The sequence below is a fragment of the Paenibacillus pabuli genome, from assembly GCF_039831995.1.
In the GTDB taxonomy this organism is placed as follows: domain Bacteria; phylum Bacillota; class Bacilli; order Paenibacillales; family Paenibacillaceae; genus Paenibacillus; species Paenibacillus pabuli_C.
The window spans coordinates 576,194-633,864 of the sequence record NZ_JBDOIO010000004.1 but is presented as its reverse complement, the minus strand read 5'-3'; the positions used below and the strand labels follow the sequence as shown (position 1 = coordinate 633,864).

The window sequence follows — 57,671 nt, the reverse complement described above, 5'->3', positions numbered from 1 at the left end:
AATACCTCACCTACATCCCGGTTGGTCGGCGTCAGCATGAGGAAGATCTGTTCAAATCCTGTATCCAGGAAGTTGCCCAGACGAAGAATGAGCAAAATAACGATCGTACTGCGGATGGCAGGCAGCGTAATATGCCATGTCTGGCGCCAGCGATTGGCTCCATCAATCCGTGCAGCTTCATAGAGCTGCGTGTCTACACCGGAAAGTGCCGCGAGGAAAATGATCGTGCCCCAGCCGACCTCTTTCCAGATGGATTGTCCTACAATCATGGAACGGAACCAGCCTGGCTCCAGCAAGAACGCAATCTTTTGCCCCGTCAGACTGTACAGCAATTCATTGATGGCGCCACCCTCGGTGGTAAACAGCATGTAGAACACCCCAACGACCACAACCCACGATACAAAGTGCGGAACATAGACCAGCGTCTGTACAAAACGCTTGAATCGCTCACGGCGCACTTCATTCAGCATCAATGCCAGCACGATGGGCAGCGGGAAGAAGAAGACCAGATTATAGATCGCCAGCAAAAACGTATTCCGGAACAAGGTCCAAAACTGCGGTTCCCCGAAAAAACGCTGAAAATGCTTGAGTCCTACCCAGTCACTTCCCAAAATGCCTTTGTACGGTGTGTAATCCTGAAAAGCCATCGTAATGCCATACATGGGTATATATTTGAAAATAACAAAGTAAAGCACTCCCGGTATCAACATGATATAGAGCCACCGGTTTTTGATAACGTCCCTCCACAGCAGGTTTTTGTCACTGCGGGTAGCGGGCCGTGTCCGAGCCGTCGTTTCGGCTTTCATAGTGTTTTCCTCCCCACATTGGAAACGATTACAAAAGTTCAATTTCTGAATTCATGCCTTCATTGTGGAGGATAAACGGATCACTGGCTATCGTCCGGTTTTAGCTTCTTGTATTTCCTTGCCCTGCAAGGGTTTGAGACAATTCTCCTGTTGGAATTTCAAGCGTGGATGCACTTGTTTTAACCTCAATACTCCTGTCTTAACCCAGGAGTAGGAAGCGTAACTGGCAGGGTGTACAAACATGAAAAAGCCTGCCCGCCATGGCAGGCAGAGCAGGCTTGTTTTACCGCTGCTGTTCCCGGTACTTGCCGGGAGTTGTTCCCGTAATTTTGCGAAACGTTCGGATAAACGCAGTGGGGTTGGTGTAATTTAGTTTCTCGGCAATTTCCGATATCTTGAGGTTGGTTGTCTGCAGCCAGGTCTTGGCTTTTTCCATTCGATATTCTGCTAGGTATTCGGTAAAATTCACTCCGGCTTCTTTCTTGAACACCCGGCTTAAATAGACAGGATGAAAATTCAGTTCTTCTGCACAAGCTTCCAAGGACAGTTCACGGTCATAGCGTTCCTCGATCAACCGGATCATTCGCCGGGCAATATTCATGTACTGGGACTCTTCCTGCTCCCGCCAGAAACGAATGACGGGCACAAATAACCGTTTACGGAACCAGTTTGTCATCTCATCAAGGGTGGACAGCTTCAGCAAATGAGCCATGGATGCCTTCTCACCAAGCACTTCGGCCACATCTCCTCCCTGTTCCTGCACGAGCTGGTACACACGGGACAGAAGCTGAACCATAATTACGGGATATTCACTAAAATGCAGTTTCTTATCGGCGAGCAGCCCCAGATACTGGGTAAAATACGCATCGGTTTTCTCCTCATCTCCTTGTTTCAAGGCCGAGGCAAGCTGATCCTCAATCATTCTGAGCTGTGTATATAAGGCTGCCTCTGTCTGACCGCGCGGCTGGATATCTTCATAATGCAAAATAATACGGCTTCCCAGACTTACCCTGCCCTGCAGCGCTTCCCGGCTCTCCTGGTACGCTCTTGGTGTGTCTCCGATGGCAAAATAGGAGCGGCTTATACCAATACTTACAGGCAGGTTGAGATAGGTGACTACGCGTTCCCTAATCCATTCCGCCTGGGTGTGCATCCACTCCTTGAGCTGCAATTCATCATTCAGTCCGGATGCCAGCACCGTCACTTGAGCATCATCGATCATAACCGGGGTGAAGCGCAGCTCCGCAGGCAGAAGCTCTCCAACCATATTGTTGACGGCAAACAGCAGCAGGTCCCTGTCCTGTTCTTCGTACCTTGTTCCTTCGAGCGTATCAATCTGAAGCGTAAGCACACCCAGGCTCGACCAGTCTGCCGGGAAATCATAACGTTCGCCCTGGTACCTGAAATCCTCTTCCGAGATTTTGCCGGTCAGCAGTTTGGTCATGAAAAATTCCTCCAGATGAACATGCTGTCCCTTCATCTGTTCCCGCAGCGTTTTTTCCGAGCTGAACAGCGTAGATAAACGCTCCTCAATATAAATAAATTCATCCTGACGGCGGCCCGTCTGCATGACAGGAGAATCCAGCCCCTTCGTGAACTGCAGCAGTCTCGAAATCGGAGAATACATCCGGCGGCTGCCATAGATCGCGAACAATCCGGTCACGCATAACATGACCAGTGTAGCCACTCCGGTAACAAGTGCAATTTTCTGCGACTGGGCGGTGATCTGTCCAACAGATACCACCGATACATACAGCCACCCGTTGAGTGATGATTTTCTGTAGCTGACAGCCACCTGGTTTCCTTCCACTTCAGCGTTAAAGAAGCCTTCTGTCTGATTGCTCGTTTCCACCTTCGCCTGAATCTCCTCATTCAGGGCAGCATATTTCTCTTCTTGTCCCGTATCGTTTAGAAAAAAATTCTGATCCCGGTCCAGTACATACATATCTCCAGTGTTTGGATTTTGGCTCAGAAAAGTGCTAATCTCGGCATCTGCAATATCAATCACGAGAAACCCCTTTGGACTAACATTCGTCGGCACCATTGGAATTTTGAATACCATACTGACGACGTCATCCGATGAAATGAGCGTGGGCATCTGTTCCTGTGAACCTTCGGATATCCCTGCTGAAGCCGGTACGCTTTCTGTGGATGAATTTTTATTCTGGGTCACCCAGAACAGACTGTTCGCATAGGTGAGATAGGAGCCAATACGGTCCCGGATACTGAAATCATCCAATTTTCCAAAAGACCTCATGGAGACTACCCAGTCCTGATCCAGATTAACCAGATAGGCCTGATCTATATTTGTAACCGCTTGCAGGTTGTTGAACCCGGACGTGAGATCACGTATTTCCTGAAACTCGGAGCTGTCCAGCGGCTTCTTCATCGCCTGCAGTACCAAGGGAGAATTTACATACTGGATGGATGACAGCTGCAGGCTGCGCAAAACTTGCTCTACCCGCATTTGGGTTTGATGCAGAATCTGCAGATTGCTCTCACGTACTTTTTGTTCAATGTCACGCGAGGCGATCGAATAGGAGACTGAACCAATAACGATAACCGGAAGGGCCCCAAGAATCATGGTAAAGCAAAGCAAGCGCAGCAAATATTTAGGCAACGAGAGCATCCTCCTTTGTATAGAATCTGCATATTGGAATGCCTGATGGAATGCAAAGCCATCTGTATAATATCGCTTTCATTGGATTAATTTACTAATGATATTTTAAAACCCAATCTTATTCAAGTCCACTATTTTATTCTAAGATTGACTTTCGGGGTATTTCCAGTTTATAGTGGAGGCATATTCCTCAATCAAAGGAGAGATTTTGATGTCGGTGAGCGTTCTTAACTAACCAAGTTTCATATTCAGGAGTTGGCCTTTCATGTGCGCTTGTGCCTTATGGCATACGTGTATTTCTTGATGCGCCATAACCCTGTACTTAGTTAAGAACAGCGGATATCATAAATCGCCTCCGGGATTGTACTTGTCCGGGTCTATTTCCGCGCTTTGTTCAGCGTGGATTTTTTTGTATAGACCTATTTTGGACTCTGCTTTCCCCTACACGCAGGGCGGAGAATGACGTTTGTTCATTCTCCGCCCTTTTTGCGTTTTCAGGAATAGATTGTGGGCTACAGCCGAAGTTACATTTAACATTTAAGGAGAGATCAAGCATGAATGAAAACACAATGAATACACTGGGCTATCCTCAAATTCAAAACAATGTCGCCGCCTGCGCCCTTTCCTATCTGGGCAAACGGTACGCGAAAGAAATGAAACCCATGGTGGACCCGGGGCTAATCCAAATGCGCCTCGAAGAAACAGAAGAGGCCTCTGCACTGATTCGTTTTGGCGCCAGTGTTCCCATCCCTTCGCTAGATGGTATGGAGACCATTATGGATCTGCTCGGTACCGGTTATCTGTTTAGTGAACGGGACTTCACTCAACTTGCACAGTTTCTGCGAAGCTGTGCACAATTAATGAAATACATGGAGGGCAAATCCGAAGCAGCTCCGACAGTGAGTCGTTATGCTTCATCCATGATGCGGATGGAATCCCTGTTAAGCGAGATCGAACGCTGCATTCACAGCGGTCGTCTTCAGGATCAAGCGAGCAAGGAACTGACACGTATCCGAAAAAAAATGACTGTGAACGAGGAACGAATGAAGCGCAAGCTGGACTCTATCGTGAGCAAGCACCGGTCCATTATGCAGGAAAACGTAATCAGCCAGCGCGGTGGGAGAACGGTATTACCCATCAAGAAAGAATTCCGCAAACTGGTGAAAGGCAGTGTACTGGATGAATCAGGGAGTGGGCAAACCGTATATATTGAACCAGCGGAACTGGTAGGTCTGCAGATGGAACTCGCTTTACTGCAAGCCGAGGAGTCCAGAGAAGAAATGAAAATCCTGGGTGATTTAACGTCTCTGGCAGAATCCTATAACCGCGAGATTGCACTGAATACCGAAACGGTAGGTGTACTGGATTTCCTGTTTGCCAAAGCGAAATATGCGGCAACCATGGACGGACGTACAGTTAAAGTAAACACCTCGGGCCGAATTACGCTTCAGCAGGCGCGTCATCCTCTGATGGGCTCCTCCATGGTTCCACTTGATTTTGCCATAGGAAGGGATTACTCCTCGCTCATTATTACAGGGCCGAATACGGGCGGCAAAACGGTGGCGCTCAAAACAATGGGTTTACTCACCCTGATGATGCAGTCCGGTTTGCTTGTTCCTGTGGGTGAAGGCGGCGAGATGGCCGTTTATCACGAAGTGGCAGTCGATATTGGGGACGGACAGAGTTTGGAGCAGGCACTCAGCACCTTTTCGGCACATATCCGCAACATGATCGGCATCCTGGAACAGGCTGATTCATCCACGCTTGTGCTCATTGATGAGATGGCCTCCGGGACGGACCCGGGAGAGGGGGTGGGTCTTTCCATCGCCATGCTGGAGGAACTGCACAGCCGCGGAGCTACCGTGGTGGCTACCACTCATTTTGGGGAAATCAAGCATTTTGCTGCTGCCGCACAAGGATTTGAAAATGCACGGATGGAATTCGATACAGTTACACTGCAGCCTCTGTATCGTTTGCGTATCGGTGAAGCGGGTGAGAGTTACGCCTATTCCATCGCATTAAAGCTGGGTATGCCACAGCGCATTATTGATCGTTCTAAATCCATATCGGATCAGGGCATATCGAAAAGTCCTACCGGCAGCACAAGCTCCTTCGTGCCTGTAGTGAAATCAATACCTACAGAGAACTCTGTCCTTGAGCTACCTCAGAACCCCGCAGCTGCACAGAAAACCGGGAAGAAGGCAGATTCCCCGGTAAACATTGAAGCAAGAATTCCATCCCTGCCAGCAGAAGGTACGAAGTCTGTTCCCCCGGCGAAAAACTTCCGAAAAGGGGATCGTGTATACGCAGCCTATCTGAACCAATCAGGAATTGTCTGCGACGTGGAAGACAGTCGTGGAAACATCGGTGTAATGCTGCGCGGGCGAAAAGTCAAAATTCATAAGAAACGCCTAACGCTTCATATATCCGCAGATGAGCTGTATCCAGGCGATGACTATGACCTGGATATTGTGCTGGAGACGAAGGAGAATCGGAAGAAGCGCAAATTAATGGGACGCAAACATGTTGAAGGGCTGACCATTGAATTGCCACCTGAAGAATAGGGCCAGCCCTGTTATACTATGAGGTATGACGATATAGAGAAAGTAGGCATACCATGGGCGGAAATTTCAATTCCAATTCACAGGCCAAGACGACGAACACAAGTGCCTCCCCGGTCAATGTGCTTGTATGTCCATTGTGCGGGGAGGACAATGGCTGCTCCTATGCGGTTGGCCGTCCCCACTCCGAATGCTGGTGCAATCATGCCGAGTTTCCCAAAGGTGTGTTTGATCGCATTCCGGCAGAGCAGCGGCGTAAATCGTGCATCTGTCAGCGATGTCTGGAGACGTACAAAAATCAGACAGAACACAAACAAGAGCCTCACAGTTAACCCCTGTGAGGCTCTTGTTTTGCGATTGGTTGCATAAAACGGCGGAATCGCAATGAGTAAGTTTTTTTACATTTGTTGATAATGTTCTACAGCCTGCTTGAGCACAGGATGCTGTTCATCCATGGCTGTGTAATGGCTAAGTGCTGCAGCGATGCCCTTTTGTTTGATCAAATCCTGAAGCTCTGCTGCCTCCGGATCGTCGGGTACATCAAATTTGCAGGCTGCCGCCATGCCTCTTGCCAGGTTCGTCGTTCCCATTCCATACTCATGTGCCTGAAGCGCCGGGCGGACCAGACGGTCGTTGGGCGACAGCTTCCGCAGCGGTGAGCGCCCTACCCGGGTGACCTCATCGGTGAGATGTGGATTCACAAACCGCTCTAGGATTTTCTTAATATACTGCTGGTGATCTTCCGGGTTGAAACCAAACCGTTTCACAAGAACATCACCCGTTTCCTGCAAAGCACCATAGACGAGGGATTTCACCTTGTCGTCAGCAATCGCCTTTTGAATTGTATCGTACCCGTTCACGTAACCGATATATGCAGCGCAGCAGTGTCCCGTATTCACGGTAAACAGTTTGCGCTCGATATAAGGCTCGAGATCATCAACATAAAGTACACCTTCAATCGGAAGGAATGCAGGTGCCATCTGTGATCGATCCACGACCCACTCATAAAAAGGTTCAACCTGAACATGCAGCTTGTCTTCGTGATGCTGGATTGGCACAATCCGGTCTACTGCGGAGTCAGGAAAATACACATACTGATCAGCAAGAGCCTTAATCGGTTCTTCCAGAAGAGCGTATACATGTTCTTTCAGCTGTGTGCTGGCTCCAATGGCATTCTCACATGCAATAATGTGAAGAGGTTTCTGCACCGAACCTGAATTCAATCTTGCCTCAAGACCCTTGGCAATGCCTGGCGCAATATGTTTCAGGATTCCCACGCCGACTGCGGTTGTAACGAGGTCTGCCTCTGCAACGTTTTGGGCAACTGTCTCCAGCTGCGTTCCATCAATGGCATTTACCCCTTGTACCGTCTCCGTATCCTTCGTTTCGTTCGCCAGTTCGACCGTGTACTGTCCACGCTCCTGCAATGCTTGAACCAGCTCCTGGTTCACATCCGAGAAGATGACATTATATCCTGCCCGTGACAGGATCAATCCGATGAACCCCCGTCCGATATTGCCTGCTCCGAAATGAAGGGCCCTCATAGTTCCATTTCACTTTCGAGAATGGTAATGATTTCTTCCGCCGTTTTCGCATAACGAAGTGCTTCCATGTTCTCATCTTCGGCACAAATGACCGCAATGCTGGTCAGAATCTCCATGTGCTCACCGCCCTGAGCAGCGATGCCGATCACCATGTAGGCTTTTTCCTCCCCAAAATCCACCCCTTGCGGGAACTGGATCACGGAAATGCCTGTGGACAAAATGAACGATTTGGATTCTTTGGTTCCGTGTGGAATGGCAAGTCCATTGCCCACATAAGTGGAAACGATCTCCTCGCGCTCAAGCATCTTGTCGATATAGTCTGCAGTAATATGTCCTGCGTCCTTCAGAATCTGTCCTGCCATGCGAATAGCCTCATATTTGTCCTGTGCTGTTGCGTTCATAACCACTTTGTCTGTTGTAAGTATACTCATGTTTGTTAACCTCCAATTTCGGTTTTACTTCGATAAAATCCAACCAATTCCCTGGACAGGTAATGAATAAGATCATCCCGGATTCCCTTTTCCAGGAGTGTAATCATCTCATCCTGCAGTAATAATGCGCTGATCTCGCTCAGAACCTCCAGGCTCTCGCGGGATAACTCCCGCGGCCCAACCATCAGAAGAATATGGCTGACACCCACCGGGTCTTCCTCCGTCACGAGCAGCGGCTCTGATAATTGAAACAGGCTAATGGACGGCCTATAAATGCCATCACTGCGAGTGTGAAACAGCGCCAGTGATGTATCCGGGATTTTCTGGCTGCCCACCCTCTCCCGCGCTTCTAGCAGCCTGGCAATCTCTTCAGGGTCCTTCAGCACGCCGGATTCCTGCAGTACCTTGCACATGGCAAAGGCCGTTTCGTAAAATCCCATCTTACAGTTATCCAGCGGAAACACCTGAAACTTGCCTGTGATTCTTACAATCTCAATAAGTGTGGCATCAAGCCCCGCGGGATCAGCATGGCGATCAGGAGTCTTTCCGCTTCCTTTACTCTCTCCATACTTGACTTGTACCCGCTGCAGCGTCGTATTTTGAATGTAGAGACGCAGACGTTCACTTTCTTCCGCTGTTAACAAGGGACTCACCTTGTAATATTGATGCGGTTCCATCGGCAGATCGACTGTCGATAAAATGAGGTCATAGTCCTCTTCCGGAATCCGAGCGGCCTCATACCATGATGCACTGTCCACAATTCGGATCTCCGGAATCTCCTTGGACAACCGGCTGGACAGCATACGCGAGGAACCAATTCCACTTGTGCATACAATAATGGCCCGAATTTCGCGCTTCAGCACACGCAGTCGTTCGATGGAAGCTCCAAAATGCATGACCAGGAATCCAATTTCCTCATCCGGCACGTCCGTATCCGGCCATGCGTCATGCACCGCGTCTTTTACATCTCCGAACAGCGAATCGTAATCCTTGCGAATCTGTTGAAGCAGCGGGTTTCGTATGCTTTGTCTGCCTCCGATCCGCTCCATCACCGGCTGCATATGGGCGATCAGTCCTTCTCGCAGAAGGCGATCCTCCTGAAATGCATAACCTGTTCTCCCCTGCATCTGATCCATCAGGGAACGAACCATGTCCAGCAACACCAGATCGTCAACAGGCAGTAAGCGTGTGGAGTGAATAAGCTGCTCTGTTTCAATTAATAATTTGTGCAAATAGCTCTGTTCTTCTTTGGCAAAAGAGATACCCAGCTGCTCGGACAGCACGGTGCATAGCCGTGCAGCCATGTATTCAGGCACGCTTTTATCTCCAGTAGAAAGGTACATTGCTTTTTTGTCCGGAGAAGGAGCACGCCCCACGGTAAACCCTTTGCGAATGCGCACCAGCGCAACGGACAACTGGATAAGCAATTTGGTATACTGTCGCTCCGGAATATTTTCGAGCCAGTCAATATCCGGCTGCCACAACGCATTCTCAACCGTCAGTACGTCCCGATGGCCAATCATGCTTAGCAGCTTCTGATTCACCTTGGAAATCCCCTGCTCGGGTTGTCTTCCGAACAGATCCGATTCATCCAGATATTCGAGTGCAATTCCTGCGATGGCTGCACGATAAGCCGTCTCACTGCCATTGATCTTCACTCCGTACCCTCGCCTGCGAACCAGCTTCAGGCCGGCCTGACGAATACGGGGCTCAAGTTCATCCAGATCATTGCTCACTGTCGAGACCGTTACTTTCATGTCTGATGCGAGCGCAAGCAGTTTTACAGGCTCCGCCTCATCCAGCAAAATGCAAAGCATGAAGAGTTTACGCTCTTCGGGCGTAAACTCCACATATTCGTTCAGCTCCAGCTGCTGACGCAGTGAAGCCAAATCATCGGAACCAGGGTCAATTCGGACCCCGGTTCCTGATTTTTTTTCTAATTTCATACCAAAGGGTTCAAGCCACTTCTCAATCATCTGCAGTTCCCGATGGACGGTTCGTGTACTGACTTTGACCGCAATTGCAATTTCGCCGGCGGTTACTTCCTGCGGATGTTCTAACAGGAACTCCACAATTTCACGCTGTCTTTTCGTAATACTCATATCTCAAGCCTCCGGCTCAGGGAAAACGATCGCAACCTGTTATTTCAGGCGTTCAACGAGCGTATCGTATTCCGGGCTTTTTAGGAAGTTGTCGATGGATATATGTTCTGCGTTCGGTGCCACGCTGCGGGCACGGTCTGTCAATGTCTTCTGAGTAATAACAACGTCTGCATCCTGCGGGATATCACTGATTGCCGTGTTGGTTACCGCAACGTCAATCCCTTCAGCTTTCATCTTCTTGCGAAGAATGGAAGCACCCATGGCACTTGAACCCATACCGGCGTCACAGGAGAAGACGATTTTCTTCACATCGGTTTTCGCTTTCACAGCTGAAGAAGCAATATCCTCGGCTCTGTCCACTTCACGATTATCTGCCGCAACAGCAGCATTCGCCGTATTTCCTTGGCTCTTCATGTCTTTCATCCGATTCGATGCAGACTCCAGATCTTCTTCTTTTTGCTTGCCTGTTTTCAGCAGCAGCGCTGCAACCAGGAAGGACACGATAGCAGCTACAGCCACCCCTGCCAGCATTGCCAGATATCCACCTTTTGGTGTTAACAGGGAATATGCAATGATACTACCCGGTGAGGGCGCTGAAACCAGTCCGGCTCCGGTAAGCATAAAGGTTGCTGTACCTGCCACGCCACCTGCAATTGCCGCAAGAATCAGAATCGGTCTCATCAGAATGTAAGGGAAATAAATTTCGTGAATTCCCCCGAAGAAGTGGATGATAACCGCACCAGGTGCAGAGGATCTTGCTGTTCCGCGTCCGAAGAAGCAGTAGGCCAGCAGGATACCAAGTCCGGGACCCGGGTTGGATTCAAGCATGTATAATACGGATTGACCTAATTCTCTCGCTTGATCTGTTGCAATCGGTGTTAGAATTCCGTGGTTGATTGCATTGTTCAGGAACAATACCTTACCTGGTTCAATAATCAGGTTGACGAGTGGAAGCAATCCCAGATTCATCAGTCCCTGTACACCAGCAGACAATACAGTGCTGATCCCTTCTACTGCAGGTCCGATACCGAGCAGTGCAATAATCGCCAGGATTCCACCAATAATACCGGCTGAGAAGTTGTTAACCAGCATTTCGAATCCTGCTTTGATCTTGCCCTCAACGGCTTTATCGAACTTTTTGATGATCCATGCGGCCAGAGGTCCGGCAATCATGGCACCTAAGAACATCGGAATGTCACTGCCGACGATGACCCCTATAGTCATGATGGCACCAACGACACCACCACGCTGGCCATGCACCATAGTACCTCCGGTGTAACCAATAAGCAGTGGCAGCAAATATTTGATCATCGGATCTACTAACAGCGCCAGATCCGCGTTAGGGAACCAGCCCTTTTCAATAAATAGCGCCGTAATTAACCCCCATGCAATAAACGCACCCATGTTCGGCATAACCATACCGCTTAGGAAGCGGCCAAAACGCTGAACGCCTACCCGGAGACCGCCTTTGGAATTGGACGTTTGGTCCAAGTTACTCATTGTATTATCCTCCTCGGATCAAGTAGTAATCATTTATGAAAGGGGTATCATTTCTCCCCTGCTGTTATCCTAAGCCAGATTGGTCTCCGGTTCAACGAAATGAAAGCGTACTTTCGTCATGATCATTGATGACAACATTGTGTTTATGTAATCGTTTTAATGGTGATGAGAGGGTTCTAACCCTTGATATAATTGGTTTTTTTCATGTGTGACTTATGTCATTTACGGTGTTGATTTCAATAATATAGCATGTGCGATTCAGGCTTATTCCATCCAGTTTTGGCACCCCCAACGTCAACAAAGCCGTGTCCTGGAAAGCACGAAAAAGCCTGAATGAGCTCCAAGGCTCACACAGGCTCTGAAGACGTGCGAGGACGTCCAGTTTATGAAGAAATCATAGGTTATTATAGGTTATTTAGTGCAAACACATTCTACTCTTCGGTATGCTTGCGATAGGCATCAGCATTCATCAGTTTCGACAAAGCTGCTGTCAGATCACCTTCAACACGAATCTCGATCATCCAGCCTTCTTCGTAAGGCGAACTGTTAACCAATTCAGGTGCATCCTGCAGTGCTTCATTCACGGCAATAATGGAACCACTTACCGGAGAAAACAAATCTGAAACCGTCTTAACGGATTCAATCGTACCAATACTTTCTTCCGCTTTTACATCCGATTCAAGGTCAGGCAATTCCACAAACACAATGTCACCCAGCTGATGCTGCGCGAACTCGGTAATGCCGATCCGTACAGTATCCTCCCCTACGGTTTGCACCCACTCGTGCTCTTCACTGTACAGGAAATCACTTTTCAATTCGCTCATCGATATCCGCCTCGCTTTTCATTAATGAGTGCATGCGTCCTTCGGCCAACCCTTTTTCCCAGAACATAGCGTAAGATATTTTTGAATGAAATGTCAAGATACCTCACAAATTATTTGATTTTTGATGATTACAGCCTGTAACGCAAACACCCTCACTCTACATATAATGGGTAATATTAGAATAGTAAGCGCACTCTTTTTATATACACGAACAATAATTATAAACTAATAAATATTATTCGGTTTTTTATTAATTTTCGTGATATCGTTCTTGACATCGATAGTGGATTCACGTTTTAATGAGAGAGTAAATGTTAATTGTTGTGTGCATCACCCGCGGATGAATGTAAAGGGAGAGATTACCCGTGACGCCCAACTCTTGGATGCATGCGGTAACGCCGAAGGAGTAAACCACCCGACAAGCGGGAGGTGAATCTCTCAGGCAAAAGGACTTTTACGGGACGCAACTCTGGAGAGCATCTATTCGCCCTGTATGGGGCGTTTTGATCACCCAAGGGGAAACCTGCTGCAACTTATTGGCGGGGTAACTCTCAGGTACCAAGGACAGAGCCTAAGAATACAGCGTGCTTCTGGCATGCCGGTTCTTTGGCCTGTCCTTTTCCTTTTTCCCAAAAAAACGAAAGTCAGGATCGAGCCGGCGCTGTCATCAGCGCAGCCTTAATCATACTTATCCAAGAAAAGAATGCATCATTCATGTTATACACTCGGCCCGGTAGCGGCCATAACGAGGTGATTTGATGTCCGATTTGCTTAGAACTCCACTCTATCCACTTTATCAGCAATATGAAGGTGTACGGTGCATCGATTTTGGAGGCTGGGAGCTTCCGGTGCAATTCAGCGGGATTCAGAAGGAACATGAAGCGGTGCGCGAACGGGCTGGACTGTTCGATGTATCCCACATGGGTGAATTCACGGTGCAGGGTGAACAGGCCGAAGCATTTTTGCAGAAACTGACGACCAACGACGTGACCACACTAGTTCCCGGCCAGGCACAATACACGTTAATGTGTTACCCGGACGGTGGCGTAGTGGACGATCTGCTCGTATACAAGCTAAAAGATCAGCATTATATGCTCGTCGTGAATGCCTCCAATATTGACAAGGACTGGGCCTGGTTGCAAGAGCACATGGTTCCTGGGGTAAGCATGACGAATGACTCCGCGGAAACAGCTCTCCTGGCTCTACAGGGCCCGCTTGCTGCAGACATCATCGGAAAAGTTACAGATACCGCCGTATCCATAATCGAGCCTTTTCGTTTTGTACAGAATGCTGAGGTTTGTGGTGTAAAATTGCTGCTATCCCGCACCGGTTATACCGGTGAAGACGGCTTTGAACTCTACGTACAGGCAGATCAGGCCGCTGCGGTCTGGAACGGATTAATGGAGGCTGGTGCAGATCAAGGACTGGTTCCGGCTGGGCTTGGTGCACGGGATACACTCCGATTCGAAGCGAAGCTGCCGCTGTACGGACAGGAACTGTCACCGACCATTTCCCCGCTGGAAGCTGGCGTAGGCATGTTCGTGAAGCTGGATGCCGGACCTTTTATCGGACACGAAGCCCTATTGCAGCAAAAGAATGATGGGCCAGCCCGCAAATTGGTCGGCATTGAAGTGCTGGAGCGAGGTATTCCGCGTCCCCACTATCCCATCTACGCCGAAGGCGTGCAGATCGGAGAAGTAACGACAGGTACACAGTCACCTACGTTGAAGCGTAATTTGGGACTCGCACTTATCGACAGTCAATATGCTGCGCTGGGTACCCCGCTCGAGATTGAGATTCGCGGCAAGAAACTGAAAGCCGAGGTCGTGAAGACCCCTTTTCATAAACGGACGCGTACGTCAAAGACACCTACCCAAGGAGCTGATTAGCATGAGCAAGCACCGCTATATTCCCATGACTGAACAGGATCAGAGCGCCATGCTCGCAACCATCGGTGTGGACACGATTGAAGATCTGTTCCAGGACATTCCACAGGAGATTCGTTATCAGGGCGAGCTGCCTGTCTCCTCCAAACTGGATGAATACGCACTGACGCGCCATATGTCCAAGCAAGCGGGTACGAATGCCAATTTTGAGACACACGCCAGTTTCCTGGGTGCAGGCATTTACGATCATCACATCCCTTCCGTTATTAATCACGTCATTTCCCGTTCCGAGTTCTATACTGCCTATACGCCATATCAGCCCGAAATCAGTCAGGGCGAGCTCCAGGCGATCTTCGAATTTCAATCGTATATCTGTGAACTGACTGGCATGGCTGTAGCCAATGCGAGCATGTATGATGGCGCAACCGCATTTGCGGAAGCAGGGAACCTGGCCGCTGCGGCAACCCGCCGCAAACAGCTGATCGTATCCCGTACCGTTCATCCAGAAGCCCGTCAAGTATTGAAGGCTTATGCACACGGTCTGAATTTGGAGATAGTCGAGATTGGTTATCAGAATGGGGTGACCGACTGGGAGGCCCTTCAAGCGGCCGTATCGGATGATACCGCAGCCGTCATGATTCAGAGCCCTAACTTCTTCGGTGCCGTGGAAAATGTAAAACAGGCGGCAGACCTCGCGCATGCGCACAAGGGTCTGCTCGTGGTCAGCGCAAACCCGCTGGCGCTTGGCCTGCTCGAAGCTCCAGGCAAGCTGGGTGCCGACATCGTTGTCGGCGATGCACAGCCCCTTGGCATTTCCGCTTCGCTCGGTGGTCCTACATGTGGATATTTCGCTGTTTCCCAGGCTCATATGCGCCGGATTCCTGGCCGGATCGTTGGCCAGACAACCGATCGCAACGGTAAACGCGGTTTTGTACTGACGCTCCAAGCGCGGGAACAGCATATCCGCCGTGAAAAGGCGACATCCAACATCTGCTCCAATCAGGCTTTGCTAGCGTTAAGCGCTTCTGTATATATGTCTACCATGGGAAGACAGGGCATGATTGATGTAGCTGATCTGAATTTGCAAAAGAGCTATTATGCGCTTCAAGCACTGACTGCGATTCCTGGGGTCAGCCTGACCTTTAATGCACCTACATTCAATGAGTTTGTCATTCAACTGCCCGAAGGAACAGACGTCGATGCCCTTCAGTTGAAGCTGCTGGATGCCGGTTTCATCGGTGGATATGAACTTGGACGGGATTACCCGGAGCTTGCCGGACATATGCTGGTAGCCGTGACGGAACGGCGCAGCAAGGAAGAGATTGACGAATTCGCACGTGTATTGGAGGGATCGCTGTGACTCAGGAAATGACAACCATCCAAGGACAGCCGGAAACGGCAGCTCCTTCCCAAGCCGAAACCAGTATGAAACAAGTGGCACAGGCAGCATCGCCTGCTCCAGAGCAATCGCTGATCTTTGAACTGAGCAGCCCGGGTCGTGTCGCTTACTCCCTGCCTGAATGCGATGTTCCGCGTCAAGATCCAGAGAGCTTGATTCCCCGGGAAATGCTGCGTTCGGAAGCAGCTGCACTGCCTGAGGTATTTGAAGTGGATGTCATTCGTCACTATACTGCGCTTTCCCGCCGCAACTTCGGGGTAGATAACGGATTTTATCCACTTGGCTCTTGTACGATGAAGTATAATCCGAAAATTAACGAAGATGTGGCTCGCTATAGCGGATTTGCCAAGATCCATCCGTATCAGCCTGAATCCAGCATCCAAGGTGCACTTGAGCTGCTCTACACGTTGCAAAAAGACCTTGCAGGTCTGACTGGCATGGACGCCGTGACCCTGCAACCTGCGGCTGGTGCACACGGTGAATGGACCGGCCTCATGATGATTCGTGCCTATCACGAAGGTCGTGGTGAACAGCGGACCAAAGTCATTGTGCCGGATTCTTCACATGGCACCAACCCCGCAAGTGCAACCGTGGCTGGCTTCGAGACGGTAACCATTCCCTCCCGTGCGGACGGTCTGGTCGATCTGGCTGCACTGCGTGCAGCCGTAGGTTCCGATACCGCAGCGTTGATGCTGACCAATCCAAATACCCTGGGATTGTTTGAAAAGGACATCCAGGAGATTGCTTCGATCGTGCATCAAGCTGGTGGCCTGCTCTATTATGATGGAGCCAACTCCAATGCCATTATGGGCATTACCCGTCCTGGTGATATGGGCTTCGATGTCGTGCATCTGAACTTGCACAAAACGATGAGCACCCCGCACGGCGGAGGAGGTCCTGGTGCGGGACCCGTCGGTGTAAAAAGCCGTCTGATCCCGTTCCTGCCGAAACCAATGGTGATCAAGAACGATCAGGGACAATACGCTTTGGATCGTGAAGGGGATCAATCGATCGGCCGAGTCAAAGCGTATTACGGCAACTTCGGTATTCTGGTACGCGCCTATGCTTACATTCGTACGTACGGACCAGAAGGCTTGCGCCGGGTATCCGAATGTGCCGTACTCAATGCCAACTATATGATGGCACGTCTTGCACCGTATTACGAGATTCCGTATCCAGGTGTATGTAAGCATGAATTTGTCATGTCTGGCCGGGGCCTGAAGCAATACGGCGTAAGAACATTGGATGTAGCCAAACGGCTGCTTGATTTTGGGTATCATCCGCCAACCGTCTACTTCCCGCTCAACGTAGAAGAATGCATCATGATTGAACCAACGGAAACGGAGAGCAAAGAAACGCTGGATGGCTTCATCGATACGATGATACGCATTGCCAAGGAAGCAGAAGAGACACCTGAACTGGTACTCAACGCACCCTATGGCACACCCGTTACTCGTCTGGATGAGACCACAGCGGCACGTAAACCTGTATTGAACTGCGCGTGCAGTTAACCAGTTATTAATGTCAAGCAAAGGACTCCTGCTGATGTTTCAACATCAGCAGGAGTTTTTTTATTTACTCCCGTCCTTTTCCGCTACGCGTGAACGGTCTCTTTCTATATTCCTTATGATCTCACATTAGCCCACAAAAAAAGCCGGCATCCGCTGTTCGCAGATACCGGCAATATCACTGCATTCCTGCAGTCCATTCATCGGAAAAAGAAAAGACCTTAAAATCCGGAGGAAAACCCTCGCAAAATTACGCTTTGATGCTTTGAACCAATTCAACCACTTGCTCAGCAGTTTGCATGTCCAGCGCTTTAGCAGCCAGTTCCTGCATGTCCGCACGGGACAGCTTGGTGATCTGGCTACGAGCTGGCAGGATGGATGTTGCGCTCATGCTGAACTCATCCAGTCCGAGACCAAGCAGCAATGGAATTGCTGTTTCGTCTCCCGCCATCTCTCCACACATACCAACCCATTTACCTTCGCGATGTGCTGCATCGATGACCATTTTCACCAGACGCAGAATAGCAGGGTTGTATGGTTGGTACAGATAGGATACACGCTCGTTCATACGGTCAGCTGCCATAGTGTATTGAATCAGATCGTTCGTTCCGATACTGAAGAAATCAACCTCTTTGGCGAATTGATCCGCAAGAACTGCAGTCGAAGGAATTTCGACCATGATGCCCAGTTGAATGCTGTCGGAAACAGCAATACCTTCAGCTACCAGCTTTTCCTTCTCTTCGAGCAGGACAGCTTTTGCTTCACGGAATTCACCCAGTGTTGCGATCATTGGGAACATGACACGCAGGTTACCATGTACGCTTGCACGCAGCAATGCACGCAATTGCGTACGGAAAATATCCAGACGGTCCAGACACAGACGAACTGCACGGAAACCAAGGAATGGATTCATTTCTTTTGGCAGATCCAGATATGGAAGCTCTTTGTCTCCACCGATATCGAGTGTACGAACCACAACCGGTTTGCCTTCCATTTTTTCCAATACGGCTTTGTAAGCATTGTACTGAATATCCTCGGAAGGAAGCTTGTCTCTGCCCATATACAAGAACTCGGTACGGTACAGGCCTACAGCCTCTCCACCGTTCTCCAGAACACCAGTAACGTCATTCGGCGTACCAATGTTAGCTGCCAGTTCCACATGAACGTTATCCACCGTTACGGTTGGTTCGTCACGCAGTTTTCTCCACTCGGCACGTTGTGCATCATATTGTTCCTGTTTGGAACGATACTCAGCAATTACCTCATCTGTTGGATTAACCAGAACATGACCGTCCAAGCCGTCAACGATAATCATATCGCCTTGTTTGGCTTGAGCCAGAATGTCTTTGGTTCCCACAACAGCCGGGATTTCAAGAGAACGAGCCATGATTGCAGAGTGGGAAGTACGTCCACCAATGTTGGTTGCAAAACCTTTCACATATTGACGGTTCAATTGAGCTGTATCGGAAGGCGTCAGATCCTCCGCCAGCACAATCACTTCTTCACTGATCTCAGCCGGACTCATGAAGTCGATACCAAGCAAGTGATTCAGCACACGTTTGGTAACGTCACGCATATCTGCAGCACGTTCCTGCAGGTAGGCACTCTTCATGTTCTCAAACATGGAGATAAATTGCGATGCCGTTTCGTTGAGTGCAAATTCTGCATTCACTTTTTCGTCGGCAATTTTCGCTTTAACCGGATCAATCAGTTCCGGGTCATTCAGAATGAGCAAATGGGAAGCAAAGATTTCAGCTTTCTTCTCGCCAAGCTCTTGTAAAGTACGCTCTTTGATCGCCTCAAGCTCAGCCTGGGATTTGCCCAGTGCTGAGTCGAGTTTCGCGATCTCTGCGTCAACGTCGTTGATTTGGCGTTTTTCTACAGAGTAATCGGGATGCTCCAAGATAAACGCCTTGGCGATAGCAATACCCGCCGAAGCCGCGATCCCGGAAACATTAAGCATTAATTTCGCCCAGCCCTTCATTAACCATAACGTCAGTCAGAGCTTGAAGAGCTTCAGCTTCGCCTTCGCCTTCAACGATGATGCTGATGGTGTCGCCTTGTTCCAGACCGAGGGACAAAACGCCCAGGATGGATTTCAGTGTTACTTTTTTACCGTTAGCTTCTGCAAAGGATTCTGCACCTTTGAATTTGTTAGCTGTATTAACCAGGGCTGTCGCCGGACGTGCGTGGATACCATCTTCGTCTGTAATTCTGAATGTTTGTTGCATTACAATCATCTCACTTTCAAATAGTTTAATTTAGGCATTGCATATATTTACACTTGCTTGCCATTGTCGGAACACTTCTTATTTTATCTCAATGATTGGCTGATCGCCAATTTTCAGCACTCCACTCTTCTTCAGGGTTACCGTGGAGCCTTCTGGCAAGTTGGTGAAAATCACTGGCGAGATGATGGAAGGAGCGTTAGCTTTCACATACTCCAGGTCCACTTCCATAATCGGTTGACCAGCCGATACCAGATCGCCTTCCTGCACAAGCACGTTGAAACCTTGACCTTTCAATTTCACCGTGTTGACACCTATATGAACCAGTACTTCCTTGCCGCCGTCAGACATGATGCCGACAGCATGTTTGCTAGGGAATACGTTAAACACTTTACCGTATACAGGGGAAGTAATCTTGCCATCATGCGGCAGCACAGCGAAACCGTCACCTGTCATTTTCTCGGCAAAGACCGGATCAGGTACGTTTGTGATATCCATCAATTCACCATTGACCGGCATGACGATATCTTCAGCAATAATGCGTTCGCCTTCTGCTCCCGCAGCCTTCTCCTCTTCAGGAGCAGGTTTAACCTCAGCAGCTGGTGCTGGTGCCGGAGTACGTCCTGCAATGATGTCCTGCATTTGGGACTTGATTGTATCTGAACGTGTACCGAAAATGGCCTGTACATTATTACCCACTTCAAGCACGCCAGATGCACCTAATTGTTTCAAACGATCTTTATTTACATTGGATTTCTCATTTACTTCAATCCGCAAACGAGTGATACATGCATCCAGATGTTTGATATTCTGCTGCCCACCGAAGGCTTCCAGAATATTGTGTGGCAGATCATCTGTTGAACCTGATCCTCCACCGGAGTTTGTTTCAGGTGTTGCTTCTTCGCGTCCTGGTGTTTTGAGGTTGAACTTGCGAATGATCATTCGGAAACCGAAGTAGTAAATCACGGCAAGAATCAAACCAACGATAATAACGTCCCACCAAGGTGTGCGGTTCGGGATGATCCCGAAAATCAGGAAGTCAATGAATCCACCGGAGAACGTCATCCCGATTTTGACACCCAGAATTTGCATCGTCATGAAAGACAGACCTGCAAAGATACAGTGTACTGCAAACAGTACTGGTGCCACAAACAAGAATGAGAATTCAAGTGGCTCTGTAATCCCTGTAAGGAATGAGGTCAGCGCAGCTGAACCCATAATCCCTGCAACATACTTTTTGTGCTCCGGTCTTGCTTCATGGTACATCGCAAGTGCCGCAGCTGGCAAACCGAACATCATGAACGGGAATTTACCGACTTGGAAGGTTCCCGCCGTGAGGTTTACCCCATCACGCAATTGGTTGAAAAAGATCTGCTGGTCCCCGCGAATAACGTCTCCAGCTTTGTTCACATACTCACCGAATTCAAACCAGAATGGAGAGTAGAAAATGTGATGAAGTCCAAACGGAATAAGGGACCGTTCCACGACTCCGAAAATGAATGCCGACAGGGTCGGACTCGTATCTACCATGAAGTGAGATACGGCATTCAGCCCACTTTGAATAGGCGGCCAGATAACCACCAGAATTAACCCGAGCAAGAGGGAAACAACCGAAGTGATAATCGGAACAAAACGTTTACCTGCAAAGAACCCGAGGTAAGACGGCAGTTCGATTTTGAAGAATCGATTGTAACAGAGTGCTGCGGCTATACCAATAATGATACCTCCGAACACACCGGTACTCAGTGTTGGAATACCCAAAATGCTGGCATAACCCGGTACTTCGCCGATCATTGCTGGTGTTACCCCAACGGCGGTACCCAAAGTGACGTTCATTACCAGATAACCAATGATGGCCGCAAGACCTGCCACACCTTCGCCTCCAGCTAGCCCAACGGCTACACCCACAGCAAAGAGCAATGCCAGATTGTCAAATACGATCTGACCTGCGTTCATCATGATTGTCGCGATTGAGTTCACCCAAGGGGTGTCCAGTGCCGTTACATATTGCAAAAAGTCCGGATTCACCAGCATATTACCGATTCCGAGCAATAAGCCCGCCGCTGGTAGAATGGCCACAGGTAGCATAAGAGCTTTACCTACTCTTTGCAAGACGCCAAAAAGCTTTTTAAACATCGCGTCGTATTCACCCTTTCGTCTAAGTCTGTATGTCGTGATGCAAGCAAGGGAAAACAAAAAAGGCATAAGCTAATAAAGTGAATTGTACCAACCTTCGGGTATAGCATACCCTGTATAAGGTAAGAACAATCACACTCTAGAAACTCATGCCTGATCGAGTCAGTAACACGTCGCTTATGTTTTTTTTCAGTTGCTTGATTACGGACACCATTGTAGCATCACTTCAAAAACAGTGCAAGCCTTTACACTAAATTTTTCAGGACGCAAATCCATCCGTGGGAATATTTCACTGCTTCTCTTCTTCTTTCCTTTGATTCAGTCGTTGGAGATGGATGGTCAGATACCCAACCTCTGCGGGATAGACCGGAAGATTCAACCTTTTTTCCATGACTTTGGTCAGCTTCCATGCAAGCGAGTACATTTCGGGGTACTCCAACTTGAGCAAGGAATCCAGCTTATGAAGTTCTTCCACCTTATCACCCCGACGCACACGTTCCAGCGCAAAGCGAAGATGGGTAAGCAGACGTGAATAGTCCAGCGACTCCGTTTCAAACGAGTACTCCAGCCGATCCGATACGATCCCCACCAGATCGGTAATCAACTGTGAGTGTTCGCGCACTTGAGAAATGTTCTGGTTGGTCATGGCACTGTAAATATGCAGGGCTATAAATCCAATTTCATCCATGCCCAGATCAACACCGAGCTTCTCCTTGATGAGGCGAACGGCGTAATCTCCCATCCGATACTCTTCTGGATAGATTTCACGGGTTTCATATAAAAATGGATTTTGAATGACAATGCCCTGTTCTTTGCGCTTAAGTGCAAAAGAAATATGATCAGTCAAGGCAATATGAATATGTTCGTTAAGCGGGACATCCGTACGCTCTGCAATATAGGTAATGACTTCGTTAATAATCTCAATCAAAGCCTCATCTACTTGCGGAAGAAGCTGCTTGTACTGTTCTTGCTCCTGCTGATTTTTCAAAATGAACATCTTCTCCACAGCCATCAAGGGAAGGATATCACCCGTTTTCCGGTTAAAGCCAATGCCTTTACCGATAACGACGACTTCTCCATGTTCAGGATGCTGTGCAATAATTACATTATTATTTAGCGCTTTGTTTACATGCAGGCTGCTCAATGTTTGCACCTCTTTTTTCACACCATCTTGAATGTGATTCAGTCACATCCTCGTTATGAACGAAAAGACGTTCGTCGCGGGCATACCGCGCCGAACGTCTCGCTTAAAAAGTAACAAAAAATCACGTTAAGGTCAATAGAGCTTCATGCATCTCCCGCACGCCGTCTTACTCCTGTGCCCCAGCTCTTTCCACAATCTTGTCGATCACAGATGGAGTGGTTGGAGTCTCGCTTTGCTGAACAGCAACGGGTGCTGGTGTTTTGGACTTGGTCAAACCTTTGATTAACTGCTCTACATCAATGCCCGATACGCTTTTCAGCATCTCCGGAGCCGTGGACATCAGCTCGGTCACATAGTTACTTACACGTGCTGCACCCTCGCCCTTACCTGTATCTACCACGGTCAATTTATCAATGGATGAGATCGGCTCCGCAATTTTACCTGCAAGCTCCGGCAGCATTTTGACAATAATATCGAGTACAGCAGCCTCGCCAAACTTCTGAAACGCTTCCGCCAATTTTTCCTTCGCTTCGGCTTCCGCCAGACCGCGCAAACGAATGACTTCTGCATCCGCAGTACCTTTGGCCCGCTCTGCATCGGCCATAGCCTGACCTTCAAGCCGTTTTTGCTCTGCTGTTGCCTTCGCATGTGTTTCAATCGAATATTGCACTGCCTCTGCTTCGCGCATTCTTTTTGTTCTATCTGCTTCGGCAGCCTGCTCAACTGCATAACGATCTGCTTCTGCCTTTTTCTTCACTTCAGCATCATATTGTTTCTCACGCACGATAATTTCTTTTTCCTGCAGATCAATTTCACGTTCTTTACGTACGAGTTCAACCTTCATCTCTTCTTCCACTACAGTCTGTCTCGCACGCGCTTCATGGATATGGTACGCCTGATCGGCTTCCGCTTTGGCCGTATCCTGATCGCGTTTAAACATCGCTACTTTCAATTCCTTCTCTTTGGCTGCTTCGGCGATATTGGTATCACGTAATAACTCAGCCTTCTGCCCCTGCTCTTCCGCATTTGCTTTTTGAATACGCGCATCTCTCATCGCTTCCGCTTCCGCAATTTCGGCATCCCGCTTCACGGCAGCAATTCTCGGTTTACCGAGCGCGTCCAGATATCCTTGTTTGTCACGAACATCCTTGATGGTAAAAGATACAATCTGCAGACCCATCTTTTTCAGATCTCGTGCAGCCACACCTTGAACCTCTTGAGCGAACCGATCCCGATTTCGATAGACTTCCTCCACAGTCATGGTTCCGAGAATGGCCCGCAAATGCCCCTCCAGAACTTCCTGTGCTTCGCCTCTTAATGCTTCAACGGGTTTACCAATGAATTGTTCGGCTGCGGTTGCTACATCTTCCACAGCACTACCAACTTTGATAATAGCCACACCGTCTGCAATAACTGGCACACCCTGTTCCGTATACACTTCAGGCGTGGATACGTCCAGCTTGTGAGACAACAGTGAGATAAATTCGGACTGCTGGAACACAGGCCAGATGAAGGCACCGCCACCACGTACGATTTTAATCTTGCGACCGGATTCATCTTCGGAAATATTTTTATTACCCAAGAAAGAACCTGTGACGATCATCGCCTCATCCGGCCCGACCGTTTTGTATCTTGCCCAGAAAGCCAATCCCAAAACAAGAATAACACCTACAACAATAGCAGGAATCAACAACACATCCATATCAAAATTCATCCACATCTCTCCCCTTATTCCATTGATGACGAAACAATTTCTCGCGTCCTACTTAGACGTCTTTAAGTACATCTTCATCCCATTCTGCTACACGGAGTACACCTTCCGTAACGTCCACCACAACAACACGCGCTCCTGCCGCAATAGGACGATGTTCGAAGCTGGACGCGGTATGAATCGTGTTACCGGAAGCAACACGGATCATGACCTCACCGAAACCCTTTTCAGGTACTGGAATCGTAATCTCTCCGATTTTCCCGGATAGTTCTTTCATGGAAAATGCAATGGAAACCTCACTGTTCCGCATCGGTTTGATATAAGCAAAGAATACCAGCATGGCAGCAGCAATACCTATAAGCAGGGATAAGATAAGACCCGCAATTGCACTTACTGAGCTATAACGCGTCAACATGATTCCAGCTCCGCCAAAGGCTGTTATGGAACCAGCAAGTACAACAGGTTTGAGAAAGTCAATGCCTGGCAGTTCAAAGGCTCCATCCAGCAATCCGTCAATCAAGTCACCCAGCACCAGGCTGACGACCGCAAATATGGCTCCTCCGATTAGACACCCCCAATAGATGGACTCCATTCCCCGTTCCTCCTCTCTTCTGCCGTCACTCCTAACTCACTGGGCATTCCTCATGTAAATAAATACGTAGCCACCCGCAAAAAGTTTCAAAATCTTTCCTCATTTGTATTCGAGACCCGATAATGGTTATTCTACATGATATTTAACGCAAAAAGACCGCAAATCTCCATATTGTGGAGATTTGCGGCCTTTATTAATAATTGAATGCAGTTTATTACAGAGAAGCCTTGTAAATGGATACAACATCTTCACGCTGCAGCTTCTTGAAGTTACCAAATGGGCCAAACAGCATCGCCTTGTCTGCCATGACATCAATCTGGCTGTCGTCAATGTCATAGTCAGCGAGGCGACTAGGCGCACCGATGGACGTCCAGAATTGGCGCAAAGCTTCGATTCCTTCCTCGGCTACCTGTTTATCCGATTTACCTTCAGGATTCACATCAAAGACATTAATAGCTAATCGTTTGAAACGATCCACATTTACGTCCAGGTTGTGTTTCATCCAGTTCGGGAACAAAATGGCCAGACCCCCGCCATGTGGGATGTCATACACAGCAGATACTGCGTGTTCAATGTTGTGGGTTGCCCAGTCACCGGCAAGTCCCATGTTCAGTACACCGTTCAAGGCCATCGTACCACAGTAGAGAATGGTTTCGCGCAGCTCATAGTTTTCCAGATCCTCTACCAAACGAGGTGCTGCATCCATAACGGTACGCAGAATCGTCTCACAGAAGCCAAGCTGTACTGGCGTGTTGGCGTCCAGGTGGAAATAGTGCTCCAATACGTGAGACATCATGTCAACCATGCCATATACGGTCTGATCCAAAGGCACGGTATATGTATTAACCGGATCAAGGATAGAGAACGCAGGGAATGAATACGCACTGCCCCAGCCCAATTTTTCCTGTGTATCCTGATTTGTAATAACGGAACCGGAGTTCATCTCGGAACCGGTCGCTGCCATGGTCAGTACGGTACCAAGTGGAAGTGCATCCTGGGCAACCGCTTTACGCTGAGCAAAATCCCACATGTCTCCATCGTATTTTGCACCTACGGCAATCGCTTTGGCACAGTCCAGCACACTACCGCCGCCTACGGCGAGAATCAGTTCGATGTCATTGGTTTTACAGAGGTCTACCCCTTTATGAACAGTCGAAAGACGCGGGTTCGGTTCCACGCCCGCCAGTTCAGTAACTTTCGCTCCAATTTCCTTAAGCAAGCCGATCACTTGGTCATACAGACCACTGCGTTTAATGCTGCCGCCGCCATATACAAGCAAAACCCGTTTGCCGTATTTCGGTACTTCGGTTTTCAACGCTTCCAGTTGTCCTTTACCGAAGATCAGACGGGTAGGGTTATAAAATTGAAAAGATCTCATAATCTATGTCGCCTCCAATGGAGTTAGAATGTTTGTACAACTCCAATTATAGTACCCCGATTTTATAAAAACAAATCCATAGTCACTCACTTTATAACAAGCCGTTGATTTGCAGATGGGCACGGAACATATCCATGGTCGAAGGCAAACTTTCCTTATCCACCCAAGTCTCGGAAGACCACAGTCCCGACTGCTTGAAGGCTCTCGGACAATGGATAAAGCATTCATTCACCTCTACAATAACCGCTGCTCCTATCGTTTTTCCCGTCCAGCCCATACTGTTGATAAAATCCTCATCCTTCGTAATAGAAGCCGTTCCATTAATCCGCAACACTTCATTCATGCCCGGGATAAGGAAAAGCATGCCCACGCCTGGGTTGGTTAAGATGTTCAACAGCGAGTCGATTCGGCGATTGCCCGGACGTTCGGGGTAAACTAACCGATACGGATCAAGAACCTTCACGAAACCTGCTTCGTCTCCCCGGGGAGATGCATCGCTTCTTCCTTCCCCATCGGAACTGGACAGAAAAAATAATGGTGACATGGATAAAAAATGTTCAACATGGGAGTCCACAAACGATATCGCTTTGTTTCTCACGTGCTCATGAGGCTCACCCACCATGTTTTGCAGTTCTACTGCGTCGGTGATTAGCGGTATGTTCAGTGGCTTCTTTTCCATTTATTCGTCCCCGTTTCATTAGCTTCTATTTTTAATCTAAAACCTGTGATAATCTTTCTCACATTATACAATGAACCCCCACCCTCTGCCATGGCCCTGTGTTCATTGCTCCTAATGGAAAGTATACTATTACTCCATGAGCACTCTAATTACCATCGCGCCATCTACATAAGGAATAACAAGATTACGGATTTGTTGTATTGAAAAAGGATAGACGAGCACTTCTGCTCACCTATCCTTTGCAATTGTTTGCACGCAGCCTGATGCTACTGCTCTTCTGTCACTACTCTGTATATCCCATACTTTCTACGAATCGACGGAAAGCCTGACGTCCTGCTTCATCGTATTTATAAACCCCTGCATGCTCCAGAATCTCGGCAAATTTAAGGCCTACTTCCTGCTGAACCATGGCAACGGCCTGTTCCTTGTCCAGGTTGGAACCGAAACGTTCTTTCAGTTCTTCCGCCCAGCGCAGATGCTGATTCAAGGCATGATCAGAAGCTTGCGCAGCTTCCGCAAGTTGAGTGTCCCCGGCGAGAATATCGGCGATTCCGTCCAGTTCTTCTTTTAACCGCCCTGGGAGGATCGCAAGCCCCATCACTTCGATAAGTCCGATGTTCTCTTTTTTCAAATGATGCATTTCACGATGCGGGTGGAAAATCCCCTCTGGATGTGCATCATTCGTGCGATTGTTGCGGAGAACCAGATCCATCTCATATCCACCGTCCGCACTGCGACGGACGATTGGCGTTACGGTATTGTGTGGTACTTGCTCTCCATCCACCTCACTGAACGCCTGAATCTCAACGGAAGGATCACTGTACAGTTTCCACGCTTCATACACAGCGTTACCCGCCTCGAGCAGTTCCGCTGGATCCTGTGAAGCGAGCCGAAGAACGGACATTGGCCATTTCACCAGACTGAGGGTAAGCCCTGGGGCATCCGCATGGCGGAATACCGCTTCGGGTTTCGCATTTTGGATCGCAAACGTATGGCGTCCGCCTTGGAAGTGGTCATGAGTCAGAATCGATCCACCCACGATTGGCAGATCCGCATTGGAACCGATAAAATAATGCGGATACTCCCCTACGAAGGCAAGCAACCTGCGCAGGGTATCTTTTGTCAGCTTCATTGGCACATGATCATGATGGAAAATGATGCAATGCTCGTTATAGTACACATATGGCGAGTATTGGAAGAACCAAGGTTCACCGTTTAATTCCAGCGGAATGACACGCAGGTTTTGACGAGCAGGATGGTTCACCCGACCGGCATAGCCTACATTTTCACGACAAAGTTGGCATTTCGGATACACCGGCGGCGGAAGAAGTTTGGCCATGGCAATTTCCTTCGGACTTTTCTCCGGCTTGGACAGGTTAATCGTAATTTCCATATCGCCATATGGCGTTTCCTGGGTCCAGTACACATTCTTCGAGATCCGGTCCATACGGATGTAGTTGGAATGAATCGACAGCTCGTAGAATTTCGATGTGGCTGCTTCAATACCTTCCGTTTGCTCTGTATGGCGGAATGCGCGAACCACCTCGGACGGACGGGCCATCAACTGTCCCATAATTTTCGCATCCAGCAAATCACGATACGTATCGGTATTCTCCGGAATGAGTCCAATGGCGTAACCATAATCAATCAATGTATCCAGCAAAGATTGCGGCCCATCCGGTACAGTCTCGTTCAACGCTCCATCGTAGGGCTCGGAAAATCCGAACTGTTCCAGCAGAAGATTGCGGCTGTAATCCCGATCCGCTTCTTCAACCAGCTTGTTTTGCAAGGCAAATGCAACCAGACGTTCAATGGCATGCAGTGCTTCCTGCTGCTCCGGTGTCCGCTCTGTGGTGCCTGCAGCATTATGGGTCTGTGACATATTGATTTCGCCTCCTAGTTTTTTCCGTAGCCGTTTGGATGAGATTGGTGCCAGCTCCAGGCACTCTGAATGACATCTTCCAGGTTGGTCCGTGTCGGGTTCCAGCCCAGCACGGATCTTGCTTTGGCAGACGAAGCTACCAGCACAGCCGGATCACCTGCACGGCGCGGCTCCTGTACAACCGGGATATCGAGTCCGGTCACTTTTTTTGCAGTTTCGATAACCTGTTTTACCGAGAAGCCTTGACCATTCCCCAGGTTAAACACGTTGCTGTTCTCCCCTTTGCGGAGATAATCAACAGCGCGCAGATGCGCATCAGCCAAGTCACTCACGTGGATATAATCACGTACGCAGGTTCCATCTTCTGTCGCGTAGTCATCTCCAAACACGGCAATGTGCGGACGTTGTTTCAATGCGGTCTGCAGGACGAGTGGGATCAAATGGCTCTCCGGCTGATGGTCTTCACCAATTTTGCCGCTATCATGTGCTCCAGCTGCATTGAAGTAACGCAGGGACACATATTTAATCTCCTGTACTTTATCGAACCAGGACATCATGCGCTCCATCATCAGTTTCGTTTCGCCATATACGTTCGTAGGCTCGGTACGGTCATTCTCTTCGATCGGCACTTTCTCCGGCTCGCCATATGTGGCGGCTGTAGAAGAGAACACGATGCGGCGTACATTGGCTGCGTTCATCGCTTCCAGCAGGCACAATGTACCAAATACGTTGTTGTCATAATATTTAACCGGATCCTTCATGCTCTCGCCAACCAGTGAGTTGGCCGCAAAGTGAATGACTGCATCAATGGAGTTCTCAGCGAACAGTTTTGCCAGAAATGCCTTGTCACGCAGATCTCCTTCATACAACTTGCCGCCCAGCAATGCTTCCCGATGTCCTGTCTGCAAATTGTCCAGAACCACGACCTCCTCGCCGCGTTCCAACAAAGCCGCTACCGTATGCGAACCAATATATCCTGCTCCACCTGTCACCAAAATTGCCATTTTACTTCGCCTCCTTCAATTCTTTGACACCATCGCCTACGCCGCACACGTAAAAGTCTCCCTTGAGATTCGTACGTGCTTCATACGCTGCTCCCACTTCGCGAACAAAGCGTTCTACATCATCCTCGTGTACCAGTGACACGGTGCATCCACCGAATCCGGCTCCCGTCATGCGTGCACCGAGTGTGCCTGAAATGCGCTGCGCCTCCTCCACCATTACGTCCAATTCCTCACAGCTTACTTCATACAGATATCGGAGCGATTCATGGGACGCATTCATCAGCTTACCGAAGGTTTCCAGATCGTTATTGCGCAGTGCTTCCACCGATGCAAGCACACGTGCATTCTCTTCCACCACGTGCTCGGCACGTTGTCTTACCTTTTCATCCTTAATGTGGTCCTGCAGCGTTACAAATTGCTCCGGCGTCAGTTGCGCCAGGTAATCAAGTGCAGGCAGCTGTTCCTTCAAAATGGCAAGTGCCTGCTCGCACTGGGAGCGCCGTTCGTTATAAGCCGAGTCTACCAGACCACGGCGTTTGTTCGTATTGCCAATGACCAGCTTATAAGAGCCCGTACGGAAAGGTACTTTCTCATATTCAAGCGTATCACACATGAGCAGAATGGCATGATCTTCTGCTCCGTTAGCCACGGCAAACTGATCCATAATGCCGCAGTTGACGCCAACGAACTCGTTTTCTGCTTTTTGTGACAGAAGCGACAACTGTACTGTATCGATCTCAGATACACCTTCCATCGACTGTATCGCGTATCCTGTAAGCACCTCCAGCGAAGCGGAAGAGGACAGTCCGGCACCGTTCGGAATTTCACCGTGGTACAGGAAGTCATAGCCTTTCGTTACCTTCACGCCTTTAGCTTGCAGTTCAACCATGACACCAACTGGATAATCTGTCCACTCCCCTGTTTTCTCCTTGCCGATCGAGGATGTGTCCAGCACGCCTTCATAGGACATATTGGTGGAAGCCAGCTGTAATTTGTCGTCCTTCCGTTCCCGTATAACAAGTGTTGTACCGAATTCAAGTGCTGCCGGAAGCACGTACCCACCATTGTAGTCGATATGTTCCCCGATCAGATTGACACGTCCAGGAGCATGGAATACACGGAGATCCGCTTCACTCTCTCCGTACTTCTCAATAAACTTTTGTTTCAATTCATGTATGTTCATTGCTGCTGCACCTCATCTCAATGTTGTTGTTTTGTTAAGGTTATTATACAAGAAAGCGGTACCTCTTGAAATGAAACCATGTGTGTTTCATATGGATAAATGTGACCTTCCGTCATATAATGGAAAGAACACCACCGAAAGAAGGAACAGCACATGATTGATCAACACAAGGAACATTCAGCAGTAGATCCGATAAAAAACACACAGGAATCCTCCGGGAAAAGTGGAGCAAAAACGTACTCAGTTGCCTCCAATCCTGTCTATTATGAGAAGGGCCCGCTGCATGTCCTTTTTGCCGGCGCAAGCCAGACCCTCCCAGGTCATGCTCTTGGCCCAAAACTATACGATTACTATTTGCTTCATTATGTAGAAAAGGGAGCTGGCACATTCCGTACGGAACTCCATACCTACGAATTATCCGCAGGAGATTGTTTCCTCATTCATCCCGGGCAACTGGTAAGTTACCAATCCGATGCCCGTCGCCCCTGGGAATATCGATGGATGGCCTATACGGGCAGCCAGGCTGGGAAGCACACAGAGGAAGCGGGCTTTCGTCCGGAAAAATCCGTTTTTCATGCCGGTCCGTCCTGCGGGATTGCTGACTGGCTATCCGTCATGCAAAATGCATTTGCCGAGCGAAAAGAAAGCTCTCATTTCACTTCAATTGGTACGTTATATATGATTCTAGCCGAAGCTCAAAATCACCTTTCTCAAGGGCAAACCCTGATTCCTGGTGAATCTTCGATTCGGCGGACCGTAAAACAGATGATTCAATACATGTCCACCCAATACGCTCACCCCGTCTCCATTGAACAGATGTCGGCCAGTCTCGGTTACAACCGCGCTTATCTGTCCCGGATTTTCAAACAGGAAACCGGCCTATCTCCGGTTACGTATCTGCTCAAGCTCCGCATTGACAAGTCGCGTCAGCTGCTGCGTGAACGTCCGGATCTGTCCATCGAGCAGGTATCCGCATCCGTAGGACTGCCAGATGCCCTTTATTTCTCCAAACAGTTCAAACGATTCCATGGAGAAGCCCCGACTCTCTATCGGGATAATATCCTCTCCAGACCCCAAACACTAAGGTCGGACATGACACAACCAAACAAGAGATAACTAACTCAATTCTTCAGAAGCACGTTTATTGATCAACGTTCGTTTACTAGCCCATTATGAGTGAAAAAGAGTGAAAAAGAAAAGAAGATGCATCCGCCATCACGGCTAGAATGCACCTTCTCCTTTTTTCATTTATTATAGCATTTCGCAAGTCACATGCTTATTTGTCATGATGTTCGGGACTAAGAATGGATTCGATCCGCTCCAGCTCTTCCGATGAGAATTCCAGCTGACTGAGCGCAGCCACATTCTCCTCAATCTGAGATGTACGGCTTGCACCGATCAATGCAGACGTTACCCTGCCGCTTCGCAGAACCCAGGCGAGCGCGAACTGAGCCAGACTCTGTCCCCGAGCTGCTGCGATCTGGTTGAGAGCACGGACTTTGCGAAGCGTCTCAGGCGAGATATTGTTCTCGTTCAAGAAGACGGATGGTCCCTTTGCACGAGAATCCTCCGGAATGCCGTTCAGATACTTGTTCGTCAGTACCCCCTGTGCCAAAGGACAGAAGGCAATACTACCCGCACCGTACTCATCGAGCACATCCTGCAGTCCGTCTTCGATCCAGCGGTCCAGCATGGAGTACCTCGGCTGATGGATCAATAGAGGTGTACCCAAACCTTTCAAAATTTCAGCAGCCTGTTTCGTCTGCTCTGCCGGGTAGTTGGAGATACCCACATACAATGCTTTACCCGAACGAACAATATGGTCCAGAGCCATCATCGTTTCTTCAAGAGGTGTTTCCGGATCATAGCGATGTGAATAGAAAATATCGACATAGTCCAGCCCCATGCGCTTCAGACTCTGATTCAGACTGGACACCAGATTCTTGCGGGAACCCCATTCGCCATACGGTCCGGGCCACATATAATATCCCGCTTTGGTGGATATCACCAGTTCATCCCGATAAGGCTTCAGATCCTGTGCCAGCACCTGACCAAACAGCTGCTCTGCAGAACCTGCGGGCGGACCATAATTGTTGGCCAGATCGAAATGTGTAATGCCCAGATCAAAGGATCGAGTGATCATGTTTCGACCGTTCTCCGCATTGTTGATGCCGCCAAAATTATGCCAAAGTCCAAGTGAAATTGCCGGAAGTTTCAGTCCAGAACGTCCAACACGGTTATATTTCATCGTTTCATAGCGTGTATCGCTGGCTACGTAGACCATCATGAATCCCTTCTTTCCCCAGGTTCCGCTTCCTGCACTCCATTAGAGAGCGGGAGAAGGCGGTTATTTCAGACAAACGTTTAACCAAGAAGCTGGTCCACCTTAATCATTACCTCGCCAATCGGTTCGGTAATCAGCAAATCTGCCTGCCGGTCATATGCCGTTGGCGTGGCATTCAGTAATACGGTGTGTTTCCCCCGAAAATACGTAATCAGCTGTGCAGCAGGATGTACGGTTAGTGATGTACCGCCCACGAGCAGCAAATCGGCAGACGAGATTGCGTCCACGGACTGGTATAAGGTGTTCTGGTCCAGTTCCTCTTCATACAGCACAACGTCAGGCTTAATGACTCCATTACAAGCCACGCAGCGGGGGACTGCATCCTTCGAGCGGATGATGTCATCCAGCGGGTAGAAACGCCCGCAGTCCATGCAGGCATTCCGGTGAACGGAACCATGCAATTCGAGTACGTTGGTGCTGCCTGCCTTTTGATGCAACCCGTCGATATTCTGGGTAATGACCGCCTTCAGCCGACCTTCCTGCTCCAAACGCGCAAGGAGTCTGTGGCAACCGTTAGGTTCTGCATTGGGGTGAAGCATTTTGCCCCGATAGAAATCATAGAAAATATCGGCATGCTGATCGAAAAAGTGACGACTCAGCAGTTCCTCCGGCGGATACGGAGAATGCTGCTCTGTCTGATATAGGCCCGCAGCAGAGCGGAAGTCGGGAATCCCGCTTTCGGTCGACGTTCCTGCTCCTCCGAAAAAAACAATATTTGAACTTTCCTGAATCCAGGAAGCCAGCTGTTCTGTCCCGTTCATCCTCTCTCCTCCTTAGCGGAATACTCCCGTTCAGGCACCATTCGGATTCACCCGAATTTCGTGATAATCCCCAATAATGACATCCGCATCCTGTAAATGTACGGCTTCCGTCCCTGGGGGACAGAACCCAATGACATGCGAAATTCCTGCATCCAGTCCCATCTGCATATCCCCGTTGCTATCGCCTATAACTATGGCCTGGTCAGGATGGATATGTAATTCATCACATGCCAGCTTGGCAGTCTCGCCATTCGGCTTGCCTAAGGTAACGCGGTCACAGCCTACGATAGATGTAAAGAAGGAGCGTATCCCCATCCATTCCAGATGCTCTTCTGCTGCGGGCGTGCTGTCCGAGGTAACCACGGCCACCTTGATTGAAGCTGCTTGGCAGTTCTGCAAAAAAGAAACCAATCCAGGCATAGGCCGGGCCTGCCGTTTGGAACGCACTTCCTGCATGGCTGATTTGGAGAGCTCGCGTACCGTTGTGATCGCATCATTCCATGGCATGCCTGCCGCATACAACTGTCCGGCCAAAAGCCCGGTACTCTCATCTACAGTAGCGATGGCCAGCGGACCCTGTCTGTCATAATCAATAATGTTCCCTTCGCTGTCATGAACCGTACCCAGTACCTTGCCTCTTTCCACCGTAAATCCAGCTCCAATGCTTAACAGTTCGGCTTCCAATTGATTCAGCAACGAATGGGCCCACGGTCCCCATAATTGCAAGAATTCAAGCAGTGTCCCATCCTTATCGAACAAAATGCCCTGACAGGGAAGCTGTACATCCTTTACTTGAAGTATGGCCATAACCTAGCCGTCCCTCCTGGCAAATGCATTTATTGGATTCCTTCGAGCCATTCGGTAACCGCCTTTACCGTTTGGGACAATTGATCCTCACCCGTAACTCCAGGTTCTCCATCACCACTCTGGTGCCCGTAGTCACCAAACTGCGAGTGGTTTCCTCCTTCAATCGTGTAGTACACCGTGTCTTCCGGCAGATAGGCACGGCCGTTCTGGTATTTGGTCGCATTGACGACTTCGTCATTTGTACCCAATATGGATAGCGCCTGAATTCCCAATGACTTCACATTGCCTTTTTGATCCGGATAGGATGCCAAGAAAAAGATACCTTGGAGAGCGTCCGGATGGGATGCAGCGTAACGTGCAGCCATGGACCCGCCCAATGAGTGTCCGCCCATGACAAATGATTCGTCCGGATACGCATTGCGAATATCATCTGCCAGATTTTGCTTCAGTACTGCCAGATTGACCGGCATTTTGGCAATGATAGTATGGTGCCCGGCTTCCGCCAACTCATGAGCCAGAGGAGCATAACTTTCGGGTTTCACCAAACCACCCGGATAGAAAATAACACTAATCCCTTCAGGTTTGTCTGGCACAAAATCAATCCAGTCTTCCTGTTCACTCACCGTAACCTGATCCGCTGTTTCCATGGCCGTTTGGGCCATTTCCTGCGGTCCATAGGGGGTGAATATCTTCCAGGCAACAAACCCGCAGCCAATCACAATGAGCGCCAGAAGAACGAGCAAAAATTTCCCGATGCCCCTCTTCTTGCGCCCTGTATTATACCGGTTCCTCAACTTCAATCACCTTTCTTCACTTACCGCAGGTGCTGCGGCTCTTCGGGAATAAAAGCTTTACTGAATCTAGCTCCTATTCCCCGCCTTGCCTTTTATTCAGCTTTCGCTTTACGGTAAGCATCCATATATTGTTCCGCCTTGCGGCGAACATGACTTAAATCCCCTGTTTTCATCGCTTCGGAAGTCAGGTCAGACCCGATCCCCACGGCTACCGCTCCTCCCTTGATCCAATCGCCCAGATTGGACAAGGATACCCCGCCGGTCGGCATAAAATTCGCTTGAGGCATAGGCCCTTTCATCGTTTTGATAATCGATGGATCATACAGATTGCCTGGGAACAACTTCACGATGTCCACACCAAGTTCCAGCGCACGTTGAACATCGGCAATGGTCATCACGCCAGGCAGGATCGGAATTCGATAGAGATTGCAGATCTGAACAGTATCCGGATTCAGGGAAGGTCCGACAACAAACTCAGCACCTGACATGATTGCAGCTCTTGCTGTCTGGGGCTCAAGCACTGTTCCTGCCCCTATGATGGCAAACTTCTCGGGATCCTGTGTGTTCCAGTGGTAGACTCGGCTCAGTTTCTCAATGGCTTTGAGTGCACTGGGAACCGTCATGGTAATTTCAATCACCTTGATTCCGCCGGCAATGGCTTGCTCGGCCATGGCGATGACCTGGTCGGCAGAGTCGGCCCGAAGTACGGCGACAACCCCGTTATCCGTTATTTTTTGCAGCAGCTGAAGCTTCTTCATTTCATTCTCTCCCTTATCAATGTGGTTGTCATTGCAAGCCTTACAATTGAAGAACGAAGATGAGACTTACATGATTTCAGCAGCGACTAGCGCTCAACATGGGCTACGTTGTTCAGCTTGGCCTCGACTTGCTCCCATGTCGGAAGCGCCTCCCAATCACCCACGGCCTGTATTACCATGGAACCGGTTAAATTACCCAGCCGGGTAGCTTCCTGCGGAGAGTATCCCTTGAGCAGGCCTGATAGGAACCCTGCACAAAATCCATCTCCCGCTCCAACCGTATCCAGCACATGTTCCGCCTTGAAGTACGGAACTTCCGTTAGGGTACCATTCACCAATACATAGGTCAAATCAGGACCGCCCTTGACGATGGAGATTGCACTCAGAGCTGACAGACGCTCAAATACCCTCTGCTCATCCTGTTCGTCATACAGAAGCTTCATCTCATCCAGTCCCGGCAAAAAGTAGTCAGCCTGCTCTGCCAGACGAAGCAAAACCGGACGTGCCTGCTCTGCTGACCAGAGTTTAAGACGCAGATTCGGATCAAAACTTACTTTTACACCAGCCTGTTTGGCTATATGTATAGCGGCTTCCACTGTAGACAAACCCGAAGGACTTATAGCGGCAGTTATGCCTGTAACGTGCAGAATTTGTGCCCCAGCAATGTAGTCCGGATCGAGATCGTCCGGAGTCATGGCACTTGCAGCGGATAGTTTCCTATAATAATGTACAGAGGATTTCCCGGAAGCGTTCTCACGAATCATCAGACCTGTCGGCTCTGTGTCACTCAATCGTGCCCTGGATACATCTACACCTTCACCACGAATCGCTTTTAAGATCATGGTGCCGATGGGATCATGCCCCAAGCGCCCAAACCAGCCGCTTGTATGGCCCAGGCGAGACACACCAATGGCCAGATTGCTCTCTGCGCCGCCAAACGACTTGTCCAATGAAGCCGCGTATTCAAGTCCTCTTGTATCCTTGGCTGTCAGCAAACCCATACTTTCACCGAATGTAACAATTTCAGGGCTTTGGCGGGTATTCGTTGACATCGTTTCTTGCCTCCTTATATTTACAATTCCTCATCTTCTTTTTCCATTGTCATCCTCTATGCAACCGTTGTCAATCCCGCTCGTTCATTTTGTTGTCACAGCTCCAGGAAAGGATAGCGCTTTCTATTGTGAATTATATCACAATGATTACTGCACATCCGTATTACCCTTATGAAAGATACAGATGGCCTTTAACGTGGGATCAACAGGAGGGTTACAACATGAACAACCGTATTGGAATCCGTGGTGATCAGGAATCATTTTTTTATAACTTGCGGTTTATGCTTATTGTCTGCGTACTCGTCGGCAATGCTCTTGAACCGCTCATTACACGCTTTGCGGGAGCAGAGGCTCTGTTCCTGTGGATATATACATTCCATATGCCGTTATTCGTGTGGGTTACCGGATACTTTGCCAGACATGCCCCTCAAGGGGAACCCGGACGCAAAGTGCTTAAACAAATTGCGCTTCAATACGTTCTGTTTCAATCTTTATATGCTTTAATGGATTTTACGGTGTTCCACACCCCCCACATGAAACTGTCTTTTTTTGCACCTTATTTGCTGCTGTGGTTTCTGGCCAGCCATTTCTGCTGGAGACTTCTGCTCAGGGTAGCCTTGTCGTGGAAGCCGATTTACCGGCTTATCGCCTCCATTCTACTTGGAGTAATCGCTGGTTACTTGCCTGTGGACGGATTTTGGCTCAGTTTCAGCCGAACGTTTGTGTTTCTCCCTTTCTTCATGATCGGTTACGACTACGGAGCGTCCATTCGTTCCTATGTACGAACAGGATGGGGGCGTCGTGCCGCAGCGGTATTATCTGCTGTTCTTTTGATATGGATAGGTTTGGGAGGACTCCAAATCTCCACAGGTTGGCTGATGGGCAGCATGACTTATGTTGAACTCGGTCACCATGAGTGGTATGCCGGAATATATCGTCTTGCAATTTATGCGCTGGAAATGATCTCAGGAGCACTCTTCCTGGCCTGGGTACCTTCTCTGACATCCAAACTGACCGATATGGGACGGCGTACGCTTTATGTTTTTCTCCTGCACGGATTTCTTGTTCGCCTTGTGATCTGGTCAGGAGTTTATAATTATATTGAAAGCGGGCTATACATTCCGGTGATTGTTGTCATTGCCGTCATGTTTGCTGTAATATTGGCCCAACCCGCGATACGCCACGCCTTTCGGCCCGTCATTGAACCGGATATCTCACGGTTTTCCCTGCATCGCCGTGAAATATTCAAACGCTCCGCGTGAATGTCCATATGCGCCTCGCCCCCTTACTTTCCAAGACAATCGGCTTGTTTCAGGCTGGAAGCAACGTGGTAAGTAGGGATACGCGCTACAAAAAACAACTTATCCTTTAAGGAGTGATTTGTAATGGCACGTTCACAGACAGCTGGACAAAAAATGAGTCGCGAGGAAGCAGGCCGATTGGGTGGCAGAGCCACCTCCAAAAATCATGACCGCAGCTTTTACCAAATGATAGGCAAAAAAGGTGGAGAAGCGACCTCGGATGCTCATGATTCCGATTTTTACAAGGAGATTGGCCGCAAGGGTGGCGAAGCAACCTCCGAAACGCATACCAAAGAATTCTATCGTGAGATAGGACGCAAGGGCGGAAGCAACTAGCCTTTCGCACCGTATCTTCTCCGAATAATTACTCAACATTATATTGCTGTTGAGGAAGCCGAGCTCTATTAAATTGAGATACGGCTTCTTTCTATTGATTGTAGAAATATGACGACGGTTGTGATAGACTCTATAGAAAAACCGGGTTGTTCACGGGTTTAAAGCAGCAAAGAATTTCATAAACTACGGGAAGCTCGAAGCCGGCCATGTCGGTTATTTTTTAGAGTACGGATGAAATTAAACGACAGATGTACTGCCATTTATATTTCCATTCATGTTGCTCAATATTATATATTTGGGGGGAAATACACCATGTCAGCCAATAAGATGCGTTCCGATATGATCAAAAAAGGTTTTGACCGTGCACCACACCGGAGTTTGCTCCGCGCAGCGGGCGTTAAAGAAGAGGACTTTGGCAAGCCGTTTATCGCTGTATGTAACTCTTACATTGATATCGTGCCTGGCCACGTTCACCTGCAGGAATTCGGTAAAATTGTTAAGGATGCCATTCGTGAAGCCGGCGGCGTTCCATTCGAATTCAACACCATCGGCGTAGACGATGGAATTGCCATGGGACATATCGGCATGCGTTACTCGCTGCCAAGCCGTGATATCATTGCCGATTCTGTTGAGACGGTTGTATCCGCGCACTGGTTCGACGGCATGGTCTGTATCCCGAACTGTGATAAAATCACACCAGGCATGATGATGGGCGCACTCCGCTGCAATATCCCTACCGTGTTTGTCAGCGGCGGGCCAATGAAAGCAGGTCGTGACAGCAATGGTAAGGCCCTGTCCCTGACTTCCGTATTTGAAGGCGTAGGTGCATTCCAGGCAGGTAAAATTGACGATAAGAGCTTGCTCGAGCTTGAACAGTTCGGCTGCCCAACTTGTGGCTCCTGCTCTGGTATGTTCACAGCAAACTCCATGAACTGTCTGGCTGAAGCCATGGGACTGGCTATGCCAGGTAACGGTACCATTTTGGCTGTAGCTCCTGAGCGTCGTGAGTTTGTTAAACAATCCGCGAAACAATTAATGGAACTGATCAAAATGGATTTGAAACCACGCGATATCGTTACTGTTGAAGCGATCGACAACGCATTCGCACTGGATATGGCTATGGGTGGTTCAACCAACACCGTTCTGCACACACTGGCTCTGGCTCATGAAGCAGGCATCGAATATCCAATCGAACGTATCAATGAAGTGGCTAACCGCGTACCTCATCTGGCGAAGCTTGCACCTGCATCCGACCTGCACATTGAAGATGTACACAATGCCGGCGGCGTAAGTGCAGTTCTGAACGAATTGCTGAAGAAACCAGGCGCGATCCACGCTGATTGTATTACCGTAACAGGTAAAACTATTCGTGAGAATGTAGAGGGACAAGAGATTCAGGATACGAATGTTATCCACAAGCTGGATAACCCGCACTCCGAAAAGGGTGGACTGGCTGTATTGTTCGGTAACCTTGCACCGCAAGGCGCCATCATCAAAGTCGGTGCGGTTGATGCTTCGGTTGGCGGCTACCACAAAGGTCCTGCGATCTGCTTCGATTCTCAGGAAGAAGCACTGGAAGGTATTGCAAACGGCAAAGTAAAAGAAGGACACGTTGTCGTTATCCGTTATGAAGGACCAAAAGGCGGACCAGGTATGCCTGAGATGCTTGCCCCAACATCCCAGATCGTAGGTATGGGTCTCGGTGCCAAAGTCGGCCTGATCACCGATGGACGTTTCTCTGGTGCATCCCGCGGTATCAGTATCGGCCACATCTCTCCGGAAGCAGCCGAAGGCGGTCCAATTGCCTTTGTTGAAGAAGGCGATATCATCGAACTTGACCTGAATAATCGTATCATCGAACTGCATATCAGTGACGAAGAGTTTGAACGTCGCCGTGCGAACTGGAAAGGTTTCGAGCCAAAAGTAAAAACCGGTTATCTGGCTCGTTATTCCAAACTCGTTACCAACGCAAGTAACGGTGGAGTTCTGAGCATTTAATTTCATTCGTTCTTTCAATTGATTTTGCTATCGGAAGCAAAATACAAAATAAAAGGGTTGCTCCTCTGCCAGTGTTGGCAAGGGAGCAACCCTTTTTGCATGGGTATAGATACAATCGATTTAAGTATGAATAATACCGTTCTGTTTACTGTTTACTAACCTGTTGGTGTGTTTTTCAATTCAGCGCCGGACAGCACATCCGTTTCAGCTTCAATCAAGTCCGTCTGCATCTGTTCCGATGTTGCAGCTACAAGGGCATGTTGTCCGTAACGCTCCATTAATGTACCCAGCGGCATGGCAATCATCTTGGGAACCAATTGCTCGGATCGCTGTTTCAGGCGCTTGGTTCCTGAAGGATGAATCACGCTAAGCAATAGTTTGAGATATACCTTAGAGGCCGAACTGAAAGGTCCCGGCGGCAGATCCTTAACGGTAAATCCGAATTTCTCCGGTCCCCGATTAATCATGCTTACACCGTAGAGTGCTTTGGCAGAACGAAGTTCAGGTTCCGATGCAATCTGCCGTGCCAGATCGGGAAGCTGCTGTTCCATGGCCCGAATCATACGGATGGCCAGATGCATGCTGGACCGCGAGGTCATGCCGAGTTCGAATAATTTTTTATTATCAAAATGAAGTTCAATAACCGGATCCCCGTTTCGAATGACTTGCCCCTCGCTCATTTCAACCAACGCACCGTGATATACACGGGATCGATAATGAAGCAACGGATCTTCAGGCGAAGCTGTTCGCAGATGGTATACCCAGTGGAACAACTTCTCCCAGCCTAACCATGCAGCAACCACAGTTCGTTTCCATGGGGATAATGTGGTCTGAGATGGACTCGTTTTCTGAGATTCACTCAATGTAATGCCTCCTCCCATCAAGGTATCGATGCGTACACTTTGCAATCCCTGCCGCTCGGCCTCTTGCAGTACAACTTCCAAAGCCTGAAGCATCTGTTCGGGTGCATGTGCATCGGCCCCAAGCGTGGTGCCCCGGTCATGCAGCAGCATGACTTCTCCGCCTCTTAGCTCTTTCAGCATGCGTTCCGTCAATTTCTTGGCTCCGACACGGCTTCTCCAGTCTTCGAACATGGAAGACCACAGGACAATCTGGCGATCCTTTCTGCTGAAAAAATCAAACAGGTTCATAATTCCCCAAGGTGGACGATAATAACAGGTCTTTACCCCCGTGACTTCCTGTATAATCTGGCCTGTTCGCTGTATCTGACTTTTTACCGTACGCGGCCGCATCAACCAATTTGTTTTGTGAATATAGTTATGGATTCCGATCAGATGCCCCTGCTCATGAATGTGCTGGATAAGTTCCGGGTGACTGGCCGCATGCTCCCCAACCACAAAAAAAGTCGCCTTGGCATCGTATTGCTTCAGCAACTGGAGCAACCTTGGCGTGTATACAGGATCGGGACCATCATCGAATGTTAATGCAAACTGTGTATCGCTTTTCCCACGCCTGAACACGCGCAGCCCGAAGAGTCTGCTGATCAAACTTGGAATAAAGGCGTAAAAAGATGAAATGTACAATGCCCATAAAAATAGGCTCTGAAGTAAATTTGTCATGCTCTGATTCCCCGCTTCTCTTGCTGAATGACTGCTCCAATCCGAAGTACTATGGAAAATAAATCGCCTTTAATTTTATCACAATTTTAACTTTTCTTAAATCCTGTTTTCCAAAAAACAAGCCGATCGTGTACAATAAATGGAATGAATGACGGACGAAGGAGCCCTGCCCATGTTACCGCTTTATAAAAAATATGGACGTACTGTTTTTGACATCGCTTTACTTGTGTTAACTGTATATTTTATCATGTATGGCTTTAGCCGGTTGTATCAATTGGCTGCACCTGTGTTTCTTTCATTTATCGTTTACTGGATGATTGAACCGCTGGCCCGCTTTTTGAATCGCCGGGGTCTGCCCAAAACGCTGGGAGCCGCGATATCGGTTTTGCTTTTTCTCGCACTGATTGTTGCTGCCTTTTTTGGTGTGGGTCTGATTATCATCTCTCAAATATCTAATCTGCAGGATAACTTTCCTCGCTATGTGGAGCTGCTGCAGAGCGAGTTCACCAATCTAGCCTACTTTCTTCAGGATAAGTGGAATGCTCTTCCTCCTGGTATTATCGAGAAGATAAACGATTATTTTGCAACACTTACCGGTTTCCTGTCCGGTTGGGTGACCAATGGTGCACAATTCATTATTGGATTTCTCAGTTCATTTTCATCCTTTATTACAAACTTCGGGATTGCGATCATTCTTGCCTTCTTTCTCAGTATCGAGATTGAATCCTGGCGTAAGTTTGCCCGTGCCAAGACACCGAAAACATTGAAGACGGCTATGGCTTTTATGCGTAATCATGTCTTCAAAACTATTCGTTCGTACTTGAAGGCACAGATGATCATGATGTTGATTACCTTTGTATTGATTTATGTTGGACTGCTCATTCTTGGAACCAATAATGCCTTTACGATCGCTGCAGTTTGTGCGGTATTTGATTTGGTGCCTCTTCTGGGGGTTCCCGTCATATTTATTCCATGGATTGTCTATCTGTTCATCGTAGGTAACAGCAGCTTGGCCATTGGTCTAATCGTCGTTCTCGTGATTACGATGCTGACACGCCAGCTGCTTGAACCGAAAATATCCGGCAACTCGATCGGGGTGTCTTCCGCATATCTGATGCTTTCATTTATGCTGATCTCACTCTCCATATTCGGCCTTGCCGGAGTTGTACTATCTCCAGTGCTGCTGATTTTGCTAAAGGAATTGTTGCAGCAGGGCTATTTACAGCGATGGATACATCTGCCCAAAGATGAATTTGATTCTTCTCCGTTAGTCATGGGTACGCCTGCGGATGATGCAGCGGGCGTGAACACGGAATCACCTGCTGAAGCTCGAGTCCAGGCTACGAATCATGATGATTCGGCCAAATAATCCATAACACGGCGAAAGATATCCGTAGCCTGATGGTGCCCACCTGGTGTTACGTTCTGGACCACAACAGCGACCGCATATCGAGGCTGCTCTATAGGGCCATATCCGATAAACCATTGATGATTACGTTTCCGCCCATTCTGTTCCACCTGAGCGGTACCCGACTTCCCTGCAACGTGCCACCGCGCCCGTTGCAGGGTTTTTCCGGTTCCATCCGTCACAACCTCACGCATCCATCTCAGGAGTTGATGAGACGTTGCGGGAGAGATCTGGCCGGCTTCTGAAGGTGATTGATGCGAGGGCATCTCAAGCATCACATCGCCATCAGCATATCGGATACGCTGTACAAGCCGCGGTGCCTGAACATTGCCATCATGAAGCAGGGTCACAATCAGATTCGCCGCCTGCAGCGGGGATACCCGGGTATCTCGCTGACCAATGGCTGTCTGTACCCGGGCTCCTTCATCCTCTGAGGAGACTGCTGATGTACGTACCCGCCCTGCATCTTCGTGATCAAAATGACGCAGCACCGGCATTCCAGCCATGTTCTTCCCCTCCCAACCGATGGTCCGTGCCAAGCCCAAAGCATCGGCTGTTCGTTCCAATTGCTCCATACTGAGGCGGCGGGCCGTTTCGGCAAAAACAATATTACAGGACTCGGCGAAGCCCTGTTCCAGCTTCAGATCGCCGTGCCCATGTTCTTTCCAGCAGGATAACCCGTATTTTCCCCATTCCCCGCCACAATGAAAGGTGTCTTTGGTGGACACAGCCTGTGATTCCAGAGCTGCTGCAGCCGTAACAATTTTGAAAATCGAACCAGGCACAGCACTCTGCACAGCACGATTCGCCCAGGAGGAGTTGGCCGGATCCACATGCTGCGGATCGTAAAATGGAACAGAGACCATTCCGCGTACATCCGCATTTGTCGTGTCAAGCACAACGATCGCCCCCTCTTCCATGCCCGATTCCTCCGCAATCCGTTCTACCCCTAGCTGTATGTCTGCATCGACTGTGGTCTCCACCTTTAAAGGATAGTGACTGTTTCTCGGGGCAATAACCCTTGGTTGGTATTCGGGAATAACCTCACCTGAACCAGATACCGTTCGAGTCAACAAGGTTGGGCCCATTCCCATCAATAGAGAGTCAAGCGTCCTTTCGAGCCCAGCTGCCCCGGACTTCAGCGCAAAAGGTTGTTTCACTTCATCTGTATGATGATCTCTCACACTCAGAACCTCAGGTTGTTCAGCCAGATACCCTAGCCATTGCATGCCTGTACGTCTTTTTTCATAACGTGACATCACGGGATATACGCTGGCGCCGTCTTCTTCGAATTCACGAAGCTTCGCTACTTGTACCTTATCCAATACCATCGGTTGATGTGTGCCTGCTGTCCAGAAATGAGGAGCATATCCCTGCTCCCACTCTTTCATGAGCCGTGTTGTATCCGTATGTAGTATAGCTGCCAGCTGCTTCCATCTGACGTTTGTCGTATTCATCATGGATTGGTCATTCCTTTGTCCAGAGTGCGGAAAAAGCACAAGCCCCCATTGCAGGTTTCCCGTTAACGATTTTCCCTTTCGGTCCGTGATCTGTCCCCGGCCTGGGTCAAGCATAACCCCCCGTTCACGCTGCAAAACCGACATCTCACGAACCGTTCGCTGAAATCCCGGCATGACTCGATTCACCTGAATCATCTGAATCCACCCGAGACGAAGGATAAGGATTGCAAAAATGAAGGTCAGGAAGACACAACCAACATAAATTCTTCTTTTTAGTTGTACATGCATGCTTCCCGATCTCCCTTTTTCATTTTTGGCATAGTATGTTTCATTCCATCTGGAATTATCCGGTAAACAGCAATAAACCTGCTCCAGATCAGGAACAGGTTTATTGAAGTATGCCACTTTAGTCTATAAGTCGTTAAACCGTAAAGCGGGACAGTGTATTTTTCAATTCAGTGGATACATTCTCCAGCTTGTCGGACAGGTTCACCAACTGGTTGCTAATGTTCTGCTGCTCGCTGCTCAAGGAAGCCACTTCTTCAGAGGTTGCGGAGGATTCCTCGGCTACTGCACTTACATTACTCATCGCCTCAGACAATGTAACTTGGGACTTGTTCAGATCCCCAATGGAGTCCGTGACCATGTCCAGCTTCTCTACAAACGCACCCATCTGCTGCTGAACCGAAGCAAAGATCACATTGGTATCTTTGACGGCATCCATTTGCTCCCGGAATAAGGGATTGACATTGGACAGTGCATCGACAGTTTCGTTCATCTCATGCATGATTTTATCGGTAATATCGCCCACCATGTCGATGGACTGTCTGGATTGCTCGGCGAGCTGACGAACCTCACCAGCAACAACCATGAATCCGCGTCCGGCTGCACCGGCACGTGCTGCTTCAATTGTGGCATTCAGTGACAAAATGTTGGTCTGCTTCGTGATATTCTGAAGCACATCCAGAACCTTCAGAACGGAAGACGTGCTCTCTTTCAGTGAGTCCACCTTGTTCACCAATGCACCGATCATCTCTTCGGTCTTCTGGGTTTTCGTCATGAGTTGATTCAAGTGCTTCGTTCCTGTCTCACTGGATTGTTCCACATGACGAGCGGATTGTCCCATCTCCTCGTTCGCGGCAACGACACTCTGCATCTGACGGGAGATATTATCGGTCAACTCATTACCACGCTCAGCTTCCGTTGCCAGGCTGCTTGCACCACCTGCAATCTCTTCCGTTGCCACCGCAATCTCCGACGCAGAAATGGCTGTTTTCTTGGATGCATTACTAAGCTCGGAAGCGGTATCCAGCACCTCCTGTGCGGAACGATTCGTTTGTTCAACCAGCTTCGTAATCTGTTCCATCATCAGATTGAAGGCCGCTGATAGCTGGCCAATTTCATCTTTGGAGGTAAACGGTGTACGTACCTTCAGATTTCCTTTGGCGCCTTCCTGCATGAGGTCTTTCAATCTTCCCAGCGGACGGGCGATCATGCGTACCATCCATACCCCAATCAATACCGCAATAGCCGCATCGACCAATGCCATCCACAATGTCAGTGTCAAAATGCCCTTGGCATCCTTAACCAGCATTGAAGTAGGCACCATTCCAATCAACTTCCAATCCGACGTCTCCATCGTACTGTAAACCACGAGCATATCGGTAGATTCCCCATCAACCGCATACTCTGCATTGGTACTGCCCGTCTGTTCAGTCAATTCTCCGTAAAAAGCAAGCTCTGTCTCCTTACCTGTACGGTCCGGAATCGTTGAGGCAACAACCTTTTTATCTGGAGCAATGAGCTGAATTACAGCTCCATCTCCCAGATTAAGCGATTTCAACTGTTCCTCCAGAACTTCCAGTTTCAACTCAATGACCAATACATAGGACTGATTTGTCCCCTGCAGGTTTTTCATGGAACGAGCGATTCGGAACGTTGGCGCACTTCCGTCTTCTTTGACTTCTGTAGGAAGCCAGCGATATCCGCCGGACTGTACCAACTCGTCATACCAAGCCTCGCTGCGAATATTACCCATGGAAGAGCTGCTGCTACCCGTTCCCATGGTGGACTTGGTTTCGTCCGTCGGTACCAGATAAATCGCTTCCATAGATTTATTTGTAAATGCAACATTGGATAACTGTTTGTTAATGGAGCTTGAATTAATAAACGTATCGTATGCTGTCAAATCCGCATTAGACATGTTCTGCAACAAGGATTGCATTTCCGGATCAAAGAAGATCTGGGTAGACGTATCCACAAATCGCTCCAAAATGATATCCATTTTTTCTTTGGTTTGATCAATCGTTTCCTGGTTTGCCCGGGAGGCATTTTCCTCAATTGTGTTTTTGGCTTTCGAATAGGATAATAGACCCAAACTAATTACAAAGATCATAATCCCCGCAAAAAAGATTAAAAATAGTTTGACTCCTACCGATTTAACCGGATTTGCCTTTCTGATTTGAGTTAACGTTGTCCCCCCCATCTTATTCCACTGAATCTTTTTCCAATCCAGTTTGAACGGCTTCTTGTTCGATGGTTTTTCCGTCTTGCCCTTTAAGAAGCTCAGTTTTTTAAACTTTTGCTCTTTCGGTTTCTTTTCCTTCACTGGTTTTTTCACCTTTTCCCCACTGTCCTTCTGCTTCTTTTGAACCAATCCCATTCACCTGCCAGTTTGCTAATTGTTTTTTCTTTCTCTCCCCTATGATTATGTAATATTCGACAGTTTTCCCCTTTCCCCTTTTGTTTTCAAAAAATATTTTGCAACTTTTTTCCTATTTTTCTATAAAAAAAAGCCCTCCATATACCGATATACGGAGGGCGTAAATGTTAAATTCATAACATCATATTGTTAATTCATAACACAATTTTGTCAAAAGGTAGTTCGTTTAACCTATTTCTTTTTTCTCATCATATCAAAGTAGGATACAGGCTGATCCACCTTCATTTTGATTAACTGCAATGGGTGTCGTGCTGCGTCCAATACATTGCCTTCTTCATCCTGAATTTCACCTACAACCTGTTTGAAAAAGGTACCGTTTGGACCGAAAAATTCGATCTCCTGTCCAGGCTTGAAATGATTCCGCTGCTGAATTGTGGCCATTCCTGTAGCTGCATCGTAGCCCATGACCAATCCGGCGAAATCATAAGGAACTGCTTTTTCTTCAGGCTCATAAATGTGATCCTCATGATCCGGCGTATCATAGAAAAATCCAGTGTTTAATGGACGATTGGCAGCCTTATTCATTTCCTCGACCCATTCCGGCTTCAATACATAGTTTTCCGGATCCGCCATGTAAGCATCAATCGCTTGACGATATACGTTTACGACGGTTGCCACATAGTGGATCGACTTCATGCGTCCTTCGATTTTGAAACTATCCACACCCACATCAATCAACTCTGGGATATGGCCAATCATGCACAGATCCTTCGATCCCATGGAAAACGAATTGTCCTGCTCCTGGAACAGGGGCAGCTGGTTTTCTCCCAGCTTGAAAGGTGCAGGAGCTTGCATCTGCATTTCTTCTTCGCTAACCCACACTGCGTCTTCCCTGGCATCTTCAAACAAATCATACTTCCAGCGGCAAGATTGGCAGCAACCGCCCCGATTGGAATCCCGATCTGTAAAGTGATTGGAGAGTACACAGCGTCCAGAATAAGAGGAACACATGGCACCATGAATGAAGGCTTCAATTTCGATATCGACGTTAGCTTTGATCTCTTCGATCTCTTCAAAGCTGGTTTCACGCCCAAGAACCACACGCGGGAGGCCTTCGTCTTTCCAAAACTTCACGGCTTGCCAGTTCAGTGTGGACTGCTGCGTACTTAGGTGCACCTCAAGTCCGGGTACAGCCCGCTGAGCGACTTCGATAATTGCCGGGTCTGCCACGATTACGGCTGCGATACCCGCATTGTATAAATTTTGCAAATACGCCTCAATGCCCTCAATGTCTTCATTGTGTGCATAAATGTTGGTAGCCACAAATACTTTGGCGCCGTATTTACTCGCAAATTCCACACCTTCGCGCATTTCTTCAAAGCTGAAGTTGTCTGCATTGGAACGGAGTCCATAGGCCTGACCGCCAATATATACTGCATCTGCACCATAATGAATTGCAAATTTCAGTTTTTCCAGATTTCCCGCCGGAGCAAGAAGCTCCGGTTTGTCCAGACGGTTACGTTTACCTGAGAACTTCCGCTGTACCGCCACTGTTTCCATTTCGTTCACCTCGTCTATTAATACACCTGTTCTTTATAGAAAAAGCCAAATGACAGCTCCCGTTCAGGGTCCTGCAATTGGCGGACCTCATCCAGCCACTCATCCGAGAAAGCATATGCATCCGCATCTGCTGTATAACGATCAATTGCCGTCCGGTATGCCCGGACAACAGCCTCATTGTAAACCAACGGTTTTAGAATGCCTTCAATCTTGAAGCTGTGCACTCCAGCTTCCATCAACAAATGAAGATCTTCCAGAATGCATATATCCTCAGAACTCATGATATGCGTACCGTTAATATCCTCATAAATCGGGAATTTCTCATCACGCCGCTCAGCCTCAATCAGGAATAATCCGCGTTCTTTACCGAGGTGCCCTTCCACCGGACGCCCCTGATGAGCCATATAACTTTGGACCAGACTGCGTTTGGAATGATAAATATTCGTCATGCCATGCACCTGAACCTGAGCTTCTACCTTCAAAAATGGGACCATCTCCGTCAGTTCATCCATGTTCAACTCTCTGGCGAGTACGACACGACTGGCACCTTTATTGCCCCAATAGTTGGCCGTTGCGTAGTTCGTCGACGTCATCTCCGCATTCCAGTGCAGCTGAATATGGGGAGCATACTCCTTAATCGCAGCCAGCACCGATGGATCGTTAAATTCCACCGCATGAACACCGATTTTGCCCAAAGCCTGAACATATTCAGGGAGCTCCTTCAATAGCTCGTTGGACATCAAGTTATTCATGGATACATAGACACGAGCCTGATGTTTGGCAGCAATGGCAACCACTTCGGCCGTCTCTTCCACAGTGAAACTGCCGGGTAGACGCATGCCGAAACGATCATCCCCGATTAACAAAGCATCTGCTCCGGCCTGGAGCAGCACTTCTGCTTCATTTACATTTGCTGCCGTAACGAGCAGTTCATGTTTCTTACTCATATACATCCCTCCGCTTATTGCGCAGCCTTACTTTTGGCTATATTTTGCTGATGTTCCTTATACGTCTTGGCAAACAGATGCCCGGATGAACCATCCTTCTTCGTAACATAGAACAGGTAGTCTGAAGCTTCCGGTGCCAGAGCAGCCTCAATGGAGGCCAAGCTTGGGCTTGCAATCGGCCCTGGCGGCAGTCCTTTATTGAGATACGAGTTGTACGGACTTTGGACCTTCAAGTCTTTGAACAACAATCGTGCCTTCGGCTTGTCCAGCAAATATTGAACGGTCGCATCGATCTCCAGCTTCATGTCCTGCTTGATCCGGTTATCGATAACACCTGCGACCAGAGCGCGTTCCTCATCCACCACAACTTCTCTCTCCACAAGGGAAGCGATCGTAAGCAGCTCATGCAAAGAGAGATTCCGGGCTTTCAGCTTGGATTCCAGATCCGGTATGGTATTGATTTTAGTCTGAAATTCTTCAAGCATTCGCTGCATGACGTCATGGGTGGAGCTGTCCTTTTTGAGCTCATAGGTTTCGGGGAACAGATATCCTTCCAACACGTAACGAAGTTCTTCATCCACAGGAATATCCTTAATGATATCGACATCGAAGGAAGATGGATCATTCGCCAGCTTGATGAATTCTTCACGGTCTACGACACCTTCAGCTGACAATTTATCGGCCATTTGCAGCACGGTATATCCTTCAGGAATCGTAAATTTCACCATTGCCTCCGGTACAACTTCACCGCTGTTCAGCTTGCTAATAATCTCATCATATGACACGCCAGGATTCATCGAATATGTACCTGCCATAAAACTCGATCCTTGCTTCTTCCATTTCAAATATCCCTTGAAGGCTAAACCACTTCGAATCAGCCCCTCTTGTTCAAGCTGATCCGCAATTTGGGATGTCCCTGATCCGCTTTTGATCTCGAATACGACCGGATCTGCCGAAACCGCAACGGGACGCATCATGTTCCAGACTGCAGCACCCGCCCCTCCGGCCACGATTACAATGATAAGCAGAATGACTAATATGACTTTCCCTTTCAAAAAAGACACAACTCCTTTACACAACCAAAAAGAGCGGACTTCTCCGCCCTTCCGGTTTCTTCAATTTGAAGCTGGTTAATCTTCGTCAATCGGGAGGGTGCACTCATCGTACAATTCCGAGATGCTCTCCCATTCATCGTCATCATCAATCGTAACTAACTCCGGCATGATCTGGTCTTCGCTTCCTGGCAACACCCGCAGAAGTTCAACCTCGTCATAAGGACGCAATGAACTGCGGAGCACCGCGTACTGTTGACCATGCACTTCAAACTCAGCCAACAAATCATACGGTTGTGATTTACCGTTCTCTTCCTCGAGCTCAACATGAGCACCGAATGCCAGACGCAGTGAATCTGTCCATTTCAGGTCTTTGCGGCTATATTCCGTCATTTAGTTCGCTTCCTCTTCATCTTCAGCTAAAAATGTATTAAACGTCTCCTCGACAATATCCCATTCGGCATCATCTTGGATGACGAAAAGTTTAATATCGTCGCCATCTTCTTCATAACGGAATGCATATACATCCGTTTCGCCATCTTCAGGTTCAACCGGAGCAACCATCATATACTTGGCCTCCGATCCATCCACTTCAAACTTCATGATGACTTCAAATTCTTCTTCATTGCCCTCGTCATCCGCGATGTAAATAATCTCCGATTCTTCTTCCATACCCAGTTGATCTTCAGCCATTGTTGATCCCCCTCACCTTTTACTGTTCGCGTCCAAATAATTTTGCAAAATCAAGCTTGCGGCCATTTTGTCCACAACCTGCTTGCGTTTTTTTCGACTGACATCCGCTTCAATCAACGTTCGTTCTGCTGCCATGGTTGTCAGTCGTTCATCCCAAAGGTGAACAGGTAAATTCAGTTCGCCCCGCAGGCGTTCGGCAAAAGCAATGCAAATTTCACCACGCGGCCCTACGGTGCCGTTCATGTTTTTGGGGAGCCCGACAACGATCTCGCTGATTTCGTGCTCACGCACAAGTTCAGCAATGCGACCAAACTCACCTTCATCCCGGCGGCGTTCAAGCACTTCTAATCCCTGGGCAGTCCAACCGAAGGCGTCACTAACGGCAACTCCGATTCTTCGGTCCCCATAGTCCAAACCTAATTTTTTCATCCATGCTCTCCCATCCTCAAGCCCGTGCAGGAAGATTAGATCCTCCCCTTCTCAAGCTTCAGGCTGTCTTCTGTCGGTTCATTTCCCGCTGCATGCATGGTTGCATTACAGCGGAAGCGGTATACATTACCGATGATTGGCCAGATAAGAACGTACAAGCTCTTCAATCAGCTCGTCGCGTTCCTTTTTCCGGACCAGACTGCGTGCGTTGTTATGACGAGGAATGTATGCGGGGTCGCCCGAAATCAGGTACCCGACAATCTGGTTGATTGGATTATACTCCTTATCCACCAGTGCATCATACACCGTGAGAAGAATCTCTTTGGAGGATGCTTCCTGCTCGTCAGCTTTCACATTAAATTTAACCGTCTTATCCATGGAGTCCATTGATGACACCTCGCTCCTGCATGAACATGGGGACCATGTCCTGCCGAATTGATTTCTGCTTATATAATAACATATTCTGACTGCCACGAGTAAACAAAGGAGAATGGAATTGTGTTTTTTGCTTGTCCGTTATTGACCAATGAGTGAAACTGCCAGTTTCAGCGCTTCATCCAGCTTGGACGCATCCTTGCCTCCGGCTTGTGCCATGTCTGGACGTCCGCCTCCGCCGCCTCCGCATACTGCCGCGACTTCCTTGACAATTTTACCGGCATGAAGACCTTGCTTCACTTTCTCAGCAGGAACAGCAACCACGAAGTTCACTTTGCCATCTGCTGGAGCACCCAGAACGAGCACGGCATCAGGCAGTTTTACTTTCAATTCGTCGGCGACGTTACGCAGAGCATCCATGTTCGGCGCGTCTACGCGGGCCGCGAGCACTTGTGTATCTCCTGCCTGTACCACTTGATCCGTCAACGAACCTGCTTCCATGGCACTCAGCTTGCTTTGCAGCGATTCGGTTTCTCTCGCAGCTTCTTTCAGCTGTTGGTTCAGACCTTCAATCCGTTTAGGCACATCTGCAACATTGGCTTTGAGCAGGGCTGCCGATTGCTTGAGCAGCTCCAGTTGACTCTCAACGAAGAGATACGCACCACGTCCTGTTACAGCCTCGATCCGGCGTACACCGGAACCAATACCGCTCTCGCTGACAAGTTTGAACATGCCAATCTCCGATGTATTGTTTACGTGACAGCCGCCACAAAGTTCCAAACTGTAGTCACCGATTTGTACGACACGTACAATATCTCCGTATTTTTCACCGAACAATGCCATGGCGCCCATCTCTTTGGCTTCATCAATGGCTTTCAATTCGATGTTCACATGCAGACGATTCCAGATCTGCTCGTTCACCTGACGTTCAATCTCTGTCAATTCTTCCGGCGTAATGCTGCCGAAGTGAGAGAAGTCAAACCGCAGGCGCTGCGGCTCCACGAGTGAACCTGCCTGATTAACATGCGTACCCAGAACATCCTTAAGCGCTTTGTGCAGCAAATGGGTAGCCGTATGGTTTTTGATAATATCTCCGCGCTTCGACGCATCCACTTCTGCTTGGATTACATCACCCACACGCAATTCACCCGACTCCACGCTTACCATGTGTACATGCTGTCCTTGCGGAGCCTTGAACAACCCTTGTACTTTGGCAGTAACTCCTGGTCCTCTCAGCAAGCCTTGGTCGCTGACTTGTCCGCCACTCTCAGCGTAGAACGGAGTTTTGTCGAGGATAACCTGACAGGTTTGTCCCTCGTTAACAGAATCTACAAGGGCGTCGCCTGCAACGATGGCAACCACTTTTGCTTCCGTCAACAGGTCAGTATAACCAACAAACTCGCTTTTAACCTCCAGATCAGCAAGTGGTCCACCCTGCACCTTCATGCTTTCGCTTTCCTGACGGCCTGCGCGTGCACGATCACGCTGCTCTTGCATGGATGCATCGAAACCTTCGCGATCGACAGTCAAGCCATGCTCTGCCGCATAATCTTCAGTAAGATCAAACGGGAAGCCGTATGTGTCATACAGTTTGAATGCTTCCGGACCACTGATCACCGTACGACCTTCGGATTTGGCTGCAGCACTGATGTCTGCCAGAATGGACAATCCGTCGCTAAGTGTTTCATGGAAACGTTCTTCTTCGGTTTTGATGACTTTGGCGATAAACTCTTGCTTATCTACCACCTCTGGGTAGTATACTCCCATGACTTCACCGACTGTTGTTGTCAGTTCATAGAGGAATGGGCGGTCTAAGCCAAGTACTTTTCCGTAGCGAACCGCACGGCGCAGCAGACGGCGGATAACGTACCCGCGTCCTTCATTGCTCGGCAGAACACCATCGCCGACTGCAAAAGCAACGGTACGGATATGGTCAGCAATAACTTTCAGGGCAACGTCAATTTCATTGCTATCATTGTATTTCACACCGGCAAGTGCCGCTGTTCTTTGAATCATCGGTTGGAACAGGTCTGTGTCAAAGTTGGAATCGACGTTTTGCAGAATGGAAGCAAAACGTTCCAAACCTGCACCTGTATCAATGTTTTTGTTAGGAAGCGGTGTATAGCTGCCATCCTTGTTGTGATTGAACTGGGAGAATACCAGATTCCATACTTCAAGGTAACGTTCATTTTCCCCGCCCGGATACATTTCCGGATCATTCATGTCGTTGCCATAGGCTTCGCCGCGATCATAGAAAATTTCGGTACAAGGTCCGCATGGGCCTTCGCCTATATCCCAGAAGTTCTCATCCAGTTTGATGATGCGTTCTGCGGGCAATCCCACTTTTTCGTTCCACAGTTTGAAAGCCTCTTCGTCTTCCGGATATACCGTTACGGACAGGCGCTCTGGATCAAATCCGATCCATTCCTTGCTCGTCAGGAATTCCCAAGCCCAAGTAATGGTTTCTTCTTTGAAGTAGTCTCCAATGGAGAAGTTACCGAGCATTTCGAAGAACGTATGGTGACGACGTGTTTTGCCGACATTTTCGATATCGTTGGTACGAATACATTTTTGGGAGTTCGCAAGACGCGGATTCTCCGGTTTCTCACGTCCGTCAAAATACGGCTTAAGCGGCGCCATTCCCGCATTGATCCACAAAAGGGATGGATCGTTGTGAGGTACGAGCGATGCACTTGGCTCGATTTTGTGACCTTTACTTGCAAAAAACTCTATCCATTTGGAACGGATTTCACTGGCTTTCATACGGACTGCCCCCAATTAGTTATAATGGTCCGGTGCTAATTAGCCCCGGCTGGTTAACATTGCTGTTACGATTACTATTGTTGTTGCAAAAATAAACACAAAAAACGCCCCTGAAATATCAGGGACGATGTTATCGCGGTACCACCCTGGTTATTGCTGCCTGTCCCTTAATCCGGACCAATCAGCAATCTCCTCGTTGATGCGAATAACGGTCGCTCCCGGCAGGGTTGTCCTGCACTCCGAAATCAGCTTTCCACCGCTTCAACTTTCAAGACTCTTCCAGCCATCGGTCAGATCTGAATCTGGTCCGAAGAAGTCTATTCTCTGAGGAAAGGAACCCCCGGCGTACTTCATTTCATCATCGATTTCATTTTTGAAACATGTGACTTCATTATATCGGTACGCCATGCGAGTGTCAATGTACCCTCGAGGTGCATTCACCCTCGGTCGGTCAATCCGTTCTCCGCTTGATGTAATAGGCAAAAAAGTGCTGCACGATGACTTTCAGAACGGCAAAAACAGGCACCGCCAGAATAAGACCTACAATCCCTGCCAGTTCTCCCCCCACCAGCAGTGCAAAAATAATCGACAACGGATGCAGATGCAGCGTCCGCCCTACCACCTGCGGGGAGATTACATTGCTCTCCAGTACCTGGCACAGTGTGTTTACGATGACCACCAGCAGGACCATTTTGACGGATACGGTTGAAGCCATGACCACAGCTGGCGCAGCACCTAGGAAGGGGCCAAGGTATGGCACAATATTAAATACGGCTACAATGCTTGCCAGCAGCAGCGCGTAAGGCATGTCTATGACCACGTAACCAATATAGGCGAAAATGCCGACAATTACACAGACGATAAACTGCCCACGAATATAGTTACCGAGTGCCGTATCAATCTCCTTCATGACGGACACGATGGCTTTGCGGCGAGAACGCGGCAGATACGCAACAACCGTGCGTTCGAACACCTCAAAATCTTTTAACATATAGAAAATGAGAAACGGCACGATAAATACGTTAAACAGCACATTAATCGTGGCCCCGATATTGTCCATCAGCATCGTTATGCCCTGGGTAAGACGGTCCTCCATCTGGAAGAACCAGCTGTTCATACCTGTTCGTACACTCGGCGGCATCAATTTATGGTCCATACTGTTCATTAGACTCTGTGCGCGCATCGACAATTCAGGCATATGCTCGTTCAGTTCTTCAAGCTGCTCAATCAGCACCGGAATGACATTCATTAATATGACACCGATACAGGTGAGGAAGAACGCATAGATAAGCAAAACGGCGATGGAGCGTGGCACCTTCCTTCCGCCCAACATACTCACTATGGGATTAAGCACATAGGAAATGATGAGTGCCACGATAAACGGCGCCAATACGGTCTTCAAGAATCCGTATATATGAAGCAGCAAAGGCCTCAGCAGCCATATAAAATACAGAATGATCAAGCCGAGCAGCA

The 57,671-nt window shown here is 48.6% G+C and carries 46 protein-coding genes and 2 riboswitches (2 of these 48 running past the window's edge); of the genes, 10 read left to right on the top strand and 36 right to left on the bottom strand.

Annotated elements, in window-relative coordinates; genetic code table 11:
• Both ABGV42_RS22445 and ABGV42_RS22440 read right to left on the bottom strand, forming a co-directional pair.
• Window positions 1-806, bottom strand: the 5' portion of a protein-coding gene (locus tag ABGV42_RS22445) for an ABC transporter permease (RefSeq protein WP_347383746.1). Its footprint begins 148 nt before the window's first position; 806 of the gene's 954 nt are visible here — the first part of the coding sequence; its start codon is at window positions 804-806; its stop codon lies beyond the left edge, outside the window.
• Window positions 807-1,089: 283 nt separating this feature from the next.
• Window positions 1,090-3,426 (bottom strand): helix-turn-helix domain-containing protein, encoded by a 2,337-nt coding sequence (locus ABGV42_RS22440; protein ID WP_347383745.1) that lies wholly within the window; start codon window positions 3,424-3,426, stop codon window positions 1,090-1,092.
• Between the two features lie 554 nt (window positions 3,427-3,980).
• Here ABGV42_RS22440 and ABGV42_RS22435 point away from each other — a divergent pair.
• Together ABGV42_RS22435 and ABGV42_RS22430 are read left to right on the top strand one after the other, a co-directional pair.
• Window positions 3,981-5,990 (top strand): endonuclease MutS2, encoded by a 2,010-nt coding sequence (locus ABGV42_RS22435; RefSeq protein WP_347383744.1) that lies wholly within the window; start codon window positions 3,981-3,983, stop codon window positions 5,988-5,990.
• Window positions 5,991-6,043: 53 nt separating this feature from the next.
• Window positions 6,044-6,319 carry a cysteine-rich CWC family protein gene (locus ABGV42_RS22430; RefSeq protein ID WP_347383743.1) on the top strand — a complete coding sequence of 92 codons (276 nt, stop codon included), beginning with the start codon at window positions 6,044-6,046 and terminating at the stop codon, window positions 6,317-6,319.
• A 66-nt stretch (window positions 6,320-6,385) separates the two neighbouring features.
• Here the strand turns inward: ABGV42_RS22430 and ABGV42_RS22425 are convergent, their stop codons facing one another.
• The 5 genes from ABGV42_RS22425 to gcvH all read right to left on the bottom strand — a co-directional run bounded on the left by ABGV42_RS22425 (window position 6,386) and on the right by gcvH (window position 12,388).
• On the bottom strand, window positions 6,386-7,531 hold the full coding sequence (locus ABGV42_RS22425; RefSeq protein ID WP_347383742.1) for a mannitol-1-phosphate 5-dehydrogenase: 1,146 nt from the start codon (window positions 7,529-7,531) through the stop codon (window positions 6,386-6,388).
• A complete protein-coding gene (locus tag ABGV42_RS22420) occupies window positions 7,528-7,962 on the bottom strand; it encodes a PTS sugar transporter subunit IIA (protein ID WP_175397218.1) in 435 nt (144 codons plus the stop codon). The genes ABGV42_RS22425 and ABGV42_RS22420 overlap by 4 nt, the downstream gene beginning before the upstream one ends.
• A gap of 5 nt (window positions 7,963-7,967) precedes the next feature.
• On the bottom strand, window positions 7,968-10,064 hold the full coding sequence (locus tag ABGV42_RS22415; RefSeq protein ID WP_347383741.1) for a BglG family transcription antiterminator: 2,097 nt from the start codon (window positions 10,062-10,064) through the stop codon (window positions 7,968-7,970).
• 39 nt (window positions 10,065-10,103) lie between these two features.
• Window positions 10,104-11,564 (bottom strand): PTS mannitol transporter subunit IICB, encoded by a 1,461-nt coding sequence (locus tag ABGV42_RS22410; protein ID WP_347383740.1) that lies wholly within the window; start codon window positions 11,562-11,564, stop codon window positions 10,104-10,106.
• 431 nt (window positions 11,565-11,995) lie between these two features.
• On the bottom strand, window positions 11,996-12,388 hold the full coding sequence (gene gcvH, locus ABGV42_RS22405; protein WP_347383739.1) for a glycine cleavage system protein GcvH: 393 nt from the start codon (window positions 12,386-12,388) through the stop codon (window positions 11,996-11,998).
• 340 nt (window positions 12,389-12,728) lie between these two features.
• Window positions 12,729-12,852, top strand: a riboswitch (glycine riboswitch).
• Window positions 12,853-12,855: 3 nt separating this feature from the next.
• Window positions 12,856-12,958, top strand: a riboswitch (glycine riboswitch).
• A 188-nt stretch (window positions 12,959-13,146) separates the two neighbouring features.
• Between gcvH and gcvT the strand changes: the two genes are divergently transcribed.
• From gcvT to gcvPB, 3 genes are all read left to right on the top strand, one after another.
• Window positions 13,147-14,277: a glycine cleavage system aminomethyltransferase GcvT gene (gcvT, locus tag ABGV42_RS22400; protein WP_347383738.1), complete on the top strand. Its 1,131-nt coding sequence runs from the start codon at window positions 13,147-13,149 to the stop codon at window positions 14,275-14,277.
• A gap of 1 nt (window position 14,278) precedes the next feature.
• Window positions 14,279-15,634 (top strand): aminomethyl-transferring glycine dehydrogenase subunit GcvPA, encoded by a 1,356-nt coding sequence (gcvPA, locus tag ABGV42_RS22395; RefSeq protein WP_347383737.1) that lies wholly within the window; start codon window positions 14,279-14,281, stop codon window positions 15,632-15,634.
• Window positions 15,635-15,699: 65 nt separating this feature from the next.
• Window positions 15,700-17,184: an aminomethyl-transferring glycine dehydrogenase subunit GcvPB gene (gcvPB, locus tag ABGV42_RS22390; RefSeq protein WP_347384461.1), complete on the top strand. Its 1,485-nt coding sequence runs from the start codon at window positions 15,700-15,702 to the stop codon at window positions 17,182-17,184.
• Window positions 17,185-17,431: 247 nt separating this feature from the next.
• On the opposite strand, the gene ptsP is transcribed toward gcvPB, so the two are convergent.
• The 11 genes from ptsP to ABGV42_RS22335 form a co-directional block, all read right to left on the bottom strand.
• The gene (ptsP, locus tag ABGV42_RS22385) at window positions 17,432-19,144 is read right to left on the bottom strand and encodes a phosphoenolpyruvate--protein phosphotransferase (protein WP_347383736.1); all 1,713 of its coding nucleotides are present in this window, start codon (window positions 19,142-19,144) and stop codon (window positions 17,432-17,434) included.
• Window positions 19,137-19,412 carry an HPr family phosphocarrier protein gene (locus ABGV42_RS22380; RefSeq protein ID WP_036617010.1) on the bottom strand — a complete coding sequence of 92 codons (276 nt, stop codon included), beginning with the start codon at window positions 19,410-19,412 and terminating at the stop codon, window positions 19,137-19,139. The genes ptsP and ABGV42_RS22380 overlap by 8 nt, the downstream gene beginning before the upstream one ends.
• A gap of 78 nt (window positions 19,413-19,490) precedes the next feature.
• Window positions 19,491-21,545, bottom strand: coding sequence for a glucose-specific PTS transporter subunit IIBC (ptsG, locus tag ABGV42_RS22375; protein WP_347383735.1), 2,055 nt, complete (start codon window positions 21,543-21,545; stop codon window positions 19,491-19,493).
• Window positions 21,546-21,834: 289 nt separating this feature from the next.
• Window positions 21,835-22,689 (bottom strand): glucose PTS transporter transcription antiterminator GlcT, encoded by an 855-nt coding sequence (gene glcT, locus ABGV42_RS22370; RefSeq protein ID WP_347383734.1) that lies wholly within the window; start codon window positions 22,687-22,689, stop codon window positions 21,835-21,837.
• Window positions 22,690-22,855: 166 nt separating this feature from the next.
• Entirely contained in the window at window positions 22,856-24,403 is a 1,548-nt protein-coding gene (locus ABGV42_RS22365; protein WP_347383733.1) for a flotillin family protein, read from the bottom strand.
• A 52-nt stretch (window positions 24,404-24,455) separates the two neighbouring features.
• On the bottom strand, window positions 24,456-24,992 hold the full coding sequence (locus tag ABGV42_RS22360; RefSeq protein ID WP_095359766.1) for a protease: 537 nt from the start codon (window positions 24,990-24,992) through the stop codon (window positions 24,456-24,458).
• 214 nt (window positions 24,993-25,206) lie between these two features.
• Window positions 25,207-26,370, bottom strand: a complete 1,164-nt coding sequence (locus ABGV42_RS22355) for an iron-containing alcohol dehydrogenase (RefSeq protein WP_347383732.1) — start codon at window positions 26,368-26,370, stop codon at window positions 25,207-25,209.
• Window positions 26,371-26,461: 91 nt separating this feature from the next.
• A complete protein-coding gene (locus tag ABGV42_RS22350; RefSeq protein WP_347383731.1) occupies window positions 26,462-27,049 on the bottom strand; it encodes an MSMEG_1061 family FMN-dependent PPOX-type flavoprotein in 588 nt (195 codons plus the stop codon).
• 283 nt (window positions 27,050-27,332) lie between these two features.
• Entirely contained in the window at window positions 27,333-28,931 is a 1,599-nt protein-coding gene (locus ABGV42_RS22345; protein WP_347383730.1) for a UDP-glucose--hexose-1-phosphate uridylyltransferase, read from the bottom strand.
• A 14-nt stretch (window positions 28,932-28,945) separates the two neighbouring features.
• A complete protein-coding gene (gene galE / locus ABGV42_RS22340; protein WP_347383729.1) occupies window positions 28,946-29,935 on the bottom strand; it encodes a UDP-glucose 4-epimerase GalE in 990 nt (329 codons plus the stop codon).
• A 1-nt stretch (window position 29,936) separates the two neighbouring features.
• Window positions 29,937-31,118: a galactokinase gene (locus ABGV42_RS22335; protein ID WP_347383728.1), complete on the bottom strand. Its 1,182-nt coding sequence runs from the start codon at window positions 31,116-31,118 to the stop codon at window positions 29,937-29,939.
• Between the two features lie 153 nt (window positions 31,119-31,271).
• Between ABGV42_RS22335 and ABGV42_RS22330 the strand changes: the two genes are divergently transcribed.
• Window positions 31,272-32,234: an AraC family transcriptional regulator gene (locus ABGV42_RS22330; protein ID WP_347383727.1), complete on the top strand. Its 963-nt coding sequence runs from the start codon at window positions 31,272-31,274 to the stop codon at window positions 32,232-32,234.
• 160 nt (window positions 32,235-32,394) lie between these two features.
• Here the strand turns inward: ABGV42_RS22330 and mgrA are convergent, their stop codons facing one another.
• The 6 genes from mgrA to ABGV42_RS22300 all read right to left on the bottom strand — a co-directional run bounded on the left by mgrA (window position 32,395) and on the right by ABGV42_RS22300 (window position 37,634).
• A complete protein-coding gene (gene mgrA / locus ABGV42_RS22325; protein ID WP_347384460.1) occupies window positions 32,395-33,402 on the bottom strand; it encodes an L-glyceraldehyde 3-phosphate reductase in 1,008 nt (335 codons plus the stop codon).
• Between the two features lie 80 nt (window positions 33,403-33,482).
• Window positions 33,483-34,223, bottom strand: a complete 741-nt coding sequence (locus ABGV42_RS22320; protein ID WP_347383726.1) for an NAD-dependent protein deacylase — start codon at window positions 34,221-34,223, stop codon at window positions 33,483-33,485.
• A 30-nt stretch (window positions 34,224-34,253) separates the two neighbouring features.
• Window positions 34,254-35,030: an HAD family hydrolase gene (locus tag ABGV42_RS22315; protein WP_347383725.1), complete on the bottom strand. Its 777-nt coding sequence runs from the start codon at window positions 35,028-35,030 to the stop codon at window positions 34,254-34,256.
• A 29-nt stretch (window positions 35,031-35,059) separates the two neighbouring features.
• Window positions 35,060-35,824, bottom strand: a complete 765-nt coding sequence (locus ABGV42_RS22310) for an alpha/beta fold hydrolase (protein WP_347383724.1) — start codon at window positions 35,822-35,824, stop codon at window positions 35,060-35,062.
• Between the two features lie 92 nt (window positions 35,825-35,916).
• A complete protein-coding gene (locus tag ABGV42_RS22305; RefSeq protein WP_095359776.1) occupies window positions 35,917-36,582 on the bottom strand; it encodes a bifunctional 2-keto-4-hydroxyglutarate aldolase/2-keto-3-deoxy-6-phosphogluconate aldolase in 666 nt (221 codons plus the stop codon).
• A gap of 86 nt (window positions 36,583-36,668) precedes the next feature.
• Window positions 36,669-37,634, bottom strand: a complete 966-nt coding sequence (locus tag ABGV42_RS22300; protein WP_347383723.1) for a sugar kinase — start codon at window positions 37,632-37,634, stop codon at window positions 36,669-36,671.
• Between the two features lie 221 nt (window positions 37,635-37,855).
• Here ABGV42_RS22300 and ABGV42_RS22295 point away from each other — a divergent pair, with 221 nt between their 5' ends.
• The 3 genes from ABGV42_RS22295 to ilvD all read left to right on the top strand — a co-directional run bounded on the left by ABGV42_RS22295 (window position 37,856) and on the right by ilvD (window position 41,269).
• Window positions 37,856-38,896 carry an acyltransferase family protein gene (locus ABGV42_RS22295; protein ID WP_347383722.1) on the top strand — a complete coding sequence of 347 codons (1,041 nt, stop codon included), beginning with the start codon at window positions 37,856-37,858 and terminating at the stop codon, window positions 38,894-38,896.
• A gap of 123 nt (window positions 38,897-39,019) precedes the next feature.
• On the top strand, window positions 39,020-39,271 hold the full coding sequence (locus ABGV42_RS22290) for a KGG domain-containing protein (protein ID WP_095289530.1): 252 nt from the start codon (window positions 39,020-39,022) through the stop codon (window positions 39,269-39,271).
• A gap of 312 nt (window positions 39,272-39,583) precedes the next feature.
• On the top strand, window positions 39,584-41,269 hold the full coding sequence (gene ilvD, locus ABGV42_RS22285; protein ID WP_347383721.1) for a dihydroxy-acid dehydratase: 1,686 nt from the start codon (window positions 39,584-39,586) through the stop codon (window positions 41,267-41,269).
• A 155-nt stretch (window positions 41,270-41,424) separates the two neighbouring features.
• On the opposite strand, the gene ABGV42_RS22280 is transcribed toward ilvD, so the two are convergent.
• Window positions 41,425-42,849: a polysaccharide deacetylase family protein gene (locus tag ABGV42_RS22280; protein ID WP_347383720.1), complete on the bottom strand. Its 1,425-nt coding sequence runs from the start codon at window positions 42,847-42,849 to the stop codon at window positions 41,425-41,427.
• Between the two features lie 172 nt (window positions 42,850-43,021).
• On the opposite strand from ABGV42_RS22280, the gene ABGV42_RS22275 reads away from it, so the two are divergent.
• Window positions 43,022-44,218, top strand: coding sequence for an AI-2E family transporter (locus ABGV42_RS22275; RefSeq protein ID WP_347383719.1), 1,197 nt, complete (start codon window positions 43,022-43,024; stop codon window positions 44,216-44,218).
• Here the strand turns inward: ABGV42_RS22275 and ABGV42_RS22270 are convergent.
• The 11 genes from ABGV42_RS22270 to ABGV42_RS22220 all read right to left on the bottom strand — a co-directional run.
• Window positions 44,197-46,005 carry a peptidoglycan D,D-transpeptidase FtsI family protein gene (locus ABGV42_RS22270; protein WP_347383718.1) on the bottom strand — a complete coding sequence of 603 codons (1,809 nt, stop codon included), beginning with the start codon at window positions 46,003-46,005 and terminating at the stop codon, window positions 44,197-44,199. The genes ABGV42_RS22275 and ABGV42_RS22270 overlap by 22 nt on opposite strands.
• Window positions 46,006-46,138: 133 nt before the next feature.
• The gene (locus ABGV42_RS22265; RefSeq protein WP_431523668.1) at window positions 46,139-48,379 is read right to left on the bottom strand and encodes a methyl-accepting chemotaxis protein; all 2,241 of its coding nucleotides are present in this window, start codon (window positions 48,377-48,379) and stop codon (window positions 46,139-46,141) included.
• 231 nt (window positions 48,380-48,610) lie between these two features.
• The gene (locus tag ABGV42_RS22260; protein ID WP_239299367.1) at window positions 48,611-49,939 is read right to left on the bottom strand and encodes a peptidase U32 family protein; all 1,329 of its coding nucleotides are present in this window, start codon (window positions 49,937-49,939) and stop codon (window positions 48,611-48,613) included.
• A 17-nt stretch (window positions 49,940-49,956) separates the two neighbouring features.
• Window positions 49,957-50,886 (bottom strand): peptidase U32 family protein, encoded by a 930-nt coding sequence (locus ABGV42_RS22255; RefSeq protein ID WP_347383716.1) that lies wholly within the window; start codon window positions 50,884-50,886, stop codon window positions 49,957-49,959.
• Between the two features lie 14 nt (window positions 50,887-50,900).
• Window positions 50,901-51,941, bottom strand: a complete 1,041-nt coding sequence (gene mltG, locus ABGV42_RS22250) for an endolytic transglycosylase MltG (protein WP_347383715.1) — start codon at window positions 51,939-51,941, stop codon at window positions 50,901-50,903.
• Between the two features lie 75 nt (window positions 51,942-52,016).
• Window positions 52,017-52,331, bottom strand: coding sequence for a DUF1292 domain-containing protein (locus ABGV42_RS22245; RefSeq protein WP_347383714.1), 315 nt, complete (start codon window positions 52,329-52,331; stop codon window positions 52,017-52,019).
• Window positions 52,332-52,631, bottom strand: coding sequence for a DUF1292 domain-containing protein (locus tag ABGV42_RS22240; protein WP_127538641.1), 300 nt, complete (start codon window positions 52,629-52,631; stop codon window positions 52,332-52,334).
• A gap of 12 nt (window positions 52,632-52,643) precedes the next feature.
• The gene (gene ruvX, locus ABGV42_RS22235) at window positions 52,644-53,060 is read right to left on the bottom strand and encodes a Holliday junction resolvase RuvX (protein WP_239299364.1); all 417 of its coding nucleotides are present in this window, start codon (window positions 53,058-53,060) and stop codon (window positions 52,644-52,646) included.
• 126 nt (window positions 53,061-53,186) lie between these two features.
• On the bottom strand, window positions 53,187-53,447 hold the full coding sequence (locus tag ABGV42_RS22230) for an IreB family regulatory phosphoprotein (RefSeq protein ID WP_024633073.1): 261 nt from the start codon (window positions 53,445-53,447) through the stop codon (window positions 53,187-53,189).
• Between the two features lie 129 nt (window positions 53,448-53,576).
• Complete coding sequence (alaS, locus tag ABGV42_RS22225) at window positions 53,577-56,198, bottom strand: alanine--tRNA ligase (RefSeq protein WP_347383713.1); 2,622 nt, start codon at window positions 56,196-56,198, stop codon at window positions 53,577-53,579.
• A gap of 451 nt (window positions 56,199-56,649) precedes the next feature.
• A protein-coding gene (locus ABGV42_RS22220; protein WP_183522167.1) for an AI-2E family transporter crosses the window boundary here: on the bottom strand, window positions 56,650-57,671 show its 3' portion. The gene runs 46 nt beyond the window's last position; only the last 1,022 of its 1,068 coding nucleotides appear in the window; the start codon falls outside the window, past its right edge — the gene reads right to left on this strand; the stop codon is at window positions 56,650-56,652.

Bases quoted from the DNA above. Each gene is read 5' to 3' on its own strand.
- ABGV42_RS22435 (WP_347383744.1), top strand. From the start codon at position 3,981: ATGAATGAAAACACAATGAATACACTGGGCTATCCTCAAATTCAAAAC.
- ABGV42_RS22430 (WP_347383743.1), top strand. From the start codon at position 6,044: ATGGGCGGAAATTTCAATTCCAATTCACAGGCCAAGACGACGAACACA.
- ABGV42_RS22425 (WP_347383742.1), bottom strand. From the start codon at position 7,531: ATGAGGGCCCTTCATTTCGGAGCAGGCAATATCGGACGGGGGTTCATC.
- ABGV42_RS22420 (WP_175397218.1), bottom strand. From the start codon at position 7,962: ATGAGTATACTTACAACAGACAAAGTGGTTATGAACGCAACAGCACAG.
- ABGV42_RS22415 (WP_347383741.1), bottom strand. From the start codon at position 10,064: ATGAGTATTACGAAAAGACAGCGTGAAATTGTGGAGTTCCTGTTAGAA.
- ABGV42_RS22410 (WP_347383740.1), bottom strand. From the start codon at position 11,564: ATGAGTAACTTGGACCAAACGTCCAATTCCAAAGGCGGTCTCCGGGTA.
- gcvH (WP_347383739.1), bottom strand. From the start codon at position 12,388: ATGAGCGAATTGAAAAGTGATTTCCTGTACAGTGAAGAGCACGAGTGG.
- gcvT (WP_347383738.1), top strand. From the start codon at position 13,147: ATGTCCGATTTGCTTAGAACTCCACTCTATCCACTTTATCAGCAATAT.
- gcvPA (WP_347383737.1), top strand. From the start codon at position 14,279: ATGAGCAAGCACCGCTATATTCCCATGACTGAACAGGATCAGAGCGCC.
- gcvPB (WP_347384461.1), top strand. From the start codon at position 15,700: ATGAAACAAGTGGCACAGGCAGCATCGCCTGCTCCAGAGCAATCGCTG.
- ptsP (WP_347383736.1), bottom strand. From the start codon at position 19,144: ATGCTTAATGTTTCCGGGATCGCGGCTTCGGCGGGTATTGCTATCGCC.
- ABGV42_RS22380 (WP_036617010.1), bottom strand. From the start codon at position 19,412: ATGCAACAAACATTCAGAATTACAGACGAAGATGGTATCCACGCACGT.
- ptsG (WP_347383735.1), bottom strand. From the start codon at position 21,545: ATGTTTAAAAAGCTTTTTGGCGTCTTGCAAAGAGTAGGTAAAGCTCTT.
- ABGV42_RS22365 (WP_347383733.1), bottom strand. From the start codon at position 24,403: ATGAATTTTGATATGGATGTGTTGTTGATTCCTGCTATTGTTGTAGGT.
- ABGV42_RS22360 (WP_095359766.1), bottom strand. From the start codon at position 24,992: ATGGAGTCCATCTATTGGGGGTGTCTAATCGGAGGAGCCATATTTGCG.
- ABGV42_RS22355 (WP_347383732.1), bottom strand. From the start codon at position 26,370: ATGAGATCTTTTCAATTTTATAACCCTACCCGTCTGATCTTCGGTAAA.
- ABGV42_RS22350 (WP_347383731.1), bottom strand. From the start codon at position 27,049: ATGGAAAAGAAGCCACTGAACATACCGCTAATCACCGACGCAGTAGAA.
- ABGV42_RS22345 (WP_347383730.1), bottom strand. From the start codon at position 28,931: ATGTCACAGACCCATAATGCTGCAGGCACCACAGAGCGGACACCGGAG.
- galE (WP_347383729.1), bottom strand. From the start codon at position 29,935: ATGGCAATTTTGGTGACAGGTGGAGCAGGATATATTGGTTCGCATACG.
- ABGV42_RS22335 (WP_347383728.1), bottom strand. From the start codon at position 31,118: ATGAACATACATGAATTGAAACAAAAGTTTATTGAGAAGTACGGAGAG.
- ABGV42_RS22330 (WP_347383727.1), top strand. From the start codon at position 31,272: ATGATTGATCAACACAAGGAACATTCAGCAGTAGATCCGATAAAAAAC.
- mgrA (WP_347384460.1), bottom strand. From the start codon at position 33,402: ATGGTCTACGTAGCCAGCGATACACGCTATGAAACGATGAAATATAAC.
- ABGV42_RS22320 (WP_347383726.1), bottom strand. From the start codon at position 34,223: ATGAACGGGACAGAACAGCTGGCTTCCTGGATTCAGGAAAGTTCAAAT.
- ABGV42_RS22315 (WP_347383725.1), bottom strand. From the start codon at position 35,030: ATGGCCATACTTCAAGTAAAGGATGTACAGCTTCCCTGTCAGGGCATT.
- ABGV42_RS22305 (WP_095359776.1), bottom strand. From the start codon at position 36,582: ATGAAGAAGCTTCAGCTGCTGCAAAAAATAACGGATAACGGGGTTGTC.
- ABGV42_RS22300 (WP_347383723.1), bottom strand. From the start codon at position 37,634: ATGTCAACGAATACCCGCCAAAGCCCTGAAATTGTTACATTCGGTGAA.
- ABGV42_RS22295 (WP_347383722.1), top strand. From the start codon at position 37,856: ATGAACAACCGTATTGGAATCCGTGGTGATCAGGAATCATTTTTTTAT.
- ABGV42_RS22290 (WP_095289530.1), top strand. From the start codon at position 39,020: ATGGCACGTTCACAGACAGCTGGACAAAAAATGAGTCGCGAGGAAGCA.
- ilvD (WP_347383721.1), top strand. From the start codon at position 39,584: ATGTCAGCCAATAAGATGCGTTCCGATATGATCAAAAAAGGTTTTGAC.
- ABGV42_RS22280 (WP_347383720.1), bottom strand. From the start codon at position 42,849: ATGACAAATTTACTTCAGAGCCTATTTTTATGGGCATTGTACATTTCA.
- ABGV42_RS22275 (WP_347383719.1), top strand. From the start codon at position 43,022: ATGTTACCGCTTTATAAAAAATATGGACGTACTGTTTTTGACATCGCT.
- ABGV42_RS22270 (WP_347383718.1), bottom strand. From the start codon at position 46,005: ATGCATGTACAACTAAAAAGAAGAATTTATGTTGGTTGTGTCTTCCTG.
- ABGV42_RS22265 (WP_431523668.1), bottom strand. From the start codon at position 48,379: ATGGGATTGGTTCAAAAGAAGCAGAAGGACAGTGGGGAAAAGGTGAAA.
- ABGV42_RS22260 (WP_239299367.1), bottom strand. From the start codon at position 49,939: ATGGAAACAGTGGCGGTACAGCGGAAGTTCTCAGGTAAACGTAACCGT.
- ABGV42_RS22255 (WP_347383716.1), bottom strand. From the start codon at position 50,886: ATGAGTAAGAAACATGAACTGCTCGTTACGGCAGCAAATGTAAATGAA.
- ABGV42_RS22245 (WP_347383714.1), bottom strand. From the start codon at position 52,331: ATGACGGAATATAGCCGCAAAGACCTGAAATGGACAGATTCACTGCGT.
- ABGV42_RS22240 (WP_127538641.1), bottom strand. From the start codon at position 52,631: ATGGCTGAAGATCAACTGGGTATGGAAGAAGAATCGGAGATTATTTAC.
- ruvX (WP_239299364.1), bottom strand. From the start codon at position 53,060: ATGAAAAAATTAGGTTTGGACTATGGGGACCGAAGAATCGGAGTTGCC.
- ABGV42_RS22230 (WP_024633073.1), bottom strand. From the start codon at position 53,447: ATGGACTCCATGGATAAGACGGTTAAATTTAATGTGAAAGCTGACGAG.
- alaS (WP_347383713.1), bottom strand. From the start codon at position 56,198: ATGAAAGCCAGTGAAATCCGTTCCAAATGGATAGAGTTTTTTGCAAGT.